This window comes from Paenarthrobacter sp. TRD_SC_7, assembly GCF_056156245.1.
In genome coordinates this window covers 389,339-447,009 of the sequence record NZ_CM149587.1, presented here as the reverse complement: position 1 = coordinate 447,009, position 57,671 = coordinate 389,339, and the positions used below count along the sequence as shown (strand labels likewise).

Annotated in this window: 45 protein-coding genes and 2 tRNA genes (2 of these 47 running past the window's edge); 24 read left to right on the top strand and 23 right to left on the bottom strand. The window is 61.1% G+C overall.

Annotated features, from left to right (window positions below; genetic code table 11):
- On the top strand, positions 1-4 hold the final stretch of the coding sequence (locus AC0J5Z_RS02210) for an N-acetyltransferase family protein (RefSeq protein WP_475037181.1). The gene continues 434 nt to the left of window position 1, outside the view; the window shows 4 of its 438 coding nt (coding positions 435-438); its start codon lies off the left edge, out of view; it ends in the stop codon at positions 2-4.
- Between the two features lie 1,166 nt (positions 5-1,170).
- On the opposite strand, the gene AC0J5Z_RS02205 is transcribed toward AC0J5Z_RS02210, so the two are convergent.
- Entirely contained in the window at positions 1,171-2,853 is a 1,683-nt protein-coding gene (locus AC0J5Z_RS02205) for an ABC-F family ATP-binding cassette domain-containing protein (RefSeq protein ID WP_475037180.1), read from the bottom strand.
- Positions 2,854-3,005: 152 nt separating this feature from the next.
- Between AC0J5Z_RS02205 and AC0J5Z_RS02200 the strand changes: the two genes are divergently transcribed.
- Positions 3,006-4,589 carry a serine hydrolase domain-containing protein gene (locus AC0J5Z_RS02200; RefSeq protein WP_475037178.1) on the top strand — a complete coding sequence of 528 codons (1,584 nt, stop codon included), beginning with the start codon at positions 3,006-3,008 and terminating at the stop codon, positions 4,587-4,589.
- Here the strand turns inward: AC0J5Z_RS02200 and AC0J5Z_RS02195 are convergent.
- From AC0J5Z_RS02195 to AC0J5Z_RS02180, 4 genes are all read right to left on the bottom strand, one after another.
- Positions 4,573-6,558 (bottom strand): penicillin-binding transpeptidase domain-containing protein, encoded by a 1,986-nt coding sequence (locus tag AC0J5Z_RS02195; RefSeq protein WP_475037176.1) that lies wholly within the window; start codon positions 6,556-6,558, stop codon positions 4,573-4,575. The two genes, AC0J5Z_RS02200 and AC0J5Z_RS02195, sit on opposite strands and share 17 nt — an antisense overlap.
- Positions 6,559-6,672: 114 nt before the next feature.
- The gene (locus AC0J5Z_RS02190) at positions 6,673-10,524 is read right to left on the bottom strand and encodes an NPCBM/NEW2 domain-containing protein (protein WP_475037174.1); all 3,852 of its coding nucleotides are present in this window, start codon (positions 10,522-10,524) and stop codon (positions 6,673-6,675) included.
- Positions 10,525-10,644: 120 nt separating this feature from the next.
- A complete protein-coding gene (locus AC0J5Z_RS02185; RefSeq protein WP_475037173.1) occupies positions 10,645-11,301 on the bottom strand; it encodes a response regulator in 657 nt (218 codons plus the stop codon).
- Entirely contained in the window at positions 11,298-12,578 is a 1,281-nt protein-coding gene (locus AC0J5Z_RS02180) for a sensor histidine kinase (protein WP_475037171.1), read from the bottom strand. Before AC0J5Z_RS02180 ends, AC0J5Z_RS02185 begins: the two co-directional genes overlap by 4 nt.
- Positions 12,579-12,773: 195 nt before the next feature.
- Here AC0J5Z_RS02180 and AC0J5Z_RS02175 point away from each other — a divergent pair, with 195 nt between their 5' ends.
- Entirely contained in the window at positions 12,774-13,853 is a 1,080-nt protein-coding gene (locus AC0J5Z_RS02175) for an ABC transporter permease (RefSeq protein ID WP_475037169.1), read from the top strand.
- A 24-nt stretch (positions 13,854-13,877) separates the two neighbouring features.
- Positions 13,878-14,579, top strand: coding sequence for an ABC transporter ATP-binding protein (locus AC0J5Z_RS02170; RefSeq protein WP_475037168.1), 702 nt, complete (start codon positions 13,878-13,880; stop codon positions 14,577-14,579).
- A 48-nt stretch (positions 14,580-14,627) separates the two neighbouring features.
- Here AC0J5Z_RS02170 and AC0J5Z_RS02165 read toward each other — a convergent pair whose 3' ends face one another.
- A complete protein-coding gene (locus tag AC0J5Z_RS02165) occupies positions 14,628-15,026 on the bottom strand; it encodes a winged helix-turn-helix transcriptional regulator (RefSeq protein ID WP_475037166.1) in 399 nt (132 codons plus the stop codon).
- Between AC0J5Z_RS02165 and AC0J5Z_RS02160 the strand changes: the two genes are divergently transcribed.
- On the top strand, positions 14,961-15,581 hold the full coding sequence (locus AC0J5Z_RS02160) for an NAD(P)-dependent oxidoreductase (RefSeq protein WP_475039495.1): 621 nt from the start codon (positions 14,961-14,963) through the stop codon (positions 15,579-15,581). The genes AC0J5Z_RS02165 and AC0J5Z_RS02160 overlap by 66 nt on opposite strands.
- Before the next feature lie 6 nt (positions 15,582-15,587).
- Here the strand turns inward: AC0J5Z_RS02160 and AC0J5Z_RS02155 are convergent, their stop codons facing one another.
- The 5 genes from AC0J5Z_RS02155 to AC0J5Z_RS02135 form a co-directional block, all read right to left on the bottom strand.
- On the bottom strand, positions 15,588-17,033 hold the full coding sequence (locus AC0J5Z_RS02155) for a phytoene desaturase family protein (RefSeq protein ID WP_475037165.1): 1,446 nt from the start codon (positions 17,031-17,033) through the stop codon (positions 15,588-15,590).
- Entirely contained in the window at positions 17,026-18,543 is a 1,518-nt protein-coding gene (locus AC0J5Z_RS02150; RefSeq protein ID WP_475037164.1) for a glycosyltransferase family 87 protein, read from the bottom strand. Before AC0J5Z_RS02150 ends, AC0J5Z_RS02155 begins: the two co-directional genes overlap by 8 nt.
- Positions 18,544-18,721: 178 nt before the next feature.
- A complete protein-coding gene (locus tag AC0J5Z_RS02145) occupies positions 18,722-18,862 on the bottom strand; it encodes a hypothetical protein (protein WP_475037163.1) in 141 nt (46 codons plus the stop codon).
- Positions 18,863-19,462: 600 nt separating this feature from the next.
- Positions 19,463-20,044, bottom strand: coding sequence for a histidine phosphatase family protein (locus tag AC0J5Z_RS02140; RefSeq protein WP_309074748.1), 582 nt, complete (start codon positions 20,042-20,044; stop codon positions 19,463-19,465).
- Positions 20,045-21,511, bottom strand: coding sequence for a CCA tRNA nucleotidyltransferase (locus tag AC0J5Z_RS02135; protein ID WP_475037162.1), 1,467 nt, complete (start codon positions 21,509-21,511; stop codon positions 20,045-20,047).
- Positions 21,512-21,707: 196 nt separating this feature from the next.
- Between AC0J5Z_RS02135 and AC0J5Z_RS02130 the strand changes: the two genes are divergently transcribed.
- From AC0J5Z_RS02130 to trxA, 5 genes are all read left to right on the top strand, one after another.
- Positions 21,708-22,211, top strand: a complete 504-nt coding sequence (locus tag AC0J5Z_RS02130; protein ID WP_026005276.1) for an NUDIX hydrolase — start codon at positions 21,708-21,710, stop codon at positions 22,209-22,211.
- Between the two features lie 26 nt (positions 22,212-22,237).
- Positions 22,238-24,253 (top strand): murein biosynthesis integral membrane protein MurJ, encoded by a 2,016-nt coding sequence (gene murJ / locus AC0J5Z_RS02125; RefSeq protein WP_475037160.1) that lies wholly within the window; start codon positions 22,238-22,240, stop codon positions 24,251-24,253.
- 140 nt (positions 24,254-24,393) lie between these two features.
- A complete protein-coding gene (locus tag AC0J5Z_RS02120; protein ID WP_475037158.1) occupies positions 24,394-26,085 on the top strand; it encodes an ABC transporter substrate-binding protein in 1,692 nt (563 codons plus the stop codon).
- Between the two features lie 229 nt (positions 26,086-26,314).
- The gene (trxB, locus tag AC0J5Z_RS02115; protein ID WP_475037156.1) at positions 26,315-27,271 is read left to right on the top strand and encodes a thioredoxin-disulfide reductase; all 957 of its coding nucleotides are present in this window, start codon (positions 26,315-26,317) and stop codon (positions 27,269-27,271) included.
- A 34-nt stretch (positions 27,272-27,305) separates the two neighbouring features.
- Positions 27,306-27,632, top strand: a complete 327-nt coding sequence (gene trxA, locus AC0J5Z_RS02110; protein ID WP_014923339.1) for a thioredoxin — start codon at positions 27,306-27,308, stop codon at positions 27,630-27,632.
- Between the two features lie 5,570 nt (positions 27,633-33,202).
- Here trxA and AC0J5Z_RS02105 read toward each other — a convergent pair.
- From AC0J5Z_RS02105 to rpmH, 8 genes are all read right to left on the bottom strand, one after another.
- The gene (locus tag AC0J5Z_RS02105; protein WP_475037154.1) at positions 33,203-34,411 is read right to left on the bottom strand and encodes a ParB/RepB/Spo0J family partition protein; all 1,209 of its coding nucleotides are present in this window, start codon (positions 34,409-34,411) and stop codon (positions 33,203-33,205) included.
- Positions 34,412-34,478: 67 nt separating this feature from the next.
- Positions 34,479-35,534: a ParA family protein gene (locus tag AC0J5Z_RS02100; protein WP_475037153.1), complete on the bottom strand. Its 1,056-nt coding sequence runs from the start codon at positions 35,532-35,534 to the stop codon at positions 34,479-34,481.
- A gap of 87 nt (positions 35,535-35,621) precedes the next feature.
- Positions 35,622-36,272, bottom strand: a complete 651-nt coding sequence (gene rsmG, locus AC0J5Z_RS02095; protein ID WP_475037151.1) for a 16S rRNA (guanine(527)-N(7))-methyltransferase RsmG — start codon at positions 36,270-36,272, stop codon at positions 35,622-35,624.
- Positions 36,273-36,278: 6 nt separating this feature from the next.
- A complete protein-coding gene (locus tag AC0J5Z_RS02090) occupies positions 36,279-36,845 on the bottom strand; it encodes a Jag family protein (protein ID WP_475037149.1) in 567 nt (188 codons plus the stop codon).
- Positions 36,845-37,834, bottom strand: coding sequence for a membrane protein insertase YidC (gene yidC, locus AC0J5Z_RS02085; RefSeq protein ID WP_091464261.1), 990 nt, complete (start codon positions 37,832-37,834; stop codon positions 36,845-36,847). Before yidC ends, AC0J5Z_RS02090 begins: the two co-directional genes overlap by 1 nt.
- 16 nt (positions 37,835-37,850) lie before the next feature.
- Positions 37,851-38,336: a membrane protein insertion efficiency factor YidD gene (gene yidD / locus AC0J5Z_RS02080; protein ID WP_475037147.1), complete on the bottom strand. Its 486-nt coding sequence runs from the start codon at positions 38,334-38,336 to the stop codon at positions 37,851-37,853.
- Positions 38,266-38,676, bottom strand: a complete 411-nt coding sequence (gene rnpA / locus AC0J5Z_RS02075; RefSeq protein ID WP_043470913.1) for a ribonuclease P protein component — start codon at positions 38,674-38,676, stop codon at positions 38,266-38,268. The genes yidD and rnpA overlap by 71 nt, the downstream gene beginning before the upstream one ends.
- Positions 38,677-38,717: 41 nt before the next feature.
- Positions 38,718-38,855: a 50S ribosomal protein L34 gene (gene rpmH / locus AC0J5Z_RS02070; protein ID WP_011776797.1), complete on the bottom strand. Its 138-nt coding sequence runs from the start codon at positions 38,853-38,855 to the stop codon at positions 38,718-38,720.
- A 465-nt stretch (positions 38,856-39,320) separates the two neighbouring features.
- On the opposite strand from rpmH, the gene dnaA reads away from it, so the two are divergent.
- The 12 genes from dnaA to AC0J5Z_RS02010 all read left to right on the top strand — a co-directional run bounded on the left by dnaA (position 39,321) and on the right by AC0J5Z_RS02010 (position 52,561).
- Complete coding sequence (dnaA, locus tag AC0J5Z_RS02065; RefSeq protein ID WP_475037145.1) at positions 39,321-40,739, top strand: chromosomal replication initiator protein DnaA; 1,419 nt, start codon at positions 39,321-39,323, stop codon at positions 40,737-40,739.
- A gap of 575 nt (positions 40,740-41,314) precedes the next feature.
- The gene (gene dnaN, locus AC0J5Z_RS02060) at positions 41,315-42,439 is read left to right on the top strand and encodes a DNA polymerase III subunit beta (protein WP_011772783.1); all 1,125 of its coding nucleotides are present in this window, start codon (positions 41,315-41,317) and stop codon (positions 42,437-42,439) included.
- Positions 42,440-42,543: 104 nt separating this feature from the next.
- Positions 42,544-43,428, top strand: a complete 885-nt coding sequence (gene gnd, locus AC0J5Z_RS02055; protein WP_475037143.1) for a phosphogluconate dehydrogenase (NAD(+)-dependent, decarboxylating) — start codon at positions 42,544-42,546, stop codon at positions 43,426-43,428.
- Between the two features lie 23 nt (positions 43,429-43,451).
- Positions 43,452-44,645 carry a DNA replication/repair protein RecF gene (recF, locus tag AC0J5Z_RS02050; protein ID WP_475037140.1) on the top strand — a complete coding sequence of 398 codons (1,194 nt, stop codon included), beginning with the start codon at positions 43,452-43,454 and terminating at the stop codon, positions 44,643-44,645.
- Positions 44,632-45,186, top strand: coding sequence for a DciA family protein (locus AC0J5Z_RS02045; RefSeq protein WP_475037137.1), 555 nt, complete (start codon positions 44,632-44,634; stop codon positions 45,184-45,186). Before recF ends, AC0J5Z_RS02045 begins: the two co-directional genes overlap by 14 nt.
- Positions 45,187-45,523: 337 nt before the next feature.
- Complete coding sequence (gene gyrB / locus AC0J5Z_RS02040; protein WP_475037136.1) at positions 45,524-47,602, top strand: DNA topoisomerase (ATP-hydrolyzing) subunit B; 2,079 nt, start codon at positions 45,524-45,526, stop codon at positions 47,600-47,602.
- A gap of 63 nt (positions 47,603-47,665) precedes the next feature.
- Positions 47,666-50,335 (top strand): DNA gyrase subunit A, encoded by a 2,670-nt coding sequence (gyrA, locus tag AC0J5Z_RS02035; RefSeq protein ID WP_475037135.1) that lies wholly within the window; start codon positions 47,666-47,668, stop codon positions 50,333-50,335.
- Entirely contained in the window at positions 50,332-51,045 is a 714-nt protein-coding gene (locus AC0J5Z_RS02030; RefSeq protein ID WP_475037134.1) for a DUF3566 domain-containing protein, read from the top strand. Before gyrA ends, AC0J5Z_RS02030 begins: the two co-directional genes overlap by 4 nt.
- Before the next feature lie 113 nt (positions 51,046-51,158).
- Positions 51,159-51,232 (top strand) — tRNA-Ile (locus tag AC0J5Z_RS02025).
- A 47-nt stretch (positions 51,233-51,279) separates the two neighbouring features.
- Positions 51,280-51,399, top strand: a complete 120-nt coding sequence (locus AC0J5Z_RS02020; RefSeq protein ID WP_475037133.1) for a DLW-39 family protein — start codon at positions 51,280-51,282, stop codon at positions 51,397-51,399.
- 71 nt (positions 51,400-51,470) lie between these two features.
- Positions 51,471-51,546 (top strand) — tRNA-Ala (locus AC0J5Z_RS02015).
- Between the two features lie 106 nt (positions 51,547-51,652).
- Entirely contained in the window at positions 51,653-52,561 is a 909-nt protein-coding gene (locus AC0J5Z_RS02010) for a DMT family transporter (RefSeq protein WP_475037132.1), read from the top strand.
- An 18-nt stretch (positions 52,562-52,579) separates the two neighbouring features.
- Here the strand turns inward: AC0J5Z_RS02010 and AC0J5Z_RS02005 are convergent, their stop codons facing one another.
- Both AC0J5Z_RS02005 and AC0J5Z_RS02000 read right to left on the bottom strand, forming a co-directional pair.
- Positions 52,580-53,455, bottom strand: a complete 876-nt coding sequence (locus AC0J5Z_RS02005) for a glycosyltransferase family 2 protein (RefSeq protein WP_475037131.1) — start codon at positions 53,453-53,455, stop codon at positions 52,580-52,582.
- A 142-nt stretch (positions 53,456-53,597) separates the two neighbouring features.
- Entirely contained in the window at positions 53,598-54,566 is a 969-nt protein-coding gene (locus tag AC0J5Z_RS02000) for a hypothetical protein (protein ID WP_475037130.1), read from the bottom strand.
- 154 nt (positions 54,567-54,720) lie between these two features.
- Here AC0J5Z_RS02000 and AC0J5Z_RS01995 point away from each other — a divergent pair, with 154 nt between their 5' ends.
- On the top strand, positions 54,721-55,263 hold the full coding sequence (locus AC0J5Z_RS01995) for a peptidylprolyl isomerase (protein ID WP_011772794.1): 543 nt from the start codon (positions 54,721-54,723) through the stop codon (positions 55,261-55,263).
- 21 nt (positions 55,264-55,284) lie between these two features.
- Complete coding sequence (locus tag AC0J5Z_RS01990) at positions 55,285-56,142, top strand: rhomboid family intramembrane serine protease (RefSeq protein WP_475037129.1); 858 nt, start codon at positions 55,285-55,287, stop codon at positions 56,140-56,142.
- Here the strand turns inward: AC0J5Z_RS01990 and AC0J5Z_RS01985 are convergent.
- Together AC0J5Z_RS01985 and AC0J5Z_RS01980 are read right to left on the bottom strand one after the other, a co-directional pair.
- Positions 56,129-56,767 (bottom strand): GyrI-like domain-containing protein, encoded by a 639-nt coding sequence (locus tag AC0J5Z_RS01985; RefSeq protein ID WP_475037128.1) that lies wholly within the window; start codon positions 56,765-56,767, stop codon positions 56,129-56,131. The two genes, AC0J5Z_RS01990 and AC0J5Z_RS01985, sit on opposite strands and share 14 nt — an antisense overlap.
- A 733-nt stretch (positions 56,768-57,500) precedes the next feature.
- Positions 57,501-57,671: the 3' end of a DNA-3-methyladenine glycosylase I gene (locus AC0J5Z_RS01980; protein ID WP_475037127.1), read on the bottom strand. It continues 429 nt past the right edge of the window; only the last 171 of its 600 coding nucleotides appear in the window; its start codon lies beyond the right edge, outside the window; its stop codon occupies positions 57,501-57,503.

The window sequence follows — 57,671 nt, the reverse complement described above, 5'->3', positions numbered from 1 at the left end:
TTGAGCTGGAGGGCCCGCTTTCAAGCCAGGGGTGACGTTGCTGTGACTTTCGGCGGTAAATGGGCGGTGTTTTCACAGCGCTATTAGGCGCCCGCCTCAGCCCGGAAGGGGGTCGATCCCTCACCAGAGAGTTGTATGCCGGCTGTAGCCGCCACAGCCACTACAGCCGTTTGGGCGACCTACAAGTTAGGTCCGAGCCGACCGGCAAATGGCGACCAACTCAGCGCCCAAACGCGAGTTGACGAGATGTCAGAGAGTGGTTATATTCTTTTCTCGTAAGAAAAAGAGAACGGAAGTTCCCCCACTTGAAGTAGCTGTAGTTGCCTGTTTAGGGGGAAGCACCGTTGCAGTAACACCTGGCCGTCGGACAGCTTGAGATGGCCAGAGCACCACCAGCAGTACCGGGCCGTCAAGCAACAGGAGACGGACACAGCAACACCAGCAGTACCTGGCCGCCGACAGCTTGAGACGGCCAGAGCACCACCAGCAGTACCGGGCCGTCAAGCAACAGGAGACGGACACAGCAACACCAGCAGTACCTGGCCGCCGACAGCTTGAGACGGCCAGAGCACCACCAGCAGTACCGGGCCGTCAAGCAACAGGAGACGGACACAGCAACACCAGCAGTACCTGGCCGCCGACAGCTTGAGACGGCCAGAGCACCACCAGCAGTACCGGGCCGTCAAGCAACAGGAGACGGACACAGCAACACCAGCAGTACCTGGCCGCCGACAGCTTGAGACGGCCAGAGCACCACCAGTAACGCGGGGCGGGCAAGTTGAGAGCATCCTTATGCATTCCTTGCCCGCCCCTACCGTTAGGGTCTGCTACCCGGTACTAGGGTCCAAAATCCTCTGCAGCCTGCCGCTCATCCTTGGATGAAGATGTCAACCCGAAAGGGCTATTTAGAGGCTACGAAGAAGCTGGGGCCAACGTCAGGTGTGCCGCAATTAGTCACCTGTACTTCAAAAGGGCTAAACGCGAGTGCACTTCTAACGCCAATAACCAGGAACAGCGTCTCTGTTGGGGTATGCACCAACACTTTCGAAGGGGACGGGGTTGCCTCTCCAGGTGGGTCGGCGTCTCTTTCCAGCACTAAGGAACCCGGCAACGCGAGTCAAGTGAGCCAGCATCGGGCTGAAGGGCGTGTTATGTGAGAGAGCGTGGGAATTACCGGGCGCGCTCTACCCGCTTCTCATCCCAGACGGGTTCCTCGGACTCGTAGACCCTGCCGTCGGAACCAAAGATGAGGAAGCGGTCGAAGGACTTAGCGAACCACCGGTCGTGTGTGACGGCCAGCACCGTACCTTCGAAAGCATCGATGGCCCGTTCCAAAGCCTCGCCCGAGTGCAGGTCCAGGTTGTCCGTGGGCTCGTCGAGGAGCAGTAGGGTGGCGCCGGAGAGCTGCAGCAGCAGGATCTGGAACCGTGCCTGCTGGCCGCCGGACAGGGACTCGTACTTCTGCTCGGACTGACCAGCCAAGCCGTACGAATCCAACGCACCAGCTGCAGCCTCACGGGGAAGGCCGGAGCGGTGTTCGTCTCCACGGTGAAGGATCTCCAACAAGGTCCGGCCCAACAAATCCGGGCGGACATGCGTCTGGGCAAAGAATCCGGGCCGAATGCGGGCCCCAAGCTTCACGGTGCCCTCGTGCGGCACTTCAGCGATCACGACGTCGGACACCGGCAGGTGCTCGCGCTCCGGATCAGTGCCACCGGTAGCGAGGAGGCGGAGGAAGTGACTCTTGCCGGAACCGTTGGAACCGAGCACGCCAACGCGGTCGCCAAACCAGATCTCGGTGGAAAACGGCTTCATGAGGCCGGTAAGTTCGAGCTTCTCGGCAACGACAGCACGCTTGGCCGTTCGCCCGCCCTTGAGGCGCATCTTGACGTTCTGCTCGATGGGAAGCGCCTCAGGCGGTCCGGCCTCCAGGAACTTGGCAAGGCGGGTCTGCGCTGCCTGGTACCTGTTGGCCATGTCGGAGCGGAATGCTGCCTTGTTCTTGTACATGTTGACGAGTTCCTTGAGCTTGATGTGCTCCTCGTCCCAGCGCTTGCGAAGTTCCTCGAACCTGGCGTTGCGGTCGGCTCGTGCCTCCACGTATGATCCGAAGCCGCCGCCATGGATCCACGCGCCGGCACCGTTGATGCCCGGTTCAAGCGTCACGATGCGGCCGGCGGCGTTGTTAAGCAGCTCGCGGTCGTGGCTGATGAACAGCACGGTCTTCTTGGACTCGTTGAGCTTCCCCTCGAGCCAGCGTTTACCGGGGACATCCAGGTAGTTGTCTGGCTCGTCGAGGAGCAAGAGCTCATCCGGACCGGCAAACAGGGCTTCGAGCACCAAGCGCTTCTGCTCTCCACCGGACAAGGTGGAGGCGCGGCGGAACTGCGCCTTGTCGAAGGAAATTCCAAGGGCTGCCATGCAGACTTCGTCCCAGACAGTCTCGACGTCGTAGCCGCCGGCATCTCCCCAGTCCACGATCGCTTGGGCGTACTTCATCTGGGTGGGCTCGTCGTCGTGTTCCATCATGGCGAGCTCGGCGTCCTCAACTGCCTTGGCAGCGGCGGCGAGACCGGCTTGGGCAGTGGAGACAAGGAGGTCACGGACGGTTGACTCGTCACGGACCTGCCCGACGAACTGCCGCATGATGCCCATGTTTCCGGAACGGCCCACAACGCCTTCGTCAGGGGTGAGATCGCCGGAAATGATCTTGAACAGTGTGGTCTTGCCCGTTCCATTGGGACCGATAAGCGCCGTCTTGGTGCCGTCGGGGACCTTGAAGGTCACCCCATTGAGCAGCTGGGTGCCGTCGGAGAGGAAGTAGTCGATGCCGGAGACGTCAATATGGGCCACGTTTCAATCCTCCCACGGCGGCGTATCAGCGCTCGACGGCGGCATCGCGGCTTGGGTGCGTCAGAGGACTTATGTCCGGGTGACGGTGCATTGTTTTCCTACTCTCCCCGCTTTACCGTGAAGAGACAGTCAGCCTAGGTGCAGGTGATGGCATGCGAGTTGTTCCCCGGTCATCGCGCGGCATGTTGTGTTGTTTACTGACCGTCACCTTGCTGGGAGGCTCTAGCCCGCCGGCGGCCGGAAATGCCGAGATCCCAGGATCGGCCTATGAGGCGTTGGACGCTTTCCTCGAGGATCAGCTGGACACACTGGGGGTTCCCGGCGCCGCCGTCGTAGTTGTCCAGCACGGTATTCAGGTGCATTCTGCCGCCTTTGGCCGCGCCGACGACTCGGGACGGCAAATGACCGCCCAGACGCCGGTGCTCCTGGCGTCCACTACCAAGTCACTCACAGCAATTGCTGTGATGCAGCAGGTTGAGGCGGGCCGGCTGGCATTGGACGAGCCTGTGCAGAGGTACTTGCCGTGGTTTGCGTTGAAGGACAGCCGTGCGTCCGCAATCACAGTCCGCCACTTGCTACACCAAAGCAGTGGAATGGCGTCAGCAGGTACGGCGTTTGAAGGCAGCGACGCCCAAGGTCCTGAAGCCCTGGAAAAAGGTGTTCGTGCACTGTCAGACGCCCCTCTGGCCAGGCCACCTGGCGAAGCCTTCGGGTATGCCAACGCAAACTACAACGTTCTTGGCCTCCTGGTCCAAACGGTTTCGGGCCAGCCGTTCGGCGAATACATGAGGCAGCACGTCTTCGGCCCTTTGGATATGATCCACAGCCATCCGACACAAGCGGCTGCCCGCGCTGACAATGTGGCTGCCGGGTATTCCCTGTGGTTTGGCTCGTTCTGGCGTCCAACGGATGCGCCTGCGCCAGCAGCCGGTATGCCGTCCACCACCATGTACTCCTCCGCCGAGGACTTGGGCCACGAGCTAACGGCGCTGCTGGGTCAGGGGCGGTACGGCGACGCCCGCATCCTCCAGCCGCACAGCGTGAACGCGATGTTCGAACCGCGCGTTCAGGTGGACGACTCCAAGGGATATGCAATGGGATGGTTTACCCGCCCACTCGTAGAGTCGGTGGATCCATCCAGGCAGCCACCGGACAAAGAATCACCGGACGGAGAATTACCGCTGCTGCTGGAGCACCAGGGGGAGTGGGGCAACTCGCACACCTACCTGGCAATGATTCCTGCTTCCGGAATAGGCGTCGCATTGGTCATCAACGGCAACGACACGTCTGCGCCCTCAAGACTCAAGGCTGTGGACACCAACGTCCTGCGGATTCTCCATGGGCAGCCGGCAGCGCCCACAGTAGTGCAGGAAGACTGGCTGCAGCGCTACAGCTGGGCGGTCGCGCTTGCACTGCTACTCGCGAAGTTGCTCAGTTTGTGGCTGTCGCTCTCCGTCCTGCTCAGGAGACGCGAACCGCCCCTGAAATGGAAGCTACTGACCTTGGCCGTCAGCGCACTTGTCCTGGATGCGTTCGCATTATGGTTGTGCTTCATCTACGCACCCGCGAGGTTCGACACCAACCTGCCCGTCATCATCCGCCAGTTTCCCGACGTCGGAATTTCCTTGGTCCCTGTCCTGGTTATGGCCATCCTCTGGCCTATCCCACGAACAGTCTTGCTTCTCCGGCTGGGTGCGAAGGTCGCCCCACCCAGCCGGGTCAGCCGGCCGCAGTAAGGAATGACTTCAAGAGGGGTCCGCTGGTGGTGGCACCCAGGCCGCCTTCTTCCACAAACACCGCAACTGCCAGGTCCCCGTGAGTTGCGACGATCCACGCGTGCGTCTTGGGCGGATTGTCATTGCCAAACTCCGCGGTACCGGTCTTTGCACCCACCGGCGTCCCGGGCACTTCGGCGAGGAATCCTGCGTGGCCGGATGTCACGACGGCCCGCATCATGTCGGACAGCGAAGCGGCTTCTTCCTTGGTGATCGGCTTGGTAGAGGCCGGTGATACCGGAGCGGCGCTTACCGTAGCGGAAGCGGACGACGCCGATGCGGTGCCGCTTTCGGTGGGCGTGGCGCTTGCGCTGGGGTTCTGGGCGGCGTCGGCATTCAGCACGAGCTGCGGAGAAACGGGAGCGCCGTTGGCAACGGAAGCAGCCATGACCGCGGCGGAGAGCGGGGAAAAGAGAACCTTGCCTTGGCCAATCATGGAAGCGGCGTGCTCGGTGCCTTCAGCAGCCCCGGGAACCGAACCAAGGAACGCGTCAGCGCCGAGCTTAGGAGCTTCAACGGCTATGCCCAGGGCCTGCGCTGCGGATTCGAGCTGGTCTTGGCTGACAGCATCACGGGCATTGATGAAGGCAGTATTGCAGGAGTGCGCAAAAGCGTCCCGCAGGGCGACCGAGCCAAGGGAGCTTTCCGGATAGCCCTCAGCGTTCTTGAATGTGCGGCCGTCCACAGTCAGCGTTGAGGGGCATTCAACTTTCGAGTCCGGTGTGGCGCCATTGCGGAACATCGCCAGGGAATCAACGATCTTGAAGGTGGAACCTGGCGCATATTGACCAAGCAAAGCTGTGTTGTAACCGTTGCTGCCGGGTCCGGACGCAGCAGCAAGGACAGCTCCGGTGGATGGTTTCAGGGCAACAATGGCCGACGCCGGTCCAACACCTGCCAACGTCTCTTCCGCCAACTGCTGGAGTTTCAGGTCAAGTGTGGTTTTGAGCGTCGTGCCAGGGGACGGGAGCGACGAGAAGAACACCTTGGTGCCGGGAGTTTCACCTTCAGACTTCACCTCAGGCGTGGCGAGTACTTCCGCTCCATCCTTGCCTCGCAGCAACGAATCGTACTTTTGCTGCAGGCCGCCAGTACCGGTGGTGTCGCCGGCACGCAGCGCACCATTGGAGCTTTCAATCTGTTCTGCACTGGCTTGCCCAACGCTGCCCAACAAGGCGCGGGCAAAAGTGCGTGTGGGTGCCAACGCCATCGAGTCCAAGATGCTGGCGCCTCCGGGGATGGCCTCAATTTTGGCTTCGGTGATCTCCGCTGTGTAAGCACGCAGAACGATGCCCTCCACGAAAGCCTGCGGACCCGAGGCAGCAACCTGCTTGGCGTACTCTTCCGGGTCCAGCCCGAGTAACGCCGCCATGGCACGCGCAGAGGCATCGGCTTGCTCTGCCGGGACCTTGGTCTTGTCGATGCCCACCCGGAAAACGGGGCGGTCTTCAACGATCGGAGCATCGCCGGCACCCAGGATCTGGCCGCGCTGGGCGGGAACGGTCTTGACGGACAAGGTCTCACCCTCAGCGAGTTCTGGAGCGAGGAGTGCCGGGGTCCATTGGACAGCCCACTTGTCGCCGGACTTCTTCAGCGTGGCCTCGGAACTGTACTCCCACTTGGCCGAGCCAATGTTCCAGCTGTAGTTAAGGGGGAAAGTTGCGGTGTCGCCGTCGAGCTTGACGTCACCGGATGCGACCGCCGGGTTGGCATCGAGTCCCTCAAAAACCGCCTTGAGTTCATCGTTGGCCGCGGCAGCGTCCTTACCCTCAACGGCGAGCGAACCGACGTCGAGCGCTGACAAGGAGGAGGCGAGCTGCTTGGCTGCTCCCTCCGCACCGGCGCGGCCATCATCGCAGGCGGTAAGTGAACCAGCCATCACCAGCGATACGAGACCAAGGACAAGACTGTGTTTTTTCAATTTCCCCATTTGCGACATTATGCCCGGTTCCTCTGACAGTTTCTTGCGGTGCCCGCTAAACGGACAGCCGTCGCCTGCCACCCCGAATGGAGTTGGCGAGCGACGGCCGTCAGCAACGTCAGGCTAAGGAGCGCACGTGAATTTGGCATCACCCCAGACACCATGGGCGCCGTTGATGGATCCGGACGGGTCCACCACCAATTCCACGTAGGCCACACCCGTCAGGTCAACAGATACGGCCTCCGGAGCGAATCCCGGCGTATATGTGCGCGACTGGTACTTGTTCACCCCGTCGGCGTTGACCTTGAAGATGATGTTGCCGCCGAAGCCACTCTCAAGGCCAACCTGGGAAGTGAACGAGGTGCACTTGCCGCCCAGGTAATACGTGATCCTGGATGCAGCGTGGACGCCCAGGCCCTTGGTGAACGACGGCTGCTGACCGGTTGCGGGGTCCGTGTAGTTGATGGCCAGCGGTTTGTCCGGGGACGACGCCGAGTCCTTGTTAGCCACGTTCTTGCCTATCACGCCGTAGCCGTTCAAAGCCTGGACCCACGGCGTTTCGGAGGCATATACAGAGCCAACCGGCACGTCCGGCAAGGGCTGCGATGTCACCTTCCAGTCGAAGAACTTCACCCGGGTGTCAGTGGGCAGGGTGACCGAGGCCAGCTCCTTGGTGGGGTTGAGCCGGACTGTGTTGGAGAACGCCTGGTACTTGTACTGCGTGTACTCCGGTGACGGCCCGTTGGCGTTGTTGCGGCCCTGCTCGGAAACGGCCACCACGGCCCCGTTGAGGACGGACGGCTGCAACCAGTTGGGGAAGAAGATGGACTGTTTTTCCATGCTTCCATCGGCATATGTCAGTGTCAGGGTGGGGCTGGTGCCATTGCCTACCGCGGCTGATCCGAGCACAGCCAGGTGTGTCCCCTTGCCCTGGACCGCGATGGTCTGGGCGGAGAGCGCCACTGAGTTGGGCACATCCGGTCCAACGGCCGGCCACGTGTAGTCAACCTGCGTCGGCTTTCCGGCATCCACCGTTACCGTGCTCCCCGGCCGAACGCCGCCCGCCGGAACCGCAGCGGCAGCCAGCTGCTCAGCAGCGAATGTTGCCCCGCCGCCGTCGAAGTTTCCGAGGGCTTTGCCCGCCACAGTGGTGATCGAAACGGTGTTGTACGCGGCGGCCAGCGAACCATAGGCAACGTAGATCTGGTTGCCGCCGGTCACCGACTGCGCGCTTGAGTCAGAAACAGCGTACGACGCCGAAAACCGCACGGTCTGTTGGCCCGCCTTCGCGCTGGTGCCGGGCTTGATGACGAACGTGGCAGTTGCTGTGGCACCGCCTTCAACCTTGGCCGCGGTTGCGCCGGAGGAAGAGACCACAGTCCAGCCCTCGGGGAGGACCGGGGTCAGTACAACGTTGCTCTTGGCCTTGGTTCCGGTGTTCACGAAAGTAGCCGTGACGGTGGTTTCCTGGTCCTGGAAGACCTGCTCGCCGGTGGTCACGCGAACCTCAGCTGCAGTGTCCTCCTGGCTCTTCCCTCCCAGCGGGCCGGCCTGCTGGAGCTGGACCGTGGCGGACTGGTTTGAAGCAATGGAGCCTGTCTTGACCCGAATGGTGCCACTGTTGGCCTCATCGAAGTACCAACCCGTGGGTGCTGCGGCGTAGGCGGCCGGGGTGGAGTGTTGGGTGAGTTTGGTGCCGCCGATCTTCACATCCTTGGGCGCTGCGCCGGCATGGACTTTCAGCTCGTAGGGACGGGCCGCGGCCTTGCCGGTGTAATCACCTTTCCGCTCGCCGATGGACACTTTGACGCTGCTGTTGCCGGTGCCCGGAGCGTCCACGGAGAAGAGCTGGCTGGAGGACTTGCCGTCCTTGAATTCGCGGGTGACCTTGTCGTCCTCGTACAGGGTGAAGGTGTCCTGGCCCTTGGCGTAGACGTCCAAAGTGATCATGGAGTCTTCCGGAACCAAGGACGCATTACGGGCAACGATGCCTTGCGGGATCACCGCACCCGCACGAACGAAGACAGGCAGCTTGTCCAGGGGTGCGTTGTAGCCGTTGAGAATCTGGCCACCCTGGTAGAGCTTGCCGGTCCAGTAATCCACCCACTGCTGTCCTGCCGGGAGGAAGATGCCGTTGCGGACGTCCGTCTGGGTGAAGACCGGAGCCACCAGGAAGTCAGAACCGAGCATGAACTGGTTGTTCGCCTCGGCGCCGTAGGACCACTCCTGGTCCGGGAACTCAAGGGCCATGGAACGCATCATCGAGACGCCGGTGGTGGAGGATTCCTGCGCCAACGTGTAGATGAAGGGCATGAGCTGCTGGCGGAGCTGGAGGTACTGGCGGTTGATGGCCGTGGCTTCGTCGCCGTAGAGCCACGGACGCTTGTCCGTCGCAGCCCAGCCGGACATCGAGTAGAGCGCCGGAGCGAAAGCCTTCCACTGGAGGTCACGGACGTAGGACTCCGCGGAGCCGCCGAAGATGCCGTCAACGTCACCCGTGGTAAATGCCAAACCCGAGTTGCCGGCGCCGGTGAGGGCCGAGACCTGCCAGCGGACGGCGTCGAGGTTTCCTGAATGATCACCCGTCCACTGCATGCCGCAGCGCTGGGAACCAGCCCAACCTTCAACCATCAGTGAGGTGCCGCGGGCATTTGAGTACTGTTCGATGCCACCGTGGGCAGCCTCGCAACCGGTGAGTGCCTGGCGGTAACCCTGGCCCACCCACGCGACGTCGAGTTTGCGCAGCCGGACGCCGGCCTCGCCCACTTCGTATTCCTGGTTGGTCAAGGAGCGTTGCGTCCAGAGGCCAACTTTGAGATCGGTTTCTTCCTCGATGTTGCCCACAGTTTCCGGGAGTTGCTGGTATTCGCAGCCGTAGCCATCGTTGACCAGCATCCAGCCGGCGGGCATGTCGTTCTCAACGAACTTCCGCGCGGTCTTGATAGCGTCCGGAGTGCGCTGCTTGGCGCCGTCGGGATCGCCGTAGCCGGAGGAAGAATAGCCCGGGTTGGAGCGGTTGTAGCAGTCAGCGTCGCCGTACTCCAGGGCGTAGACCGGGGGCATCATCGGCTTGCCGGTCAGCGTGGTGTAGGCGCCAAGGGACTGCTTGTAGTCGCCCACAAAGTAGTAGGCGTCAAAGCGCTTTTCCTCATGCGTGGTGGTGGGCTGGCCGCCGAAGTTGTAGGAGCCGCGGGCAAACGTGTCGCGCAGGACGCCGTAGCCCTTGGAGGACATGTAGTACGGCACGGCGTTGGGGTAACCGTCGTCGTCCCAGTCGAAGTTCTTGGCGATGTTGATCATTGCGCCGGTGTGGACGGAGCGGCCATTCTGCATGCCGCCGCCGATGAATTGCTCACCGTCCTGCTGCGCGAGGTGTTGGGTGGCCGAGTTGGCGCCGAAGGTGATGGGAGCGGACTCTTCCAGAACAAGCGAACCGTCAGCCCTGGCAACGCGGAGCTGGGTGGTGGCCTTGTTGATCTCGACGCTGATCTTGGCGGTCTTCAGGACCAGCCAGTCGCCGTCGGTGACTATTGGCGTGGTGCCGGGGAACTTGTCCTTGCCCACCACGATGTTTGCCGTTCTGGCAGGGTCGCCTTGGTCCGTGTTGGCCGGGTCCGTGAACTTTCCACTTGGGTCGGCTTCCAAGCGGAAGTTGCCGTCGTCCAGGAAGGTCACGCGGATGGCGCCCTTCTCGGTGGAAAGGTCGACGACATTGCTGGACTGGGTAAAGCCGGTCACCGCGCCGAGGGGTACTCCAGCGGCATCGACAGGTACCTCCGGGGTGACGGCTTTGATAGCAGCCGGGTCGCCGGGAGCGGCATCGGCAGCGGCGACAAATGTGAGGGCGGGGATGGTTCCTGCGAGGAGCAGCGAGGCCAAGCCGAGGGAGGCGGCCTTCCTGGCTAAGGAACCCTTTTTGGCGTCTCTGGAGCTGTTGGGGGCAGCGCCGGATAAGCCCAAGGCGGGTGCGGACATGTGGGGCCAACTTTCGACGAGTGACTGTTTGTGATCTAACTCATAGCGAAACGTGCACTAATCGTCACTGCTGGAAGGCGAAAGGTCAACCGTTTCACCAAAATTACTTCCCCACATGAGTCAGCGTCCGCGGATAATCCTGCGCTGCGTTGCAACGGCCATGGCAGCGGTTCGGTTATCCACCCCGAGCTTCGAGTAGATATGCACCAAGTGCGTCTTCACTGTGGCTTCGGAAATGAACAGTTGCTTGGCCATGGCACGGTTGCTCATGCCCGTTGCCAAGAGCTCCAGAAGCTGCACTTCCCGCGCACTCAACGCAGGCGAAGGGTTCCGGATCCTGCCCATCAGGCGCGCCGCAACCTCAGGTGCCAGCGCGGTCTGCCCGGCCGCCGCAGACAATACAGCTTGTCGAATCTGCTCCGGCGGGGCGTCCTTCAGCATGTAGCCACTGGCACCGGCCTCCACCGCGGCGAGGATGTCGGCGTCGGTGTCGTAAGTCGTCAGAATCAGCACGGGAGGCGAGGGAGTCCCGCCCTCGCCGGCCTTGATTTTGCCAGTGGCCGTTACGCCGTCCATGCCGCTGCCCATTTGCAGGTCCATGAGCACCAGATCCACGGGCTCGCCCAGGGTGTGTAGCTTGCTGAGTTCCGCCAGCGCGGCATCACCATCAGACGCCTCGGCAACCACGGTTACGCCCGGGAAGTCGGCAAGCATTGCCCGCAGTCCCGCCCGAACCACTGGGTGGTCATCCACCAGCAAGACTCGAATTTCACTCACGCAGCACCTTCATCCGCCGGCAGCGGCACGCGGACCGCAACCACTGTCCCTTCACCGGGCGCCGATTCGATCTCCAGGCGGCCGTCCAGCGCGGCCAGCCGTTCGCGCAAGCTCTGAAGCCCGACGCCGGTGCCGTCGCCACGCGCTGTACCGGCCGTCGTCGACGGCTCGAAACCTATGCCGTCGTCGAAAACGTCCAAAGTCACCTCAGCGCCCAGAAAGGAGAGAGTCACGACGGCGGCGCGTGCGTTGGCGTGCGCCCATACGTTCGCGAGGGAAGCCTGGGCGGCCCGGAGCAAGGTGGTCTGGTAGGTGTTGGGCAGCTCAGCGGGAGTACCCACCAACTCGAAACGGCAATGCAACGCAGTACCCCGGGCGGCGGCCTCGGTCTCGGTCTTTTCGCAGAGTCGTCGCAGCGTGTCCACCAGGCCCGACTGCTCAAGGGACGGCGAACGCAGTCCCCGAACGAAGCTCCGCGCTTCGGAAAGGTTGGCGGACGCTGTGTCCTGGACGATTCGCAGCCGCTCCTTCGCTGCATCCACATCGCCGCTCTCCAGCGCTTTCTCCGCGGACCTTCCCAAGAGGACGATGCTGGAGAAGCCCTGCGCCAGGGTGTCGTGGATTTCCCGGGCGAGCCGTTCGCGCTCGGCCATCGTCCCGGCGTCGTGCTGGGTCCGGGCGAGTTCAGCACGTGTTCGGCGGAGCTCGTCTGCAACAGTGCGCTGGTTCTCAGCTTCGAGAAACAACGCCCGGTACGCCAGCCCGGTAACCACCGCGAAGCCGGCCCCGAACACTGGCCCCAAGACCATCGCGAGCTGCAGGTCGCCGTCGGACGAGCCCCTGCTATGGAACCACAGCGTGCCCACCAGCAAGGCGGTGCTTGCTGCGATCCCTGGCAAGGACAACCGCCGGGGGAGCAGGTGCAATTGCAGGAAGAACAGGGGGAACGCCACCCATGCGAAGTCGCTGCTGACCAGGAGCAGCAGCAGCCACAGGAGCATCACCGCGCCCAGCCACCAGCGTGCGTAGGGGGTGGGATTGAAGCGTGAGTGGTGGCTGGCGTGGCGTTTTTCCAGGATGGTTCCGGCGAGATAGACCAAGGCCAGCAGTGCGGAAAGCCCCAAACCGGCGGTCAGTGCCAGCGGCGAGGGCGACCCCGCGGTTCCAACACCAGTCAGCAAACGAACAATTGCCACCAGCAGCAGAACCGCGAAACCGACGTGCAGGCTCACCCGAAGCACGCGGAGGATTGTGGCGGCGCCGGTGGGGGACTGCATGCCTTCCAGCGTAGCCCCGGCAATCTCCTGGACTGCCCCGGATCCGCATCCTGAGGCCTGAATCAACCATTTGGATGACCGCCGCCTCAACCCCTCGGATCCCGCCAATCCATCCTGTTCCCGATGTCCCACGCAGGCATTGCCGGAAGAGTTGATCGTGCCGGGACCAAGCCCGCACTCAACCTAAGGAATCCGATGTTTCTCGCCATCCGCGACATCCGTTTTGCCAAGGGCCGCTTCGCGCTCATGGGCAGCGTGGTGGCCCTGATCACTTTGCTGCTCGTCATGCTTTCCGGGCTCACGGCCGGCTTGGGCAACCAGTCGACGTCGGCCATCGCCGCCCTGCCCGCGCAGCAGATTGTCTTCGGCGCATCCGCCGGAGGTGAGGCCAAGGCGTCGTACACAGAGTCCGAGGTTTCCACGGCGCAGCTCGAGGCGTGGCGGAAACAGCCGGGCGTCACTTCTGCCCAGGCGCTCGGAATCAGCCAAACGCGTTTCCAGTCTTTGGGTGAGGGCGGCACTCCGAGCGGCACGGCGAATGTCGCAGTCTTTGGCGGCTCTGTGGCGCCATCCGCTGTGGAGAACGGGACCGTCGTCGTGGGCGGGACCCTGGCCAGGGACTTATCGCTTGAGACTGGCAGCCGTGTTCGACTGGGCGGGACGGACCTCACCGTCTCCGGCGTTGTGGAGGACCAGTGGTACTCCCACACGGGCGTAGTCTGGACGACGCTCGCTACCTGGCGATCCATCGCGCACGCGGAACCTGGAACTGCAACTGTCCTGGCTGTAAAGCACGACGCCGGGTCCTCCGTGGACCTCGACGCTGCCAACGCGAGGGCTGGCACGGTCAGCAACAATCCTGTGGGCTCCTTCCAGGCGTTGGCCTCGTACAAGAGCGAGAACGGCTCACTCATGCTCATGCAGGCATTTCTTTACGGCATCTCCGCATTGGTCATCGTGGCATTCCTGACCGTCTGGACCGTGCAGCGCACCCGCGACATCGCCGTACTCAAAGCGCTTGGCGCATCCTCGGGCTATGTCCTGCGGGATGCGGTGACCCAAGCCGCGGTGGTTTTGCTGGCCGGGGCCGCCGTGGGTGGTGCCATTGGCCTCGCCGGAGGGACCCTGGCTGCCCAGGCTGCCCCCTTCCTCATTACACCTGTGACCACGCTGGTTCCCCTTGCGGGAATCGTGCTCCTGGGATTGGCAGGCGCTGTGCTGGCGGTCAGAAATGTCACCAAGGTCGATCCCCTCCTTGCCCTCGGCGGCAACTAAAACATTCCCTGAAAGGCATGCACCGTGACTACAGCATTGAACCTCGTCAATGTCTCCCTTGAGTACCCCGATGGGGGCTCAATTCTCAAGGCACTCGACGCCGTCGACATCAGCGTTAGCAGGGGTGAGTTCCTCTCCTTGGTGGGCCCTTCCGGATCCGGTAAATCCTCGCTGCTGGCCGTCGCGGCGACCCTCGTGAAACCCACCGCGGGGATCGTCATCATTGATGGCCACGACGTCTCCTCACTCAAGGACGCCGAACGCACAGCGCTCCGCCGGGACAAGGTGGGCATCATCTTCCAGCAACCCAACCTGCTTCCTTCGCTGACCGCCGTCGAGCAGTTGCTGATCCGTGAACACCTGCGGGGCAAGAAGACCCGATCAGAACAGCAGAAGGCGGCGGAACTGCTGGACGTCGTCGGGCTGTCCGGCGTAGCACACAAGCGGCCGCATCAATTGTCCGGAGGACAGCGTCAACGGGTGAACATCGCCCGGGCCCTCATGGACAGTCCCACCGTTCTCCTGGTGGACGAGCCAACAGCGGCCCTCGACCACGAGCGCAGCGAGTCGATCGTCCGGCTGCTGCGGCGGGTCACGGACGAGTTCCAGACGGCGACCGTGATGGTCACGCACGACACCGAGTTCCTACCCCTCACCGATGCCGTCGCAACCATGCGGGACGGACGAATCAGCCGCACTCTGGTCCCGTCCGCCCAGCCCAACTAGGTCGCAGCAGAGCGCGTTTTGAGCCGTCAAAACGCGCTCTACTGCGACTCAGTTGGGGGAGCCGAGGAGCGTTTCGTCCTGCGCTTCGTCGTAGGCGTCGCGGGCTTCGAGGATGGTGGGCACGTGGCTCTCCGCCCATTGGCGCAGCACGGTAAGCGGCTGCAGCAGGGACTCGCCCAACGCCGTCAGGTCATACTCCACCCGTGGCGGCACCTGTGCGTAGACGGTTCGTGTGATCAGGCCGTCGCGCTCCAGGGCGCGCAAGGTTTGCGTCAGGACCTTCGGAGTTACGAGGTTCACCTTTTTGCGCAGTTCCGAAAAGCGGACGGGCCCGTCGCCGAGCACTTGAATTACCAACGATGCCCACTTATCGCCGATGCGCTGGAAAACCACCCGCGACGGACAGTTGGGGTCCAGGATGTTTCCGGGGAGGTCATTAGTATCCACGAGGAATCCATCACCCGCGGCCACGAGGTCACGGCCATCTCCCGCAAGGGCGCGGAGGTTCCCGGAGCCGCTGCCCAGTCCGCCGATCTGGCTGACGCCCAGGCATTCGCCTCCATCGCCAAGGATCACGACGTCGTTGTGCTGGCTACGGGTCCTAGCCGCACCGGCGGCGACCACGGAGAATGGCTCGACGCCATGGCTTCCGCCTACAGCAACGCAGAAGGAACCCGCCTCATGATTGTCGGCGGTGCCGGCACCTTGGAGATCGATGGTGTCCGCCTGCTCGATTCCCCTGACTTCCCCGAGGCCTACAAGGCTGAAGCCACTACTGCTGCCAAGGCACTCGAAGCTGTCAAGCAGACTCCTGAGACCATCGACTGGACCGTCCTGGCTCCTGCACCCGTCATCCAGCCGGGGGAGCGCACCGGTGAATACAGCGTTGCCAAGGATTCCCCGGCCGGCAACAGCATCTCCACGCAGGACTACGCCGTAGCCATGCTGGACGAAATCGAGAGCCCGGCTCACCGGCGCGCTCGTTTCACTGCCGCTAACTAAAGGACGCTACAGTCCCACGCCGAGCCCGGGTACCCGCATTTTAAATATGTCCTTGAGGGCATATCTTGCCGCGTGGTACCCGGGCATTCCCGTCACACCGGGTCCCGGCGGGGTTGACGAGGAACACAGGTAGACGCCCGGCATGGGGGTTCGCCAAGGCACGTTGGAAACTACCGGTCGTTGCACCAGACCGCGCAGATCCAGCATGCCTGCACTGAAGTCTCCACCAACATAGTTCTCGTTGTACGCGGACAGTTCCGCCGCCGTCGTGGTTTTTGATGCCACCACAACATCCCGGAAGCCCGGTGCGTACCGCTCGATGCGGGCCATGACAGCTTCCGCCATGTCCACGGTCGAGTTGGCGGGGACGTGGCAATAGGACCATAGGACGTGGCGGCCTTCCGGCGCCCGAGTGGAATCCACCACGGATGGCTGGGACACCAGGACGTAAGGCTCCGTGGGATGTTTGCCCATGTCCACAAGGTTCTCGGACTCTGCCATGGCCAGCCGCGAACCGCCAACATGGACTGTCCCGGCCTTCGTCAATCCGGAATCACGCCACGGGACAGGACCGGACAGAATGAAGTCCACCTTGCACGCTGCATTCCCAAAACGGAATCCTTCAAGTGCCCGGCGGTAACGGTCGGGAACCTCCGCGCCACCCAAGCGCGCCAAAGTTGGTGGGGCGACGTCCAACAAGATGGCTTTCGCGGGCCTGACCTGATCCAGCGAATTTACACGTTCACCCACATGGATACTGCCGCCGTGCGCTGTGAGATCGTCGGCCATGGCCGTTGCAATGGACATCGAACCACCAACAGGTATCACCCAACCGCCCGCGTGCGCCAGAATGCTGAGCAACAGTCCGGCACCCGTTGAACTGAGGGACGGCTGCGAGCCGAGGGCATGTGACATCACGCCCGTCAGCAGCGCAGGGGCTGCTTCTTCGCGGAATCGTCGCATCCAGAGCGGGGTCCCCTGATCCAGGGTCGCCAACCCGAACCTGACTGCCGCCAAAGGATCCTTTGGAATGCGCAGGAGTTGGTTGGACGTAAACTCCACCACCCCGTCCACGCGCTCAAGCGACGGTTGCAGCAGCCGACGGTAGGCCGGACCATCGACTCCCAGCTCCTGCACCGTCCGATCCAGGGATTGGTACGCCAGGGCCGCCCCTCCGATGTCCAACGGTGTGCCGTGCTGAACCTCCGGCACCCGCAAATCCACGCGCTGCGACAGCTCAAAAGCGCGGAAGAAGGGGGACGCCACAGCCATGGGGTGCACGGCAGAGCAAACGTCATAGAGGTAGCCGGGTTCGATCAACTCGCTGGTCCGCGAACCACCGCCGATCGCGTCAGCTGCCTCGTAGAGATGGACGCTCAGGCCCGCGCGGGCCATAACCACTGCGGCGGCCAGACCGTTTGGACCGGCGCCGACGACGGCGACATCAACCATCGCTGTTTACCTCCATACGCTGGGGTGCTTTGGGATCGGTAGTGTCCACCGTAGCCCGGGGACGCCAGGGCAGCAGTGACCGGGAGGGGCGGAACATGTCGAGCCGTAGCCAGTCCCGGGCGCCGTCGAATGGTCCCCCATGGGGATCATCCTCGCCATACGCGCGGAGTGGATCTTGGGCAGGATCCCAGATATCGATGACCACCCTCACCATGAGATAGGCAGTCGCAACCATATGTAAACCCACGGCCAGCACGTAGTAGGACATGTCAATGTTGTGCTGGACGGAACCGCCGCTGGTCGTTTGACCCAGGTACATCCAAACGGCCGCCCAGTGCAGCCCTTCTGCCGCTTGCCAGATGAGGAAGTCGCGCCAGCGGGGCCTGGCCAAGGCAAGGAGCGGTATGAGCCAGATGACGAACTGGGGCGAGTAGACCTTGTTGGTCAGGATGAACGCGGCAACAATCAGGAATAGCAGTTGGGCCAGACGGGGTCGCCTCGGGGCACACAGGGCCAAAGCACCAATAAGTACGCACGCCAGGACGAACAAGTACAGCGCCAGCATGTTGATGGTTACGCCATCCATCTGCGCCCAACGAACCCTGTCCGCCACCAGGTTGTAAGCGAACCAGGGTGAGCTGTACCCGGCTGGGCGGTCCTGGCTGAATTCGAAAAAGTATCGCCAGCCCGACGGGTTCATCGCCGCGATGGGTAGATTCACCGCCAACCAGGACGCAATGGCTGCACCAGCGGTGATGAAGAAGGCGCGCAGCTTGCCGGTGCGCAGGGCCAGCAGCAACACTGCACCGAGTATGAGGACCGGGTAGAGCTTGGTGGCGGCTCCAAGTCCGATGCACACGCCAGCCAGGATCAGCTTGTCGCGGGAGAATAAGTACATGCCCAGGGCCAGCAGCCCCACAGCCCACATGTCCCAGTTGATGAATCCGGCCAGAATGATCCCGGGAGCTACGGCCACCATGGCGGCGTCCCAGGGGCGTCGCCTATTGATCCTTGCGGTCAGGAGGACAGTGACCATCCACACCGCCACGATCAATGTTGCGTTGACGTCGAAGTAACCCAGAATGCGTTCGTTTCCTACGCCCTGGCCGGGAACCAGAAGCGCGGTGATGCCGGCGATGATGCCCATGAGCACTGGATACTCGAACAGGCTGCCTTGGGTGAAGAACGGAAATATGCCCTCGCCCAGGCCGCGGTTCCGGAAAAGCTCAGGGAAGTCGGAGTAGCAGGTCGCATAGAACTGGCCGGGAGTCTCCCAGCCACGGACGCGGCAATAGTCCTTCGCGAGCACAGCTAGAAGTGCAGCGATAACAGTGAGGATGATCAGGACGCGTTCCACAGTGAACGGACCGGACGAAATCCTCCCGGGCGAGGAGTGCTTGCCCAGGGGACCGCCCACGAGTTCGGTGAAGTTGCGAAGCAGGGCGTCACTGCGGCTTGGAACCACAAAGCGGGCACGTTTTTGCAGCCGGTGAGGCTTCGTCTCCTGCATGGGATCGAGCTTACAGTCCTCTGCACACGGCATCACGCCTTCAGCGCCACCACAACTGCATGACCGCGACCCAGGTTCACCGGGTTAAAAGGGAGGAGCCCACGCGTAGCCGCGTGGGCTCCTTGCGGTTCAGCATGAATGTGTTGCACCTGAACTCCTTAGGGCTGGCTGAAGGGCATCAGCGGATGAGTCCCATCTGGTGCAGGACAACGTAGACGTCTTCACGGCGCTGGTCGAGCAGCTGGCCGTTGAACAGGGTGCGGTCCTTGGGAGCATCGCTGCTCTTGTAGAAGCGCATGTCTTCGGGGCGTTTTCGCATGGTTCACCTCCTTTCATGGAAGAAGTACTCGGAATTTAGGCATGGCAATTAGAGCCGTATGAATTCGAAAGAAATCATGGCCTAAAAGGGCATAAATAGCCGAGGCTAATAAGGGGATTTGCGGACCGAACCAAAAGAGATTCGTCGTGCAATAGCGCGTGCTTCCGCAGTCGACCCAACAAGAAGCTGGTTCCGAACTATGGGGAAACTGCGCACCCGCGGCATGCTGCGTGGGTCCGCGCCTACAACTGACTACTCAGCCATCCAAAGAGAGGAGGGCCGTCAGGAACACCGCCGGCAACGAGCCGGTCCGGCAGTTCAGGAGTGGGTCAGAGAGCAAAAATGGCGTCGATCATCAGCAGAGGCCGGGGTAGCAGTGACGGTCAACTTCCGTCCGCTAGTCAAAGTAATCATTTTTCCCAACCTCCTTTTCTGGCTGATAAGCAGCCTGCTGTGGCATTGTCCCGGCTGACTGAACCAGGGAATGCGCGCCTTGTTCCCGGCGGGTCGCTCTGGGAACAAGATATAAGCTACCCCATGAAGAAGGAGTTTGACCAGCGAAATTAGCTATTTCGCCAAAAGTTTTTCTAAATTCTTGTTTTAGAGTCCCCAACGCACAATTGCGGGCGTGCGCTTATCCCAACCAAGGGTGCAGACCTTCGCCGTTCCAAGAATGAAGTGCCGACCCTCGCGGGCATCCATTTCCAGCCAGCGGGCGGTGAGGATCCTGGAGAAATGACCGTGGGCCACTATCAGGACGTTGTCCATTCCGGATTCCAGGACGCGTCCAATGATCTTGTCGGCCCGCGCAGCAACTTCGTCCAGGGTTTCCCCGTTGGGCACGCCATCGGTCCAGATGAGGTAGTCGGGGTTGTCCTTGCGGATCAGGTCCGAGCTGATGCCTTCGTAGTCGCCGTAGTTCCATTCCACGGCCAGCGGCTCGTGGACGGCCTCCGGGTAGCCTGCGAGTTCCGCGGTGCGCCGGGCGCGGCGGAGAGGCGAAGTCAGGACGAGATCGAAGTCGATGCCTTCCAGGACCTTGCGGGCTTCGACAGCCTGCTGTTCACCCTCAACGGTGAGGGGGAGGTCCGTCAGGCCGGTGTACTGGCCGCTCTTGGACCACTCGGTCTCGCCGTGTCGAAGGATCCAGAGTTGCGGACGCGGGGAAATGGCAGCGTTCAATTAGGACTCCTCAGTTTCGGTCAAAGGCTCGACGACGGCGGACTCGGGTTGCGTTTCCCACCAAGCCAAGAGTTTCTGCTCGGCTTCCTCGCGGGATAGTGGTCCGTGTTCCATCCGTTCTTCCAGAAGGAACTTGTACGCCCGACCCACCACGGGACCGGGCTTGAGTCCCAGGAGCGCCATGATCTGCGCTCCATCAAGGTCAGGCCGGACGGCCGCCAATGATTCCTGTTCCAGAAGCGCCGTAATGCGATGCTCAAGGTCATCGTAGGCGAAGGACAGACGGTCGGCCTTGCGCTGGTTACGCGTAGTGACGTCGGATCGGGTAAGCCGGTGCAGGCGTTCCAGGAGAGGACCTGCATCGGTGACGTAGCGGCGTACAGCGGAATCGCTCCAGCCGGCATCGCCGTAACCGTAGAAGCGCATGTGGAGCTCCACCAGGCGTGAAACGGCTTTGATGGACTCGTTGTCGAAGCGAAGCGCCTTCATGCGCTTGGCCGTCAACTTCGCACCCACCACGTCATGGTGGCGGAAGCTCACCGCGCCGCCCGGTTCAAATCGGCGCGTAGCCGGCTTGCCGACGTCGTGCATCAAGGCTGCGAACCGCAGGACAAAATCGGGGCCGGGCACCGCGCCGTCAGGGCCTGTTTCCAGTGCGGCAGCCTGCTCAAGGACCTGCAGCGAGTGCTGGTACACGTCCTTGTGTCGGTGGTGCTCATCGGCTTCGAGGCGCAGGGCGGAAACCTCAGGGAGCACGAACTCAGCAAGTCCCGTATCCACCAGGAGGTCTATGCCTACACGGGGATGGGCTCCGTTAATAAGCTTGACCAGTTCCTCCCTGACGCGCTCGGCAGAAATGATCTTGATGCGGTCCGCCATTTGGGACATGGCGAGCCGGACGTCGTCGTGAACCGACACGCCAAGCTGGGAAGCAAAGCGGGCCGCGCGCATCATGCGCAGGGGATCGTCGGAGAAGGAAGCCTCGGGCGCGCCTGGCGTGGCGAGCTCGGACGCGTGGAGGTCTCGAACGCCGCCGAAAGGATCCACGAGTTCAAGGCTTGGCAGCCGCAGCGCCATGGCGTTGATAGTGAAGTCACGACGCAGCAGATCGTCAGTCAGGGAGTTGCCGAACGCCACCACCGGCTTGCGCGAATCGGGGTCGTAAGCCTCCGCGCGATACGTGGTGACCTCGATCTGGAAGCCATTCTTTTTCATCCCGATGGTGCCGAAAGCCCGGCCGATCTCCCAGAAGTTGTCCGCCCACTTCTTGATGACGGCAATGGTCTCGTCCGGCGTGGCGTCGGTGGTGAAGTCGAGGTCCGGGGATGTCCTCCCCAAGAAGAGGTCGCGAACGGGTCCACCGACCAAGGACAGCTCGAAGCCGGCATCGACAAAGCGCTGCCCGAGGTCGAGCACCACCGGATCGATGGTGAAGTTAACAGAAGAGCTGTCCAATACGTGCGCCATAGTCCCTTAAGCTTGGCAGATTTTTACTCAGCATTGGGCCACTGTTCCATGCGAAATCAGGCATGCGTCCGCAGCCCATCTCCCGCAGTCCATCTTGTGGCCATGTCCCGGTCATCACTCAAGGGCAAGAGTCGTTAGAGTGGACCTCATGGCCAACCCGATCCCGAGCGCTCCTGGCAGGAGGACAAACGCACCGTTGCCGTCGGCAATCGGTGCCCACGTCGCGCCCGCCCAGCAGCACCCGGTGCAGGCCTCGCTTCCCACTGTGGAGGAAGTGTCGGCCGGCGGCGTTGTAGTGGACACGTCCGACGGCGAACTCCGGGTTGCGATCATCGCCCGCCTTAACAGGGGTGGCCGGCTTGAATGGTGCCTGCCGAAGGGTCATCCGGAAGGCCGCGAGAACAACGAGGAAGCTGCTGTCCGTGAGATTGCCGAGGAAACCGGCATCGAAGGCAGCATCCTGGCTCCGCTGGGCAGCATCGACTACTGGTTCACCGTGAGCGGCCACCGCGTCCACAAGACCGTGCACCATTTCCTGCTCCGGGCAACCGGCGGCGAGCTGACCATAGAGAACGATCCTGATCAGGAAGCCGTGGACGCCGCCTGGGTTCCCATCCAGGAACTGGCCCGAAAATTGTCCTTCCCGAATGAACGCCGCATCGCCGATTTGGCACGGGAAGTGCTGCCCGAACACCTCTGACCCGGGTACATGGGACGATAAAGGCGATGTCTGAAGCCAACACAACCCAGTCCGTTCAATCCGGAGAAGCACGTTCCAGCGCCATCATGGCCGCAGGAACGCTCGTTTCCCGGTTCCTTGGCTTCGCCAAAACATGGATGCTCGGCGCCGCCCTCGGCCTGGGCTCCACGATCAACGACACGTTCATTAACGCGAACAACCTGCCGAACCTGATCTTCCTGCTGGTTGCCGGCGGCGTGTTCAACGCCGTCCTGGTCCCGCAGATCATCAAGGCCAGCAAGGCCCCGGACCGAGGCGCGGACTACATCAGCCGCTTGCTGACATTGGCAGTCCTGGTGCTTCTGGCGTTGACGGCGCTGGTGACGCTGGCGGCACCTTTAGTCATCGACCTCACCACGCAGGGCTACTCCGAGCAACAGAAAGCCTTGGCGGTCACCTTCGCTTTCTGGTGCCTGCCTCAGATCTTCTTCTATGGGCTCTACGCGCTCCTCACGCAGGTGCTGAACGCCCACGGAGCGTTCGGCCCTGCAATGTGGGCGCCCATCCTCAACAACCTCGTGGCAATCGCCGGCCTGGGGATGTTCATCTGGATTCTTGGCGAGAACGTCTACAACCCCCACACTTTGGACAATTGGGGGCCCACACAGACGCTCCTGATTGCCGGTTTCTCCACTTTTGGTGTGGTCGCGCAGACTGCCATTCTCCTCATCCCTGTCTTCCGCCTGCGCCTTGGCCTGCGTCCGCGCTTCGGCTGGCGCGGCGTTGGACTGGGCCAGGCAGCCAAGCTGAGCGTCTGGACGCTGGCGACTGCCGCCGTCGGGCAGTTGGCCTTCCTCTACGTCATGAGAATCGCCACCATTCCCGGTGCCGAGCGCCTCCGGTTGGACAACGCGGGGGACAAGGCTGCGGCGGCCGTCCTGCCCGGGAACGCCGTCCTGGAAGTCGCGAGCCAGCTGTATCTGCTGCCGCACTCGATCATCGCTTTGTCCTTGGCTACCGTCCTCTTCAACCGCATGACGCGCGCGTCGCAGGACGGCAACAAAGCCGAACTGCGCGACGCCCTTTCCCACGGCCTCCGCACCATGGCCGTGGCCACGGTTTTCGGTGCCCTGGCGCTGTTCGCCTTGGCGGGTCCGCTGGGCATGTTCTTCTCGGGCGGCGAACCGCAGGACGGTGTCATGCTGGCCCAAACGCTCACCATCCTTGCCCTCAGCACGCCGTTCCTCAGCGCGAACTTCATGATGTCCCGGGTGTTCTACGCCAACGAGGACGCCCGTACGCCCCTGTATGTCCAGTTGTGGCTGGCCGTGATCTACGTGGTGGGCGCCTTCTTCATCCAGTTCCTCCCCGTGGGCCAAATCATCTACGCGATCGCTATCCTCTACACCCTGGGCAACATCCTGTCCGTGGTGATCAGCGTTGTGTTCCTCCGCCGGTTGCTGGGTCACCTCGACGGTCCTCGCATCGCCAATTCGTACATTCGCATGGGCTACGCAGGCCTGGGTTCTGCGCTTGCCGGCGCTGCAGCCTTGTGGCTCTTGGGAAGCTACCGCGCTGACGGATTCGCATGGAGCAGCCGCCCGGCCGCCCTGGTGACCGTCGTCGTCGTCGGGCCTGTCATGCTGCTCGCATACCTGGTCCTCCTGCGCGTCTTCCACGTCACCGAACTTCGCGACCTCCTGCGTCCGTTGATGGGTCGCCTGGGACGCGGAGAGCCGGCACCGGTTGGCGCAACCGCAGAACCCACGACACCGCAGCGCGCCACGGTTTCGGACGACACCGGTCTGATTCCGCGCATCTCGGGCGAGTTCGATGCCGCCTCCTTCAGGGCCGGGCCGGCGCTGGCTCCTCAGCGGACTCACGAACCCGCCGCTGGAGACTCACCGGACGCACCCAAGACCTACCTGCCAGAGGAAGACGAGCCCAGCACGGCTCGTGGCGGCAAGTTCCGCCCACAGGTCCCCTTGCCGGGTCGACGCACATACCAAGGCGACGCCGGACAGAATCCTTACTTTCCCACACGCGGAAACCACAGGAAGTGAGCCCGTGCCGCCAACATGGGCGGCGGGCGTCAATCGGCTAGGCTAGAAACGAATATAGGTAGTTGCAAAAGCGGTTCGACCGGTTCGCCGGATGAGCCACGTGCAGGACCCGCAACTTCCGGACAGCCTAGGAGGAACACGTGTCCCACCCGATCGACGTCGGATCAGTACTTGGCGGCCGCTACAAGGTCACGGCCAATGTATTGACCTCGCATGACCAAGATCAGGTGCTCGACGGCGTGGACCAGGTCCTCAACCGTCCCGTGAGCATCCTCGTTGCCGGTCCTGGAAATGCCGAGCAGGTGGCCCAGAGCGCCCGCGAAGTAGCCACTGGGGAGCGGCCAGGCCACGTTCAGATCCTGGACCTGGGCATCAGTGAGAACACCACGTACCTGATCACCAACCACAGCACCGCGCCGGATCTGCTGGACCTCGTGGTGGCCACCCACCCGCCTTACATCGAGCCTTTCTTCACGGAGACGCTCGGAAGCGAGATCTTCGGCCAGCCGCGCACCTATGAGCCTGAGACGTACGACGGCCTGTATGAAGATGACGAGCACGACGCCGAGTACATCCAGTACGACGAAAACGGCTACCCCATCGCTTCCGAGTCTGACGGCGAGCCTCAGTCTGAGCCCGCCGCGCCCGCACGCACTGCACAGCACGTACCGCCCATGCCTGCGTCCAGCCCGACTTCCCCCAAGAGCGGGATCGCGGGCAAGCTGGCTGCGGCGGCTGCCGGAGCCGGAGCAGCGGGGGTCGCTGCCGCCGCAGCGCTGAAGCACGCGGGTTCCAAGAACAACGACGCCGGTGCTGCCGCTTCTGGTTCTGCCAGCACCGGCTCTGCTGGCACCGGTGCTGCTGGCACCGGTGCTGAGGGCGGAGCGTCGCCTGCTGCTGCATCCCCGCCACCTACCCAGGCCGTTTCGTCGCAGCCAGTTTCCTCGCAGCCAGTTTCCTCGCAGCCTGCCAGCCGCGAGCCGGCTGCGGAACCAAAGGTTTCCCTGTGGTCCGAAGAGGACTACGGCTTTAGCGGCTCAGGCGCCGGTGCAGCTGCTGTTGGTTCCGGAGTTGCAAGCCGCGGCACCGACCCCAGCTACGACCGGGCACCAAGCAGCTTCCCGGCCACGTCAGCTATTACGGACGATTACGCGGACGAGGAAGTTTACGAAGACGAAGCTCCGGAGAAGGAACCCCGTTCCCTGCGCTGGCTCGTAGGTGGCCTCCTTGCCGCCGTTTTGGTAGTGGGACTCGTCCTTGCGGTGACCAACCTGGGCAGCCTCCTGCCCAGCGGCGCACCGGCCGCAACGCAAAGCACGGCTGCCCCGCAGTCCTCCGCTGCGGAAACCGAGGAGCCTGCCGCCACGGAGGCTCCGGCCCCTGCCACGCCACCGGAAATTGAAGGGATCACCCGCCTTGGCGACTTCCCCTTCGCCGCCACCTATGACAAGGACCTCGCGAGGGCCTTCGACGGTAACGCTGCAAGCTACTGGTCGGACATGGAGTTCGCCTCGGCAAACTGGGGTGGACTTTTCGAAGATATGCCGCTGGTGGTCAAGCTCAAGGAACCCACCGAGGTCAAGTCCGTTGTGCTGAACCAGTTGGGTGGCTCCGGCGGTAGCATCAGCGTCTACACCAACGATCGTCCTGCGATGGACGGCGCAAAGCTTGTGGGCACCAACAGCTTTACATCACCGGAACTGACCATGCCGCTTGCAGCACCGACGCAGACAGAGTACGTCATAGTCGTCATCAGCGCGCTCCCCAAGCTGGCTGCACCGAAGACGCGATTTGGATTCGGGCTGCGGCTCGCTGAGGTCACGGTTCAGTAGCCTCACCCAAGTAGGTAGCAGTAGAGGCCGTTTTGACTCGTCAGAACGGCCTCTACTGCTACCTACATTGGCGTCACCGCTTAGATTCGGCATGCGTGCAGACGGTACCCTGAATGATGGTGGCTTTTAGGGTCCCCAACTCCAACGGAATATTTGGAACGCAACAGGGGTTGAGTCAGGTGGCTGCCCCGAAAGCCGCAGCATCGACTAAGGAAGAGGTTCACGCCACGTGAGCATTGCAGAAAACAGCGCATCGCAGGTGCGCGACGTCATCATCGTAGGTTCAGGCCCGGCCGGCTACACAGCCGCCGTTTACACGGCCCGCGCCAACATGAAGCCTCTGCTCATTGCCGGTTCCGTCACTGCTGGTGGCGAACTGATGAACACCACGGACGTGGAAAACTACCCGGGTTTTCCTGAGGGCATCATGGGGCCGGACCTCATGGAGAACTTCGAAAAGCAGGCCGCGCGTTTCGGCACCGAGATCCAGTTCGAGGATGTCACCGAGCTGGACCTCGACGGCGACATCAAGACCGTTACCATCGGCACAGGGGAGACCTTCCAGGCAAAGGCCATCATCCTGTCCACAGGTTCGGCCTACCGCGAGCTCGGACTGGCCAATGAGAAGCGTCTTTCCGGTCACGGCGTTAGCTGGTGTGCAACCTGCGACGGTTTCTTCTTCAAGGATCAGGACATCGCCGTCATCGGTGGTGGCGACTCCGCCATGGAGGAAGCGCTGTTCCTCACCAAGTTCGCGAAGTCCGTCACGGTTATCCACCGCCGCGATACCCTCAAGGCTTCGAAGATTATGGGCGATCGTGCCCAAGCCCACGAGAAGATCAACTTCATCTGGAACACAGCCGTCGAGGATGTTCTCGGTGGGGACAAGGTCACTGGCCTGAAGCTGAAGAACCTGGTGGACGGCACCGAGTCAGAACTCGCAGTCACCGGCGTATTTGTAGCCATCGGCAACGACCCGCGAACGGACCTCATCAAGGGCAAGGTAGATCTAACCCCTGAAGGAACCATCGCCGTCGAGGGCCGTAGCTCCCGGACCAACATCAAGGGTGTCTTCGCTGCGGGGGACGTCATTGACCCCACGTACCGCCAGGCCATCACGGCTTCGGGTTCCGGCTGTGTGGCTGCCCTTGACGTTGAGCACTACCTCGCAGATCTGCACGCCTAAGCTGCACCCAAGCAACCACACGAAGGGAAAAGTTATGAGCAACGCAAAAGACGTTACTGACGCAAGCTTCAGCACGGATGTCCTGGCCTCTGAGAAGCCGGTCATCGTTGATTTCTGGGCAGAGTGGTGCGGCCCTTGCCGCAAGCTCGGCCCCATCCTTGATGAGATCTCGGTTGAGTACAGTGAAAAGGTTGACGTTGTGAAGCTCAACGTCGACGACAACCCCGCCATTGCCGCAGAGTACGGCATCACGTCCATCCCGGCCGTGTACCTGTTCAGCGGGGGAGAAGTGAAGAGCACTGTCATCGGCGCCAAGCCGAAGCAGTTCTTCGAGAAGGAATTTGCGGACGTCCTGTCTTAAGCCTTGTTGCTGATATAGATTCGTCGAACGGCCGGCGGTTGCTGCTCCTTAGGGGGCCGTGGCCGCCGGCTTTTTCATATTTTGCCGAAGTGAACCTCATTCGATCTCTTTCACGGCCCTCTTGACCTGAGCGGGCTCCGGCGTTCCATTGATCCCATGATTTGGGTTCTCCCTACCCGGGGTAGGGAGAACTGATCGCGCGCTCACCTCCCTCGCCCATCCGCCGCACACTCTCACACATCGCCCGGCGTTACACTTTCACGTCGACCCTTGGCGTGGACCGGGCCTGGATGACAACAGACCCCTGATGGCGCTCTTAGGGGAGCGGTGAGTACAGTCGACCGGACCGAGGCTCAGGTTCCCTTGGTTCGACTCGTATATGCGAGCTCCGCGGTATTGATGCCACTATGACAGGGCGGACTAGTTTGCCATGGGTGTCTATGGGCTGGATTGTCAGGATGGCCAGCCCCAGTCCCACCGGCGGCACGGCGCAGGTCATGCCACAGGTCATGCCACAGTTGTGCAGCCGTGGCCGTCTCAACGTTGCAATTGCTGCAGAAGGCCGACTTCGAATTCTCTCTTGCCCGTTTCACGTGAAACATAGCGAGGGTGGAACTATGGACATCCTGGGCACCTTCGACCGAGCATCGTTCCCGTTTCACGTGAAACTTTCCCACCCGCAGGTTCGAGCCATCATACCGTTCGCCGGAAGTAACAAAGCAACAGCAAGCGTGTGAAGAGTAGCCCCCAGAGCCGACTTCGCAATACGGGGAGTTTTGGACAACTGCCTGTAAGTGTGGGGCGGACCCGTCGCACTCCTCCTATACGAGGCTATTTACGCCAGAGTTCACAGAAGACGATTACCTCGATTCACCCCCAGAGGCAGGCTAAATGATGACACCAAGACGCAGTGGCTTTCGGGAGGCGCAGACGATCGCAAGATAAATAGATGGAAGCAGATAGATACACATGCGGACCCCACTAATCGATGCTCAAACCCACTCCGTCGCAGGATCCGTTCGGTAAAATCCGGGAGCCAGGCGACAACGACTACCGCACGTGCGGTCTCCCGTCAGCTTGACTGCTCTCACACCATTGGCGGATGAGCTCGGTGCTCCTCTACAGCCCATTACAGGCTCTTCGAGGCCCTCGTGCTATCGAATACAAGATCGGCCGCGTTGCGCCCCCTAGTGCGCCAGCCTTCGCTTCGTCCCATCGGGCCATCACCAACGCTGCAACCAGCCCGGTCGAACTCAGACACTGTATGCTCGGCCCTCTCCGGCTCCCAGGCATGTAGTTGTTTGCAGGCGGTCACCAAACAACTTTGACAAGTCACAAGTATCGAAGCGCGGAAACATGAAGACAGCTTCCTACAATCAACATTACGGATGCGCCTCCTCATCCGTTGTCCGTTCTAGATACTCACGGCCACCCCGACGTTCAAGCCCGCGCCCACAGGACTCTAGAACCGCACCCGAATTGCAATAGCAGCCCCGTGTTTCACGTGAGCTCATGTTTCACGTGAAACGCCAGAATGCAGAGTCGCTTCTTCCATTGCTCGCGGTTCTGCCTTCAAACTCCTCATGCAGCGGAACGAGTTGACCATGGGACCGATGACACAACGAGCTGGCTCGCGGTACACCAGCACTCCCCTCTAGCTACTCCAGAGAGCTCCAACGACGGCGGGCCCCGACGTAATGGTTCATCGCCCTCAGAGGCATGTCCGACGGACTCCATGAGACCCCGCTTATCGCGGCGTGACGCGGTTGAAGCGTGGTGAAGGGCAATGCGAGTGACGGCGTGATCATGGACTACTGGAATGGCCCTTTGACGCAGTGAGACTGGTCCCACCGCCTGGTATTCATTAGCCTCTAGCCGGATGGTCGGAGCCGGCAGGCCTCCGTCCAGATTGAACCACGGTCGCTCACTCGCATACTTCTTCCGAACACTTCCGATGGTTCCCAGGTCACCAACCCGGGAGGGAGCAAGGGCCTGTGATGTTTCACGTGAAACAGAATGACCACCTTGGAGTGACGTCCGCGTGGGGCGTCCTACAGCATCCCCATTTGCACTGCAATGTCATAAGCACCACGGGGGTACGCTCCACGAGCGAGGGGCCGGGACCGCACGAGACGCGTGCCACCAGGAGCCTGGCGGCGTCTCGGGGAAGCATCGGATGTGGCAGGCGCTGCGAACTGTCCAGCCGTGGCCCTCAGCGAAGACCCGTCGGCGGGACCGGGAAGAGTCGCATCATGAAAGGAACGAGAGCTCGGCTACCTCTCCGGCAGGTTCTTCTTCTAGTGCCCCTGGTCGAATCACCGTGCACTGCGCCGCTTGTCCGGTCTCATCAGTAGGCCGCAGCCAGGCTCAGAGGCGTCCCAGCCTGCACAGGCGGCTCGATGTATGAAGGACAGGAATGATACATCCGATGAATGTGTCTACTTGAACGAGGCTTCGCCTCCGATGGAGGCGTAGAAACGATCGGAAAAGAACCTACATGAACAGCAGTGTGCTCGCTCCGGTGGCCCGAGCTGATCAAGATCCTCATGCGGACATCGCAAGTGGGCCCAGCGCGACTCCCGCCCTTTACCTCTAGATCCAATATGAACTCAAGTTGTTGGTTGAGCACCATGCACAAGCCACCCGGCACCAACACTGTTATCCACCGACTTGTACACAACGTTATCCACAGGCTTATCCACCGGTCATGAGATTTCCCACATGTCCTTCGTTGGGCAGACAACGGACACCATCACGCGTGCAGAAGTTCCGTCCACAGCGGACCGGATATCGACGCTATGGATCAGCGTCTTGGCCAGTGCCAAATACCGCTAAATCAATGGATTTTCGTGCATATCCTCGTCTTCAAGCCATCACGTGGGGGAAGGCACTCCTGGCCATGGCCACTCCCGATGGTAGGCACGACAGTTTGCGCGCGGTCACAGTATGGAATGCCAGGAAAGGTGAACTCATGCGCACAAGCGGGAGCTAGATCAACAGACTTATCCCCAAGGTTTTCCACAGGGATATCCACGACCTTATCCACCCTCGTGGTCATCACAAAAAGGACCTTCACGACCTCGGTCCAGCGTCCGCATCGATTCGTTTCACGTGAAACAATGCACCGCAGTCGCAGTGTCTCAGCCCTCGTTGGCATGGTTCCGCTAGGCGAGCCGACATGAAGACCGTAGCTCTAACCGTATAACCACCCAACGGGCAGGCCACAAAGGATCACGCGATCTCCAAGTGGAGGCTGCCAACATCGGATCATTTGACGACCCCGCCACGCCCCTTTCCGCCGCCTGCACCAGTAGCCTCCGGTGCGTTTGGCGCGAGCGGGCATAGCGGTAGCACTACTCCGATCAGGGTCACCTCTGCTGCTACGAAATTGTTCGGCTACTGGTCCAGCATGAAGCAGCCGCCCACCCTATGACTGAAACTGCCGGCCCGTCACCTGCCCAAGCACAGCCGTAGCTGTATATGACCACGCGAGATCCATGACTCTTCCCCGGGAGCCGAAGTTGTTTGCCCCTAATCAGCTACCTATCAACTTTGATGCAGCAATCCTTGGAGGACGATGTTCGAATCTCCCTGCAGGGGCGCTCAAGGTCCGTTGCAGTCCATTAGAGAAGGCCCTGCCAGCGACGGGATCGAATGGCTTGGTAAGTCGTGTCTACGGGCAATCATTTGGTTCCTCCGGACTATGCGTTACCCGTCTCCGTCCCAGGCCATGGCAGGTCGAGCTACTCAAGGCGCCCAAGGCTAAACAACAGCTAGGAAGGCCCGCGTCCCGCCGAAATTCACACTGCACCATCAGTCCCCGGATCCGCTAGCCTCCGGGCCAGCGGGGTGGCGCGATGTGGTCTGGAAGCCCCTGGTATGTCCGGCGACAACGCCTTTCTTCCACGCGGATTTACACGACCAGAACCTCCTGTTGCCCGACCTGGTAATCACCACCGATGCTCCCGGAGTAGGAAACAGGCCAACCTGCTTGGCGGCCTCATTGGCCCGCGCAAAACGTGGCCGACGCTAGGTGGCGCCGGCGACTTACGTCCATCTGGATATTGCTACTGGGAGTCAGTCGCCTGAAGCATCACTTGCCCTCTGCGCATAGATAGCAATCACCGCGAAACCACCACCTTAAGAAAATAGAGATGGTGAGGCCCCTTCCCACGGTATACGGAATTTATCCGCCTAAGAGTGATTCCTCGTACGCTGTCCAGGTCTGAACGGGAACCCCGAAAGACGGAGGTTGAGTTGGGGCGGCGGTGATGCCGCGCCACTAGCTGGCATAGACTTCTACACCACAGATCATCGGCGCATTAGAAGGAAGCGCTCTCCCTAACCACGGGGTTCCATTCTCCCGTCGACAAGTCTGCGTTGTTTCACGTGAAACTACCCCGGCTGCTGTCCACCTTGATGCATCCAATCTGTCAGAGAAGCACTTCATGGTTCCAGCTGCGCGGCAGCCGCAAGTTCTGGTGAACTAAAGAGGCACCCAGGCCTTGAACATGGGCCCCCGCGATCATCTGGCACGCTGTTTCACGTGAAACAGGAGCGCCATCACGGAACGTCCGGCCGCGAGTTCTGCCGGATGAGGGCCTGAGACGTCCACGGCGGCATGGAGCCTCGCCCGCCACGGGGGAGCAGGGGATCCGACATCAGGACGGCATGCACCCGCTTATGCGCTGGATATCCACCTGCTGACCCTCTGAAAGGACTGCAGTCGGCATGAACATAGGGGGTAGTGCATAGTGGGCCTCAATCATTTATCCATCCTGCAAACTCAACGGTAGGACGTGGCTCCATTCCCCCTGAGGAGGAGCAGGGGGTCGATATCCAGACGTCGAAGGGGCTAAAAGACAGTCCTTTGTGTTTGGCTTAGGAAGCAGCCATACTGGTGTTTCTCACGTTACTGAGTCCCCAGAAACTGCAATCGAGGACTTGAGACCCTATCTCGGCTGCACGTTCCATGTGAAACTGCCCCTCGCACGACGTGGCGGGACAACCACGACGCTAGTTTCAGGTAGGGCTGCAAATCTACACGCCCATGGTCCGATCTAGCGGATATCCAACAGTCGCCGTGCAACCCGACCTTTTAGGTCATCGAATGATCAGACACCCGCGCAACAGTACCTGAGGTGCCCGCTGACCGTGCCGCTCACGCTTACACCGTGCAGCGGAATTGCCAGGACTGGAAGGATCAGCTGCTCCCTAGGGGAGTAGTTTGGTACCTCAGCACCGCAACCCAGCTGGCGTGGGGCGCCCTTGGCCAACAGCTGAGGCAATTCCGCGCGAGTACAGCGGCATGAAGTCCAAATGGATCTACTCCCTATCACTGACCATCAAGCTCATCCTCGGGTGGGCACCGCGGTCCCACCGCTATCAGTTCGCATCTGCTCCTACGAGACCGAAAGCGCCAACGGACATCGTTTCACGTGAAACACCCGGGACCCGTCAGAAGACGACTAGAGAATAACAAGGCACCCATCGACAGAGAGGGGACCGCGAATTAAAAGCAAAATGGGGCCCACATAAGATGTGAGCCCCATTCCGTTAGCTGTCAGCTTCTAGTCTTCTCCACCAGGGCCCAAGACATCCATGATTCGGTTGAGATCCTCAACGCTGGCGAACTCAATACTCACGCGGCCCTTACGCGCACCCAAGGTAATCTTCACGTTCGTATCCAAACGGTCCGAGAGCGATGAAGCCAAGTAGTCCAGGCGCTCGTGCCGGGCATTGGGTTTGGGAATGCTGCTCTTCGCTGGCGTTGCCGGATCCTGGTATAGAGCCACCGATTCTTCAGTGGCTCGGACCGACATACCCTCGGCCACGATCTTCTGAGCCATTCGTTCCATAGCCGCAGCATCCGGGAGTGCAAGCAGGGCACGTGCGTGCCCGGCGGACAAGACGCCGGCGGCGACGCGGCGCTGAACGAGTGGCGGAAGCTTGAGCAGGCGTAGCGTATTGGACACCTGTGGACGGGAGCGACCAATCCTGTCAGCCAGCTGCTCGTGCGTGGTTCCGAAATCCTCCAGGAGCTGCTGATAGGCCGCTGCTTCTTCCAAGGGGTTCAGCTGGCTGCGATGCAGGTTTTCCAGCAGAGCGTCACGGAGAAGGTCATCGTCGGTGGTGTCACGAACGATCGCAGGGATCGTTTCGAGTCCTGCGGCCTGGACTGCACGCCAACGACGCTCACCCATGACCAGCTCATACGGTTCTCCACCCTTTTCGGTTGAAGTACGTACAACAATTGGCTGGAGGACGCCGATTTCCCGCACAGAGTGTACCAGCTCAGCCATGTCGTCTTCATCGAAGACCGAACGGGGCTGTTTGCGGTTCGGGTGGATATCGCCGACGGGGATTTCAGCAAAACGAGCGCCAGGGACCTCCACCAAATCGACTTCAGGGGCGGAGTGTGCAGATGAAACGGAACGCGCAGCAGCCGCCGTCGACCCTGCCTCTGCGCCAGCTTCCTTGCCAGCAGTAGCCGCGCGCGAAGCGGCAGGCTTGGACGCAGACCTTGACGGCGTCGATGTCTTGGCGTTGGAGGACTTCGTCACCGCGGTCTTCGCAGGTGACTTCGCGGCCGCTGGCTTGGAGTCACCAGCACCCGGCTCCTCAACTACGGCCTCTACCGTCGGCTCCGCAGTTTTCCGAGCCTCCGGAAAAAACAGATCCACAGGACGGGACGGCGCGGTCCCGTTCCCCTGGGCCGCGGCCGAGCTAGGAATGAGAGCCCCGAGACCCCTGCCGAGGCCCCTTCGCTTTTCGCTCATTGATTCATCCCTCCGATGGAATAGCCGAGCACGGATCGGCCCAAGCTGTTGCAGTGTTTCAAGAATTCTAGCGTTCAGCTATTTCGGCTGCGGCTTCCATGTAGGAAAGCGCGCCGCTCGAAGAAGGATCGTACGTCATGACTGTCTGCTGATAGCTCGGAGCTTCAGAGATACGCACCGACCGCGGAACTACAGCACCCAGAACCTGCTCGGGGAAGTGCTGGCGGACCTCGGAAGCGACCTGAGCGGCCAGGTTCGTGCGGCCGTCGTACATGGTCAAGAGAATGGTGGAGACAACAAGATCGGCATTGAGGTGCTTCTGGATCATCTCGATGTTCTTGAGCAATTGACTCAGGCCTTCCAGGGCGTAGTACTCGCACTGGATGGGAATGAGGACCTCGCTGGCGGCGCAGAAAGCGTTGACGGTCAGGAGCCCAAGGCTGGGAGGGCAGTCGATGAAGATGAAGTCCAGCCGGCCCTCGCCGTTTTTCTCCCGCTCCTTGGCGTAGACGTCTATGGCACGGCGGAGTCGCTGTTCGCGGGCAACAAGTGAAACAAGCTCAATCTCGGCGCCGGCAAGGTGAATGGTGGCGGGCGCGCAGATCAGGTTGGGAATGTCAGGGCACGGAGCTACAACTTCCTTGAGGGGAAGATCGTTGATCAGCACATCGTAAATGCTGTCTACGTCAGCGTGGTGCTCGATGCCCAATGCGGTGGAGGCATTGCCCTGAGGGTCGATGTCGATCACCAGCACGTTCAGGCCGGCGGACGCCAGGGCGGCAGCGATGTTCACCGTCGTGGTGGTCTTACCCACGCCGCCCTTTTGATTGGAAACCGTGAAGATGCGGGTCTTGTCAGGCTTGGGCAGCTCCCTGCCGATCAGCCGTTCGCGCCGACGGGTTTCGTTTACCAACTGACGCGCGATGGGGCTGGAATCATCGATGGAATCCATGACGTTACGCACTCCATCTGAGACGGTTTCACGTGAAACGGCAGCATTATCAACCGAATCAGTACGCACGATCGCAGACTGAAGAGATGCAGAGGGTGTAGCCATTGCCCGCGCGGACCCCAAAGACATAAACGGGGGGATTCGCTGCGTGGAGGTTTCACTACTGCCCACTGGTCACACTCTCACTCTCATTCGGCGCTTGCTGCCGTTCTCTAGCCTAACCGCTCAGCCGCCGACACGCGGGGAACCGAGCGGGACCTACGCCGTCTTTCCGGGCTTGTTGACGATGATCCTCACCACGGTGGTGGGTTCCTCCAAAAGCTCCTGTCCACAAACCACAACTGACGTTTCCACGCCACCAAGTTTGCGGATGACTTTCTTTGCCTTCTCAATCTCTTCGGCCGCACTGCGTCCCTTGATGGCCACCACTTCGCCATGACCGTTCAGAAGGGGAATGGTGAGACCAGCCAGGTTGGAGAGGGCAGACACGGCACGTGCGGTAACAACATCGGCATCCACCATTCCGACTGCGAGCTCAGCCCGCGTCCTCATGATGGTGACGTTGTCCAGGCCGAGGTCATCCACCACTTCCTGGAGCCAGATGACACGACGTTCCAACGGCTCAATCAAGGTCAGTTCGAGGTCCGGGCGGGCGATTGCAAGACAAAGGCCTGGAAGGCCTGCACCGGATCCGACGTCGGCAACGTGGCTGTCCATGGCAATGGCGGACTCAATTACTGCACAGTTCAGGACGTGCCGGCTCCAAAGACGCGGAATCTCGCGCGGGCCTATCAGTCCACGTTCTGTCCCGGATGAAGCCAGGTGTTCCACGTAGCGCTTGGCAAGATCCAAGCGCTCCCCAAAGATCTTCTCTGCCGCTTCCAGTTCAGCTGCGGTGATTTCAACCATGAGCTGCTAGTCAGCCGAAACGACGATGTGGCGGCCAGCGCCTTCGCCCTCGGACTCGGAGACGTATCCGAGGTCAGCAACGGCGTCGTGGACGATCTTGCGCTCGTAAGCACTCATCGGCTCAAGGGCTACTGTTCCGCCATCAGCCTTGACCTTGGCCACGGCATCCTCGGCGATCTGCTGCAGCACGCCGGCGCGCTCCTTGCGGTATCCATTGATGTCCAGGACGAGGCGTGAACGGCTTTCGGTAGAGGATAGGACCGAGAGACGGGCCAGTTCCTGCAGGGCTTCCAGGACTTCTCCGTCACGCCCTACGAGGCTATCCAACGCCGCCGACTCTTCATCAGCGCCGATGGAGATGTACGTACGTCCGTTGCGGATCTCAATGTCGATGTCGCCGTCGATGTCAGCGATGTCCAGAAGTTCTTCGAGGTAGTCGGCGGCAATGTCGCCTTCCTCTTCCAAACGGCTGGCCGTCTTGGACTGAGTCTCTTCCTGCGAGGTCTCTTCCTGCGAGTCCTCCTGGTCTTCCGTCACAGCGGTCATTGCTTCTTCAGTGCTCTCGGCAGACATTACTTCTTCTTCCTGTTCTTACGTTGTGGCTGGACGCGCTGGGCCCTGATTTCGGCTGCTGCCGCGGCAGCAGCTTCGGCTTCAGCGGCAGCGTCCGCAGCGGCGTTCTTCTTTCCACCCAGCAGCGGCGGCAGGCCCTTCGCGGCACGGCGCTCTTCCAGCGCCTTGGCTGCGGGGGATCCCGGCGTGGGCATACGGCGGATAACGAAGAACTGCTGGCCCATGGTCCAGAGGTTGGTGGTGGTCCAGTAGATGAGGACACCGATCGGGAAGTTGATGCCACCGATGCCGAACACGAGCGGCAGGATGTAAAGCATCATCTTCTGCTGGCGCATGAACGGGCTGGCCATGGCCTCTTCGGACATGTTCTTGGCCATGATCTGCTTCTGCGTGATGAACTGCGACGCTGTCATGGCGATGATCATGATGATGCTCAGAACCCAGACAGCCACTGCACTGTTACCGCCACTGGGATCACCGTGGAGCAGCGAAGCGGACAGCGGAGCGCCAAAGATGCTGGACGAATCGAACTGGACTACCTGTTCGTGGCTCATGGCACCAACGCCCTGGCCCTGCTTGGCGTTCGTCGAGATACCGGACAGCACCTGGAAGAGTGCGAAGAAGAACGGCATCTGGATCAACATGGGCAAACATGCTGAGAACGGATTGGTGCCGTGCTTCTTGTACAGCGCCATCTGTTCCTGCGCCATTGCCTGGCGGGACAGCTGGTCGGTCTTGCCCTTGTACTTGGTCTGGAGTTTCTTCAGGTCCGGCTGCAGCAGCTGCATTCCGCGCTGCGCCTTGATCTGCTTGACGAAGACAGGAATCAGGGCCGCACGGATCACCAACACGAGGCCGATGATGGACAGAGTCCACGTCCAGCCGTTCGCGGCGGGCAGGCCAATGAAGCTCAGTCCCTCGTGGAAGCCAACCATGATGATTGACACCAGCCACTTGAACGGAAACATGATTGTTTCAAAGAAGTCCATACGATATCCCTATTCGTTAGGCCGCCGAGCGGCCTTCTTCATCAGCCTGAGCAGCCAGGAACTGGTCCGGATTGTTCAGTACAACAATTGTGGGCGTCCGGCCTTCAGGCCAATGACGATGGCCGGCGGGGACGTGGTCCACTCCACCGGCGTTCCAAGGATGACATTTGGCGAGCCTCTTGGCTGCGAACCAGCTACCCTTCACGGCGCCATGCACCGTCACTGCTTCCAAGGCGTAGGCCGAGCAGGAGGGAAAGAAACGGCAAACCTGGCCGTACAGGGGCGAGACGACCTTACGGTACGCCTTCAGCAGGAGAATGAGGATGTTGCGGGGCAGCTCCCAGAGGAACGTACCTACCGCCGCCGGAAGGCTCCGATGCGGAACCTTCCCGGAGGGGTCGCTTGAGGAAGGAACGACGGCGGCGCTTATGTCATGCACGCGGTGTCCCTTCCGTAGTGGTGCCGTTGTGTTCGGTCGAAGCGTTGCGTGGAGCTGAACCACCCAATCGCTTCGTCGTCACTGCCAGTGCGGCGTTGTAGTCCGAGAGCAACTGCTCCCAGCTGGCTGTTGCAGCTGCGGGCAGCGCCCGGACTACTACCGCCAGACCCGTTCCATGCGTGTGCAAGGACAGTGCGCCTGCTTCTCTCAGTCTCCTCTTAACGAGGTTCCTGGTCACGGCGTTCCCGACGGCTTTGGAGACAATGAAGCCGATTCGACTCGGCTCCCCGGCCCCGATAGAGGCCGTATATAACACTAAGTTCCGGCGTCCATTGCGGACGCCGGAACGTACAGTTGTTGAAAAGTCGGTAGACGTCCGCAGACGGTTAGGGGTGGCTAGCACCGTCGAACCCGCAAAAAGACCCTGACCGACAAGTCAGTTATTTACGCCGACAGTTCGACGCGGCCCTTGCCGCGACGGGCAGCCAGGATGGCGCGGCCGGCACGGGTGCGCATACGAAGGCGGAAGCCGTGCTTCTTGGCCCGACGGCGGTTATTCGGCTGAAAAGTCCGCTTGCTCACGTTAGTTACTCCAGTGGATCAAAGGTGCGCCCACCCGATCAAAAAAGGGGAAGAACTGGCCGACGCTAAGTTTTGTATGTGCCTGCCGCCGTTGCCTCCCGCACGGTGAACGTACGGAGTTACAACTGATCTCAAAAGCGGACACAAAGGACTTCACAACGTTAGGGCAAAAAGGCACCCACAGTCAAACCGGGAGCCTGCCACGGGGCTATCCACAGCTGTGTCCAACCGCCGTTTCCAGCCTGTGGATGAAGTGGCTCACAGGCCGCTTTCGCAAACCACAACGGTGTAATTATCCACAGGCAACTTCCCAGCTATCTTCTAGCGATTTCATCCCCTAGAGTGGCTCAGTAGCCCATTGTCCACCCGCTGTGTATAACTCTGTGGATTATTGCCCGGAACAGCGCCGCCGGAGACACTTCGGCGGCCAGCAACGCCGGCAAGCAAGTATTTAGGAACTGATTGATGACAGTAGACGAAGCCAACCACGCCAACACTGTCGGAAGTTCCTGGCGCAGGGTGCTGAGCCTCATGGAACAGGACGACCGGGTCTCACCCCGTCAGCGCGGTTTCGTCATCCTTGCCCAAGCACAGGGCCTCATCGGTTCAACCCTCCTGGTGGCCGTTCCCAACGAACTCACCCGCGAGGTCCTCCAAACGCAGGTCAAGGACGCCTTGGATGATGCCCTCCGCAACGTCTTCTCGGATGACATCCGCTGCGCAATCGACGTGGACACCGAGCTGGTGCCCGTCCACGCAGAGCCGGAACCCGCCGTCGAGCTTTCTGCGGTGTCTGACTTCGCCGAGCCGAAGCCACAGCCCACGCCGCCCAGCACCTCGCATGAGTTCGGCCGCCTGAACCCGAAGTACATCTTCGATACCTTCGTGATCGGTTCCTCGAACCGATTTGCGCATGCGGCCGCCGTCGCGGTGGCGGAAGCTCCGGCGAAGGCCTACAACCCGCTGTTCATCTACGGCGATTCGGGTCTCGGCAAGACCCACCTCCTGCACGCAATCGGACACTATGCCCGGCGGCTCTACAGCGGCATCCGGGTCCGCTACGTGAACTCCGAAGAGTTCACCAACGACTTCATCAACTCCATCCGCGACGACGAAGGCACCAGTTTCAAGACCACGTACCGCAACGTGGATGTGCTTCTGATCGATGACATTCAGTTCCTGGCAGGCAAGGACCGGACCCAGGAAGAGTTCTTCCACACGTTCAACGCCCTGCACAATGCCAACAAGCAGGTTGTCATCACCTCCGATCAGCCGCCCAAGATGCTCGCCGGCTTCGAGGACCGCATGACGTCCCGCTTCGAGTGGGGCCTGCTGACAGACATCCAGCCGCCGGAACTCGAGACTCGTATCGCAATCCTTCGCAAGAAGGGCCTCAGCGAAGGCCTCTCAGCGCCGGACGATGCGTTGGAGTACATCGCTTCCAAGATCTCCAGCAACATCCGGGAACTTGAAGGAGCGCTGATCCGCGTCACGGCGTTCGCGAGCCTCAATCGCCAACCGGTGGACGTGGCCCTCGCTGAAATGGTTCTCAAGGACCTGATCACCGACGACGGCGCCCAGGAAATCACGGCCAAGCAGATCCTTGACCAGACAGCTGACTACTTCAAGCTCAGCATGGAAGAGCTCTGCAGCAAGTCCCGTACCCGCACCCTGGTGACGGCCCGGCAGATCGCCATGTACCTGTGCCGCGAGCTGACGGATATGTCCTTGCCGAAGATCGGACAGGAGCTCGGTGGTCGCGACCACACCACAGTTATCCACGCAGACCGCAAGATCCGCGAGCTGATGGCGGAGCGCCGTGTGATTTACAACCAGGTCACGGAGCTGACCAACCGGATCAAACAGCAGCAGCGCGACTCCTGAAATCCACATCTCGTCCGGCACTACATACCTTATTAACAGGTGCATGTGGATAAGCCTGTGGATACTTAAGGGGACAAGCGCGGTTAATGGGCTTAAAACCCTTAAGCCCTCTGTGGATCGTTAAAAACCGGCCTGGGAGTTGTCCCCATCCACACCCTGTTTAAAACCCAGTTAACGCACAATCCGTGAACAGGGGTTAACCGCGAAACGACGCGGCGAGATCGGGTTATCCACAGTTTCCACAGCAGTTATTAACACTACGAATCCCAAAAAATTGAAATCCCTCAAATAACAATCTCGTTCTGCAACCCATCCGGTCCTGCACAAGGCATGCCAACAGCCGGGCCCAGGCCGGCCTCCGGCTGTCCACATACGAGGGGTCCGGCCCGACGGGGATGGGTTAATCGCGGATCTTCCGGCTAAGCTGTCAGCAGCGCTCCCATCCTTGGGTCTGTTTGTAGTTCGCTGAGTGCGGACCATGCAGGTTCCGGTGCCGGACTGCGAAGATTTAGCGGCTTCCAAGCAGGAATCCGCAGCTACTACATGGCAGCAGCAATGAAAGGCGGCACCCTTCCGTGAAGTTCAGAGTCGACCGCGATGTCCTGGCAGAAGCCGTTACGTGGACCGCGCGGTCGTTGTCTCCGCGGCCGCCCGTACCTGTGCTTTCCGGTCTCCTCCTCAAAGCCGAGGCGGGAACTGTTAGCCTCTCCAGCTTTGACTACGAGACCTCGGCCCGCCTGGAAATCCCGGCGGATATCGCCGTTGAAGGCACCATCCTTGTATCCGGTCGCCTGTTGGCAGACATTTGCCGCAGCCTGCCATCGGCCCCTGTCGAAGTCGAGACCGATGGCAGCAAAGTCACCCTCACCTGCCGCCGAAGCAGCTTCCACCTGGCCACCATGCCCGAGTCCGAGTACCCGGCACTCCCGGCTCTTCCAGCGATCAGCGGAACCTTGCCCGGCGACGCTTTTGCCCAAGCCGTGTCCCAGGTAATCATCGCGGCCAGCAAAGACGACACCTTGCCCATCCTCACCGGCGTCCGCATGGAGATTGAAGATGACCTCATCACCCTCCTTGCCACGGACCGCTACCGCCTCGCCATGCGCGAGGTCCCGTGGAAGCCTGTCACTCCCGGCATTTCCACCAGCGCTCTGGTCAAGTCCAAGACTTTGAACGAAGTAGCCAAGACCCTCGGTGGCAGCGGCGACATCAACCTTGCCCTTGCAGACGACGACAGCAGGCTCATTGGCTTCGAAAGCGGTGGGCGAACCACCACTTCGCTCTTGGTTGACGGAGACTACCCCAAGATCCGTTCGCTCTTCCCGGACTCCACACCGATCCACGCGACAGTCCAGACCCAGGAACTCGTAGAAGCCGTTCGCCGTGTGTCGCTCGTGGCCGAGCGAAACACCCCGGTTCGTCTCGCCTTCACCCAGGGCCTGCTGAATCTCGACGCCGGTACAGGTGAAGATGCGCAGGCTTCCGAAGAGCTGGAAGCCCAGCTTTCCGGTGAAGACATCACCGTGGCCTTCAATCCCCATTACCTCGTTGAGGGTTTGAGCGTCATCGAAACCAAGTACGTTCGTTTCTCCTTCACCACTGCCCCTAAACCGGCCATGATCACGGCCCAGGCTGAAGCGGATGGCGAGGACCAAGACGACTACCGCTACCTCGTGATGCCGGTCCGCCTCCCCAACTAACTGGCAGTCGTGGGTGTTCCGGGGCCCCGGAACAACCGCATACGCGAGCTAGTAGGCCCAACCCGGTACCGTCTCCCGCCACCTTCACAGAAAGAGCTCACACTGTGCACATCGGACTGATCGGCCTCGGAAAAATGGGTTTCAACATGCGGGAACGCATGCGGAACGGCGGCATTGAGGTCACAGGTTTTGACCGCAATCCCGATGTCACGGATGTTGCGTCGGTGGATGAACTCATCGCTGCATTGCCCAGTCCGCGGTTGGTGTGGGTGATGGTTCCGTCCGGTGCCATCACTGATGCCGTCGTAACGGAGCTCGGTGAAAAGCTCAGCCCCGGTGACCTGGTCATCGACGGCGGCAACTCACGTTTCACCGAAGACCAGAAGCACGCTGCTGCACTCGCCGAAAAAAGCATCCGCTTCGCGGATTGCGGCGTATCCGGCGGTGTGTGGGGGCTGCAGAACGGTTACGGCCTGATGGCAGGCGGCGCCGACGAAGACATTGAGCTCGCCATGCCCGTATTCGATGCTCTCCGCCCCGAGGGTGAACGGGCCGACAGCTTCGTCCACGTTGGCGGGGTTGGTGCAGGCCATTACGCCAAGATGGTCCACAACGGCATCGAGTACGGCCTCATGCAGGCTTACGCCGAGGGTTACGAATTGCTGGCAGCCAAGGACATCGTTAAGGACCTTCCCGGGACTTTCCGTGCGTGGCAAAAGGGCACGGTTGTCCGTTCCTGGCTCCTTGACCTCATGGTCAAGGCACTCGACGAAGATCCGGGCTTGGCCTCGATCGACGACTACGTTGAGGACTCCGGCGAGGGCCGTTGGACCGTGGAAGAAGCCATCGCCAATGCAGTGCCCGCGCCTGCGATCACAGCTGCGCTCTTTGCCCGCTTTGCCTCACGCGAAGACAATTCGCCGGCCATGAAGATGGTTTCCGCCCTGCGCCACCAGTTTGGCGGACACGCCACACGTCCGGCCAACTAGGCCGGAGGAGTCCTTCAAACGGCGTGTACCTCGAACATCTTTCGCTGACGGATTTCCGAAGCTATGCACAGGTCGACCTGAAACTCGGCCCCGGAGTGACGGTCTTGGTAGGTTCCAACGGAATCGGCAAGACCAACCTCATGGAAGCCATTGGGTACTTGGCCACGCTGAGTTCCCACAGGGTCAGCACGGACGCTCCGCTGCTTCGTTTTGGCGCCGAGCGCGCCATGATCCGGGCCAGGCTCGTCCGTGGAGAGCAGTCTACGGTCCTCGAACTTGAGATCAATTCCGGGCGGGCAAACCGCGGACGTATCAACCGCAGCAACCCGGTACGGGCCAGGGACATTCTGGGGATCTGCCAAACGGTGTTGTTTGCACCCGAGGATTTGGCGCTGGTCAAAGGCGATCCTTCGAACCGCCGACGTTTCCTGGACGAGTTGTTGGTGAGCCTCGTTCCACGGCATGCTGCAACCCGCAGCGACTACGACCGCGTACTGAAACAACGCAATGCGCTGCTGAAATCCGCCCGCGCCGGCAAGTTCACCGCCGGACATGAGGCAACCCTTGATGTCTGGGATCAGCACATGGCCCGAGCCGGCGCAGAACTTCTGCACGCCCGCCTGGAACTCGTGGAGCGTTTGCGTCCCCACCTGAATAGCGCTTATGCGCAACTCACGGACGGGTCCAAGGACGCGGGTGCGGTCTACCGCTCGACGATCCAAGGCGTACTTGACGACGACGGCGGCCCAGCTGACCACGGAACAGAACCATCGACGTCGGTTGATGACCTCCGGCTGCTGTCCGTGGACGAACTTACCGAGCGTTACATCCAGGCCTTCGCAGCATCGAGGAAAAAGGAACTGGAACGCGGCATCTCCTTGGTGGGTCCGCACCGCGACGAACTCGAACTCGTTCTGGGACAGGCCCCGGCCAAAGGGTATGCGTCCCACGGTGAAACGTGGTCCATGTGCCTATCGCTGCGCTTGGCTTCCTACTACGTGATGCTGGACGACGCCCGTACCGGTGGCACCGCTCCCATCCTCATCCTGGATGACGTTTTCGCAGAACTCGATGTCCAGCGTCGGCGTAAACTGGCTGCAATAGTTGCCGGTGCCGAGCAAGTGCTGGTGACTGCCGCCGTCGATGCCGATATCCCCGAGGAGCTGGCCGGACGGCGCGTAACCGTTGTTCCGGGAGGCATCGATGGTGAAGGATAGCCGCGAAGGACTTCAACCCGGCCGCGATCCGGACGAGATTGATGCTGCCCAAGCTGCCCTGAACCGTATGCGCGAGGCCGCTGCCGCCCGTGGTGAAGTACGACAACGCGCCCCACGGCCCGGATCTGCTCCTAAACGCAAAGGCCTCCGGGATACCCGGGGCTTCGCCCAATTCCACGGCAGCGGCCGTGATCCTTTGGGCCTTGGAAAAGTGGTGGGCCGCCTGGTGGCCGAACGCGGTTGGACATCACCCGTGGCGGTCGGTTCGGTGATGGCGGAGTGGGAGACGCTGGTTGGCCCGGACATCTCCGCCCACTGCACCCCGGAGAGTTTCACCGACACCACACTCCATGTCCGTTGTGACTCCACGGCATGGGCCACCCAGCTGCGGCTGCTGAGTTCCAGCCTCCTTGAGATGTTCCGCAATGAGCTGGGCGAAGGGGTGGTTACCAGCATCCAAGTGCTGGGTCCTTCGGCTCCAAGTTGGCGAAAAGGCGGCCGCAGCGTTAACGGACGCGGGCCAAGGGACACATACGGCTAAACGGCGTGCAGGGCGATTCAACGCCCCCGAGTCGTATAGGCACCCATCGGGACCACCGCAGGGCCATTGCAGATAGGGCCAGCGGTCTCCCATGGGCACATTCAGCTCTCGGCTGCCCCTGTATTTGCAAGGATTCCCGTGTTTCCACGATAGAATTGGCGTAGATCACTGAGCGCCGGTGAAACGTCGTCGGGACCTGAATCCACTCTTGTGGCATCGAGGACCCCCGTCGTCGGAGTAATCGGCGCAATCAGTCACGTGCCCGTTGGCGGCCGCGGTTCGCCGTGGGCAGCTCCGGGAACGGCCGACATCGAGTACAGAGGAGTCGAAAGCGCCTGTGGCTAACGACAATGCAGAGACCTTGGCAGTAGAGCCCGAAGAGGAGACTGTTCCCAAGCCTGACACGCCCGCGGAGACGCCCAGGGAGTACGGTGCCAGCGATATCACCGTGCTTGAGGGCCTCGAAGCCGTGCGTAAGCGCCCCGGCATGTACATCGGTTCAACCGGTCTCCGAGGCCTACACCACTTGGTCTACGAAGTGGTGGACAACTCTGTCGATGAGGCCCTGGCTGGGTACTGCAGTCACATCGAGGTCACGCTTCGCGCTGATGGCGGCGTCCGTGTTGTGGACGACGGGCGCGGCATTCCGGTGGATATTCACCCCACGGAAGGCAAGCCCACCGTTGAAGTGGTCATGACCATCCTGCACGCCGGCGGTAAGTTCGGCGGCGGGGGTTACGCGGTATCCGGCGGTCTTCACGGCGTTGGTATCTCGGTTGTAAACGCCCTGTCCCGCCGAGTGGACACCGAAGTCCGCCGTCAGGGTCACGTTTGGCGCATGACCTTCGCCGACGGCGGCAAGCCCCAGGGCGAACTCGTCAAGGGCGAGGCTACAGACGTAACCGGGACGTCCCAGACGTTTTACCCGGACGGCACCATCTTTGAGTCCACCGAATTCGACTTCGAGACGCTTCGTGCACGGTTCCAACAGATGGCTTTCCTCAACAAGGGCCTGCGGATCACGCTGACCGACGAGCGTCCGGTATCCCGCGACGGCGGCGACGATCTTGATCTGGACGCCGTTGCAACAGAAGGTGAAGTCGCCGCGGAGCACCGCACCGTCGTGTACCAGTACCCGGACGGCCTGCTGGACTACGTCAAGCACCTGAACTCGAGCAAGAAGGTTGAAATCGTCCACGAGGACGTCATCGCTTTCGAAACCGAAGACACTGAACGGCACATCGCCGTCGAGGTTGCCATGCAGTGGACCACCGCTTACTCGGAAAGTGTCCACACCTACGCAAACACAATCAACACCCATGAGGGTGGAACGCACGAAGAAGGCTTCCGCGCCGCGATGACCTCGCTCATTAACCGCTATGCGCGGGAGAAGAGCATCATCAAGGAAAAGGAAGACAACCTTACCGGCGATGACATCCGTGAAGGATTGACGGCCGTTATCTCGGTGAAGCTCTCCGAGCCGCAGTTCGAAGGCCAGACCAAGACCAAGCTGGGCAACTCCGAGGTCAAGGGCTTCGTCCAGCGCGTTGTCACGGACCAGCTGGGTGACTGGCTGGAACGCAACCCCGGTCCGGCCCGCGACGTCATCCGCAAGGCCATATCGGCTGCCCAGGCACGCATGGCGGCCCGGAAGGCCCGCGATAACGCCCGCCGTAAGAGCCCGCTGGAATCGTTCGGCATGCCTGGCAAGCTGTCTGACTGCTCCTCAAAAGATCCTTCGCGCTGCGAGGTCTACCTTGTGGAGGGTGACTCGGCCGGCGGTTCGGCCAAGCGTGGCCGCAACCCGGAGACCCAGGCCATCCTGCCCCTTCGTGGCAAGATCCTGAACGTGGAGCGCGCCCGCCTGGACAAGGCCCTGGGTAACGCCGAAGTCCAGTCCATGATCACAGCCTTCGGAACGGGCATTGGCGAGGACTTCGACATCGCCAAGCTCCGCTATCACAAGATCGTCCTGATGGCCGATGCCGACGTTGATGGCCAGCACATCACCACCCTGCTGATGACGCTGCTGTTCCGCTACATGCGGCCGCTCATTGAGAACGGTTATGTGTACCTGGCACAGCCGCCGCTGTACAGGATCAAGTGGTCCAACGCAGCCCACGACTACGTCTATAGCGACCGCGAACGCGATGAAACCATCCGCAAGGGTGCTGCAATGAACAAGCGCCTGCCCAAGGACAACGGCATCCAGCGCTACAAGGGCCTGGGCGAAATGGACTACACCGAGCTGTGGGACACCACCATGGACCCGGATCGTCGCACGCTGTTGCAGGTCACCATGGATGACGCACTGGCCGCCGATCAGACCTTCTCCGTCCTGATGGGCGAGGACGTCGAATCACGCCGTAACTTCATTCAGCAGAACGCCAAGGACGTCAGGTTCCTCGATATCTAGGGGCCCACAGGGGCATCTGAATATTCCAGAACTGACATATACCTGAAACGGAAACCTTAGATTATGAGTGACGAAACTCCCGAAGTCCCGGCGGAATCAAGCGCCGACGACGTCATCCTTGAGGGCGATGTGCTGACCGACCGCGTGGAGCAGGTGGACCTGCAGACGGAAATGCAGCGGTCCTACTTGGACTACGCCATGGCCGTTATCGTCGGCCGCGCCCTCCCGGACGTTCGTGACGGCCTCAAGCCGGTGCACCGCCGCGTTTTGTACGCAATGTTCGACGGCGGCTACCGCCCCGACCGCTCCTTCAACAAGTGCGCCCGCGTTGTGGGCGATGTTATGGGTACGTACCACCCTCACGGCGACATGGCGATTTACGATGCCCTGGTCCGCCTGATCCAGGACTGGACCATGCGCTATCCGCTGGCGCTCGGCCAGGGCAACTTCGGCTCGCCCGGAAACGACGGCGCTGCCGCACCGCGTTACACCGAAACCAAGATGGCCCAGCTGGCCATGGAAATGGTCCGCGACATCGACGAGGAAACCGTCGATTTCCAGGACAACTACGACGGCAAGAACCAGGAACCCACCATCTTGCCGGCGCGTTTCCCCAACCTGCTGGTCAATGGTTCCTCGGGCATCGCCGTCGGTATGGCCACCAACATTCCGCCGCACAACCTTCGCGAAGTTGCCGAAGGCGTGCAGTGGGCGCTTGATAACCCCACCGCCACGCGCGAAGAGCTCCTTGAAGCGCTCCTGCTGCGCATCAAGGGACCAGACTTCCCCACAGGTGCCACCATCCTCGGCCACAAGGGCATCGAGGACGCATACCGCACCGGCCGTGGCTCCATCACCATGCGCGCCGTGGTCAACGTGGAGGAACTCCAGGGCCGCACCTGCCTGGTAGTAACCGAGCTTCCCTACCAGGCCAACCCTGACAACCTGGCCATCAAGATCGCCGAACTGGTCAAGGACGGCAAGATCCAAGGCATCGCGGACCTCCGCGATGAAACCTCCGGCCGTACCGGCCAGCGCCTGGTGATCGTGCTCAAGCGTGATGCCGTGGCCAAGGTGGTCCTGAACAACCTGTACAAGCACACTCAGCTGCAGGACAACTTCTCCGCCAACATGTTGGCGATTGTCGACGGCGTTCCGCGCACCTTGAGCCTGGACGCCTTCATCCGGCACTGGGTTGCGCACCAGATGGACGTCATTGCACGTCGGACCCGTTACCGCCTGCGTAAGGCCGAGGAAGAAGCGCACATTCTGCGCGCGCTCCTCAAGGCATTGGACATGCTGGACGAGGTCATTGCCCTCATCCGTGCGTCCAACACCACGGAAGCGGCTCGTGAGGGCCTTATGGAGCTCCTGGAAATCGACGAACTCCAGGCCCGCGCGATCTTGGACATGCAGCTGCGCCGTTTGGCTGCCCTGGAACGCCAGAAGATCCAGGACCGTCATTCCGAGCTCGAAGCCATGATCGAGGAATACAACGCGATCCTGGCTTCCGAGGAACGCCAGCGCCAGATCATCAGCGAAGAACTCGCGGAGATCGTCGCCAAGCACGGCGACGACCGCCGGACGCACATCCTGATGGGCTTCGACGGCGACATGTCCATGGAAGACCTGATCCCTGAAGAGGAAATGGTTGTCACCATCACTCGTGGCGGCTACGTGAAGCGGACCCGCAGCGACAATTACCGTTCGCAGCAGCGTGGCGGCAAGGGCATCAAGGGTGCGCAACTGCGTGGCGACGACGTCGTGGAGCACTTCTTCGTGACCACAACACACCACTGGTTGCTGTTCTTCACCAACCTTGGACGTGTGTACCGGGCAAAGGCCTACGAACTGGCCGAGGCCGGCCGTGACGCCAAGGGCCAGCACGTTGCCAACCTGCTGGCGTTCCAGCCGGACGAGCACATTGCCCAGGTCCTTGACCTGCGGGACTACCAGCAGGCTCCGTACCTGGTGCTGGCCACCAAGAACGGTCTGGTCAAGAAGACACGGTTGGAAGACTATGACACCAACCGCACGGCTGGTGTCATTGCCATCAACCTGCGCGATGAGGACGAGCTCGTATCGGCCCAGCTGGTCAGCGAAACCGATGACCTCCTCCTGGTATCACGCAAGGGCCAGTCCATCCGCTTTACGGCAACTGATGATGCACTGCGCCCCATGGGCCGGGCCACATCCGGTGTGACCGGTATGAAGTTCCGTGAAGACGACGAACTTCTTGCCGCAGACGTGGTCCAGGACGGCTCCTTCGTCTTCATCGTGACCGAGGGCGGCTACGCCAAGCGGACCGCCGTGGATGAATATCGGTTGCAGGGCCGTGGCGGCCTGGGCATCAAGGTAGCCAAGCTTGCTGAAGACCGCGGCGACCTTGTCGGCGCCTTGATCGTGCAGGAAGAGGACGAAGTCCTTGTGGTCATGGAGGGCGGCAAGGTAGTCCGCTCGGCAGTGACCGGCGTTCCCGCCAAGGGCAGGGACACCATGGGCGTCATCTTCGCCAAGCCGGACAAGAATGACCGCATTATCGAGGTTGCGCGCAACAGCGAACGCGGTTTGGAAGTCGAAGAGTCAGAGGACGGACTCGACGATGACGTAACGTTGGCTGCAAACGACGGCGCCTCCGAGGCGACCGTGACGGCCGAAACGGAAAACGACGTAGACCCGGAAATCGAAACGGGCGCGGAGCTGAACGAAGACAATACCGGAGGTAACGAGTGAGTAATTCCGACTCATATCCCAAGCCGAGCACAGGTGTCCCCGGCGGACTCCGGCAGCCCTCGGGCAGCGCACAGGCAGGAACGCCTGCAAGGCCCCAGCAACGTCCCGGAGCCGGTTCAGCCGGTTCCGGAGCAGCAGGAGCACGTCCCGCGGGCGGCACCAATTCGGGCCAGCGGCCTGCCAGTACCCCTGGTGCTTCCGGGCAGCGCCCCGCTACGGCAGCCCAACGTCCCGCCGGTGCTCCCGGCCAGCGCCCTGCGCAGCCCGGCCAGCGTCCGGCAGGCACCTCTGCCCAGCGCCCCGCACAGGGCGCCCCGGGCCTGGTGAAGCCGGCTCCCAAGGCCAAGGTCCGCCGTGCGCGCCTCCTTGTCAGCAAGGTGGATCCTTGGTCCGTGCTGAAGATGGCCTTCCTGCTGTCTGTTGCTTTGGGCATCGTCACTGTGGTGGCTGCCATCGTGCTGTGGACCGTGTTGGATATCACAGGCATCTTCAACCAGGTGGATAGCCTTCTCGGTACCCTGGCGGGATCAGAAGGCAGCGGATTCGAACTGAAGAAGATTGCTTCGCTTGGCCAGGTAGCGTCCTTTGCCACCATCATTGCCGTAGTGAACGTGGTCCTTTTGACTGCCTTGTCCATGCTTTCGGCAGTGCTGTATAACATTTCAGCAACGTTGGTTGGTGGCGTTGGCGTCACCCTGACTGACGACTAGAAAAAACCCCCGGAAATTCGCCGAAATGGGCGCAAATCCTCCGGGAAAATGCCTCGATTTGAGATCGGGTCGGGATGTGCTGTACAGTCATATCTCGGCCCGATGAGGCATCGGGGCGTATAGCTCAGGCGGTTAGAGCGCTTCGCTGATAACGAAGAGGTCCCAGGTTCAAGTCCTGGTACGCCCACGGAACCGAAAGAGGTTCAGGTAAAACTGAACCGGAATGAGGTGCTTGTGAAGAAGTTGCTGGTATTAGTAGCAGCTGCAGTCGCAGGCGTCCTGGTCTATAAAAAGACGCAGGAATCCGAAGCCCGGAAGGATGTCTGGAGCAAGTCAACCGACACGGTGGACTAGCCGAGGAGCCCGGTTTGAACTGGTAATTTACCAGTCGGGACATGGGGTATGATTGACGGGTTGCTTCTTATGGGGGCATGGCGCAATTGGTAGCGCACCTGCTTTGCAAGCAGGGGGTTCGGGGTTCGAGTCCCCGTGCCTCCACCATAAGAAAAGTCCCGGTCAGAAATGACCGGGACTTTTGCTTTTAAGACTCATTCCCCAACTGGCTGCCCGTCAGTGGGGGAATGCTTCGCCACACTAAGGTGGATCCGTGAACCTTCTCATTGCCGCGCTCGGGGTCCTGGGTGTTGCCTCCTCCGGTCCGCTCATTGCGGGCACTCTCGGAGCCACCTCGGTAACGGCCTTGGCAATAGCCTTCTGGCGCAACGCCATCGGTGCTGTGGTGATGGCGGCCCCTGTAGCCATCCGGGAGCCGAAAACATTCGGGAGGATCACGCGCCGTGAGTTTGGCTGGTCCGCTGTGGCCGCCGTGGCACTCGCCTTCCATTTCGCCTGCTTCATCACCGCGCTTCAGCTAACGTCCGTTGCTGCCGCTACTGCTTTGGTATGCCTACAGTCGGGGTGGATTGCGGTGTTCCAGTTGTTCCGGGGCACCCGGCACCGGTGGCCCGTGCTGCTGGGCCTGGGTATTGCGTTCGGGGGCGTAGTGGCCATCACCGGGTTCGACATGGGTTCATCCCCGGAAGCACTGCTTGGTGACCTCCTGGCGCTTGCTGGTGGCGCACTGGCCGGGCTGTACACGCTGGCGGGTGGCAAGGCCCGCCAGACGATGGGGACGGGAACCTACACCACGCTCTGCTACGGCATGTGCGCGGCGATTGTGGCCATGCTGGCTCTGTTCAGCGCCCAGCCACTGACAGGGTTCGACGCCGGTGGGTGGCTTGGCATTATTGCCATCACCGTGTGCGCGCAGTTGGTGGGGCACACGGCGTTCAACCACCTGCTGGCCACGATGAGTCCTTTGCTGGTGTCAATGATTATCCTGCTGGAGATTCCTGGTGCTGCAATCCTGGCAGCGATCTTCCTGAGCGAAACCTTGCCTGCGGGCACGTACGCGGGGCTTGCGCTGATCCTTGTGGGGCTGGCAGTCGTCGTGATCGGTCAGCGGCGGGGGCGGGCGGAAGCGGACCGACGCGAAGCCGAACTGGGCACCGACTAGGGTGCCGCCGTCGGGCGTTTACACACCGCCGCGGCGGACGCCCTGCGCAGAGTTGGCCGTGTGGATGGCGCGCAGCAACTTGGCCGGGAAGTACACGGAGAAGAACACCACCATGGGTGCCTTCAGGGCCATTTTCTTGACGTTGTGGGCCTTATACGTCCGATCGAAACGCTGGACGTAGTAGCGGTAGTCCCGCGGGGAGTCCTCGAGCCTCCGGGCGGACATTCCAGACACCATCTGGGGAAGGTACTGCACTTTGAGGTCGTGCTCGAACAAGTGCAGCGAAAGATCGATGTCCTCGTGCATCTCGTCCTTGGGGTCCAGGCACGCTTCATCACGGATGGTCGCCCATGCGGTGCGACGAAGGGCCATGTTGGAGCCGAAGAGGAAGTGGTACTGGTGCTTGGCCAGGCGGAGCATGAGCTGGCGCATCTTATCGTCCGCTTTGAGTCCGAACCGGCGCATAGGCATGTCGTAATAGACCACGGGACCTGTGGCTGCGGCGACGGATGGGTCCATGAATGCCTTTTGGACCTGTTCCACCCAATCCGGTTCGAGGACGGAGTCAGCATCGATGCGGCCCACCACGTCGCCTTTGGCATTGTTCAGCCCGTGGTTACGTGTGGGGATCAGGCCCTGGGTGGTTTCCTGCCGCAGGAGGATGATTGGGCTCTCGGGGTATTCCTGCTGCATCTGGCGCACGATCCTTGCCGTGCGATCCGTGGACAGATTATCCACCACGATGATCTCTTGAGCAGGAACGGACTGGTAGATGGCCGCGATGAGGCACTGGCGAATGACGCTTTCCTCGTTATACGCCGGGATGACGATGGACACGCCCGGAGGTTCCGGAGCATCCTGGAGGGGTCCCGCGAGGGGTCTATCGGCTGACATCCCCTCAAATCTAACACCCGGGGCAGGGCGCCCGATGGAGGCTTTGGTTACAAGCCGGCAAACACTGAAGGGATCCCGGCAATGGCCGGGATCCCTTCAGTGTTTGACTTGCCGGCCCCTGCTTGAGGCTGTATGTCAGGGTTTAGATCTGTGAGCCTTTGGCGTCGGAATCCTTGCCTTCGGTGTCCTTGTGCATGCTGGCCGCGATGTTCTTGACGGCAGTCTTGGCGTCGGTTCCCACCTTTTCGGTGGAATCCTCGACGTTCTTGAACGCATCCTTTGTTGCCTGCTCGACCTCAGCTGCGGCTTCCTCCGGTGTGATGTCCGAGGCTTTCGGTTCTGCAACTGCTGCTGCTCCGGCTGATACAGCGGTATCGGCCGGAGTAGAAGTCGTTGCGGGGACAGGAGCGGGTGTAGGTGTGACCGGAGAAGGCGTCTTCCACGGGTCCTCAACCGGCTTGGAGGCCTTCCAAGCAGCCACGCCGGCAGCGGCGGCGGCGGCAATGACCGTGACGATCAACCATCCACGCTTCTTGGGCTTCGGTTCATTCACCAACGTGGTGGAAACGGCCTTGCTCGCTTGGTCGGCAACTGCCTTGATCTGCTTGCCGGTGGCCTGGGCCTGCTCCTGGACGCTGTGGACAACACCGGAATCAACCAGCTTCTGCGCCACGGCGTCTACCTGTGCGGGAGCGTTCTCGAGAACGTGATGAACAGCTACGGAAGCTTGGCCCAACTGCTCCGATAGCTTGGGCAAATACTCCACCACCACTTTGTCCCTTGCATGGCCAAGAGCAGGGGTGGCCTTGTTGAGCGTCTCCTGAATCCTGGGTGTCGCATCTTCAACTACGTCATGGATCTTCGGCGCGAGGTGCGCCAACCCGTCCTGGATCCGCGGCGTAACAACTGCAACGCCGTCGGCGAGGTTGTGCGCAGCGGACTTCAGCCCCTCTTGGATCTTGGGGGAAGCGGTGTCAATGCCGTGCTGGATACGCGGAACAGCCCAATTGACGGCTGCTTCCACACGCGGTGCAGCCCAGTCGCGGGCGTTATCCACACCGGCCGTGACTGATTGTTCGAGTTCGCGGGCAATACGGTCTGATTTCTTCACAACTACCTCCCGATACACATGCTCGTTTGTTGCTAGCCTACGTCGCTTGTGGAACACCGGCTATTCATCTGTTCGAGTTCGTCCCGGATTTCACCGAGCGCGGAACCGGCTTTACAGCCCGACGGGCGTTGACCCTGCATGGAAGAATGTTCCCATGACCATCGCAACCGCAAAAGCAACGATCCACACGAGCCTCGGCGACATCAAGGTTGACCTCTTCGGCAACCACGCCCCCAAGACGGTCGCCAACTTCGTTGGCCTGGCCACGGGCGAAAAGTCCTGGAACCACCCGGAAACCGGCGAAGACAAGACCGGTACGCCGCTTTACAACGGCACCATCTTCCACCGGATCATCAAGGACTTCATGATCCAGGCCGGCGATCCCCTGGGCCGCGGCGTGGGTGGCCCGGGCTACCAGTTCGACGACGAAATCCACCCGGAGCTGACCTTCAACGCTCCTTACAAGCTTGCCATGGCCAACGCCGGCATCCAGATGGGCAAGGGGACCAACGGGTCACAGTTCTTCATCACCACCGTGAACACCGACTGGCTGTTCGGCAAGCACAGCATCTTCGGCGAGGTAACGGATGAGGAATCCCGCAAGGTAGTGGATGCGATCGAGTCCGTCCGCACCGGCATGGGCGACCGCCCCGTTGAAGACGTCGTCATCAACAGCATCGACATCGAACAGCTCTAGTCACACTCTGAACCAGAGCCCATGAGTTACGGAATTCCGTCGGCCGAGCCGTCCGCTGATATTCCGGTGTGCCCCAGGCACCCGGACAGGCCCTCCTATGTGCGCTGCCAGCGCTGTGGACGCCCTGCGTGCCCCGAGTGCCAGCGGGCGGCCGCCGTCGGATTCCAATGCGTTGACTGCGTCAACGAGCAAAAGCGCACGACGCCGACATACCGCTCCCCGTATGGCGGAGCCATGGCCACGGGCCGGCCTTTGGTGACGTACGTGATCATTGGCCTGTGCGCACTGGTTTACATTCTTCAGTGGATCGTGCCCGGGGACGCGGTATTCGAGAACTTCGCGTTCGCCAACATCTTTGCTGTCAGTGAGCCATGGCGCATGGTCACAGCGGCTTTCCTGCATTCCCAGGGATTCCTGCTCCATATCGTCCTGAACATGTACACGCTGTGGATTTTCGGACAGGCCCTTGAGCCTTTGCTCGGGCGGATCCGGTTTCTTGCTGTGTACTTGATTTCCGCAATTGGCGGATCTGTGGGCTTCCTTGCCCTAACGCCCACCACCTTGCCCGCGGTAGGCGTGGTGGGCGCTTCCGGTGCCATCTTCGGCCTCTTCGGCGCCATGCTTGTTGTGCAGCGCCATCGTGGTGGAGAGACCAAGCAACTGTGGGTTTTGATCGCCATCAATGGTGCCATCGGCTTCTTCGTGCCCAGCATTGCCTGGCAGGCGCACCTTGGGGGTTTGATTACAGGCGGCCTGGCTGCCGCCGCCATCGCCTACGCACCGCGCGGCAAGAACCAGGCGCTGCTTCAGGCTGGTGGGCTGGTGCTCGTTGCGGGCCTGCTGGCCGTGGTTACCTGGTTCCGCGTCACAGCTGGCTAGCGGGCCCTTTCTCTTCGTTTTTGACCGGCTGCCGCAGGATGGTCTTGAGCTTTTCCGGATCGGTACGTCGCGGATCACCAAGGTAGATCTCATGGTGCCTGCCGGTCATCGTCAGCGACTGCTCAGGTATGAACTTGGTGTGCATCTCTTCAAGCACTGGTCCTTCATTGTCGTAAGGGCCTATGTGGAGGGTCTGAACGCTCAAACCTTCAGGGAGCGGCTCCAGACGAAGTGCCTCCAAAACCGGGGCGCCCCCCTTCTTGGCGACCGCCTCCCGAGCCATTGCCACATGCTCCTGGGTGACCCAGTCGGGGACCATATTCATCAGCGTCCAGTCCCAGCGTGACTTGTCCCTGGAACTGGTGAACGACTCCATGTCATCCGACCACCACAGTGCTTCGAGCGGCATTACCGTGTAGTCCCGGCCGAGCTCGTTCTTGCTGAAGAACTTCAATCTGTACGCCACGGGATACAGGGTAGTCAGCGCGTCCTTGTAGGACTGCGCGGTGTTGGGGTCCCCGTGACCGTCGATCATCAGGAACTGAAGGGTGGGGACCGTGACAACCGAGAATTGGCCGTGCTTGGCGTTGTAGGTGGGGATCTGCTTCTTGAAGTCGCTCTTCATGGCACCACCGTACTCCCAGGCTTATCCACAGACGTTTTCCACACTGTGCGTAACTTACATGCGTGTAGTTATCTTGTTTGGCCGTCAGGACGCTCGTCAGGGCGGTAGATATCCCCCGAAAGGCATGCATTTCTCCACACCTGTGGATAACTTTGTCCCCGCAGAGTGCAGATGTGTGGACAAAGGAGCCATATTCCGGCCGCCTGTGGACAAACCTGTTAATGACGCTATAGAGAGCTAAGTATCAACAGGCTTATCAACAGTGTTAATAACTTACACAGATGTAGTTCAACGTACAGAGGGTGCTGTAAAGCCCGCCAAAGCAGCGATCCCGACTGGAAAACCCACACCTTATCCCCATCTGTGGATAACTTGTGGGTAGGCGGTTGTTGTTAAGTGGGTAACTCTTTGCCAATCTGCGTGGCAGGAGTAGCGATGGACCCGTGAAAGTCGGCCGCCAAGCCCTCCGGAGTGATCCTCGGCAAATCAGGCAATTCCGGAATGTTGAACTTTGCGTGAAGCTTGGAGCACAATCCACAGCGCGATACACAGTGGGTAAAAGTGGATCCGGTCGGGTCCCGGGACCGGGATCGGCGTAGTGGCAACGATTCTCCCCACAAGTACGTGGATGTCCACAGAAGTTATCCACGCCTGTGGATAAAGTTACGCACTTCTGTGGACAAGAACTGTGGACTAATAGAAACGTTGACGCCGGGTATGAGGACCCTCCGGTCTACGCCCACACTCCTGAGGTGCCTCGCCGGTGACTGTCCAGGAGATGGGTGTCGATGATGCCCACGGCTTCCATGAGGGCGTACATGGTGGTGGGGCCCACGAAAGCGAAACCCTTCTTCCTGAGTGCCTTGGATAAAGCAATCGACTCCGGGGACGTGGTGGGGATATC

Bases quoted from the DNA above. Each gene is read 5' to 3' on its own strand.
- AC0J5Z_RS02190 (WP_475037174.1), bottom strand. From the start codon at position 10,524: ATGTCCGCACCCGCCTTGGGCTTATCCGGCGCTGCCCCCAACAGCTCC.
- AC0J5Z_RS01985 (WP_475037128.1), bottom strand. From the start codon at position 56,767: ATGAAGAGCGACTTCAAGAAGCAGATCCCCACCTACAACGCCAAGCAC.
- AC0J5Z_RS02200 (WP_475037178.1), top strand. From the start codon at position 3,006: ATGCGAGTTGTTCCCCGGTCATCGCGCGGCATGTTGTGTTGTTTACTG.
- murJ (WP_475037160.1), top strand. From the start codon at position 22,238: ATGTCTGAAGCCAACACAACCCAGTCCGTTCAATCCGGAGAAGCACGT.
- AC0J5Z_RS02175 (WP_475037169.1), top strand. From the start codon at position 12,774: ATGTTTCTCGCCATCCGCGACATCCGTTTTGCCAAGGGCCGCTTCGCG.
- AC0J5Z_RS02090 (WP_475037149.1), bottom strand. From the start codon at position 36,845: ATGTCTGCCGAGAGCACTGAAGAAGCAATGACCGCTGTGACGGAAGAC.
- AC0J5Z_RS02135 (WP_475037162.1), bottom strand. From the start codon at position 21,511: ATGGCGCACGTATTGGACAGCTCTTCTGTTAACTTCACCATCGATCCG.
- rsmG (WP_475037151.1), bottom strand. From the start codon at position 36,272: ATGGTTGAAATCACCGCAGCTGAACTGGAAGCGGCAGAGAAGATCTTT.
- AC0J5Z_RS02045 (WP_475037137.1), top strand. From the start codon at position 44,632: ATGGTGAAGGATAGCCGCGAAGGACTTCAACCCGGCCGCGATCCGGAC.
- AC0J5Z_RS02180 (WP_475037171.1), bottom strand. From the start codon at position 12,578: ATGCAGTCCCCCACCGGCGCCGCCACAATCCTCCGCGTGCTTCGGGTG.
- AC0J5Z_RS02145 (WP_475037163.1), bottom strand. From the start codon at position 18,862: ATGCGAAAACGCCCCGAAGACATGCGCTTCTACAAGAGCAGCGATGCT.
- AC0J5Z_RS01995 (WP_011772794.1), top strand. From the start codon at position 54,721: ATGACCATCGCAACCGCAAAAGCAACGATCCACACGAGCCTCGGCGAC.
- trxA (WP_014923339.1), top strand. From the start codon at position 27,306: ATGAGCAACGCAAAAGACGTTACTGACGCAAGCTTCAGCACGGATGTC.
- yidC (WP_091464261.1), bottom strand. From the start codon at position 37,834: ATGGACTTCTTTGAAACAATCATGTTTCCGTTCAAGTGGCTGGTGTCA.
- gyrA (WP_475037135.1), top strand. From the start codon at position 47,666: ATGAGTGACGAAACTCCCGAAGTCCCGGCGGAATCAAGCGCCGACGAC.
- AC0J5Z_RS02150 (WP_475037164.1), bottom strand. From the start codon at position 18,543: ATGCAGGAGACGAAGCCTCACCGGCTGCAAAAACGTGCCCGCTTTGTG.
- AC0J5Z_RS02105 (WP_475037154.1), bottom strand. From the start codon at position 34,411: ATGAGCGAAAAGCGAAGGGGCCTCGGCAGGGGTCTCGGGGCTCTCATT.
- AC0J5Z_RS02005 (WP_475037131.1), bottom strand. From the start codon at position 53,455: ATGTCAGCCGATAGACCCCTCGCGGGACCCCTCCAGGATGCTCCGGAA.
- AC0J5Z_RS01990 (WP_475037129.1), top strand. From the start codon at position 55,285: ATGAGTTACGGAATTCCGTCGGCCGAGCCGTCCGCTGATATTCCGGTG.
- AC0J5Z_RS02195 (WP_475037176.1), bottom strand. From the start codon at position 6,558: ATGGGGAAATTGAAAAAACACAGTCTTGTCCTTGGTCTCGTATCGCTG.
- AC0J5Z_RS02155 (WP_475037165.1), bottom strand. From the start codon at position 17,033: ATGGTTGATGTCGCCGTCGTCGGCGCCGGTCCAAACGGTCTGGCCGCC.
- dnaA (WP_475037145.1), top strand. From the start codon at position 39,321: ATGACAGTAGACGAAGCCAACCACGCCAACACTGTCGGAAGTTCCTGG.